Annotated in this window: 57 protein-coding genes, 2 tRNA genes and 2 pseudogenes (1 of these 61 only partly in view); 27 read left to right on the plus strand and 34 right to left on the minus strand. The window is 67.1% G+C overall.

Annotation, left to right across the window (positions count from 1 at the left end; translation table 11 throughout):
• Nucleotides 1-446: 446 nt before the first annotated feature.
• From ATJ93_RS21190 to ATJ93_RS21210, 5 genes are all read right to left on the minus strand, one after another.
• Nucleotides 447-528 (minus strand) — tRNA-Ser (locus ATJ93_RS21190).
• A 27-nt stretch (nucleotides 529-555) separates the two neighbouring features.
• On the minus strand, nucleotides 556-843 hold the full coding sequence (locus ATJ93_RS21195; protein ID WP_211334116.1) for a hypothetical protein: 288 nt from the start codon (nucleotides 841-843) through the stop codon (nucleotides 556-558).
• 1 nt (nucleotide 844) lies between these two features.
• A complete protein-coding gene (locus tag ATJ93_RS21200; RefSeq protein WP_120246669.1) occupies nucleotides 845-1225 on the minus strand; it encodes a Rid family detoxifying hydrolase in 381 nt (126 codons plus the stop codon).
• A 42-nt stretch (nucleotides 1226-1267) separates the two neighbouring features.
• Entirely contained in the window at nucleotides 1268-2479 is a 1212-nt protein-coding gene (ilvA, locus tag ATJ93_RS21205; RefSeq protein WP_120246670.1) for a threonine ammonia-lyase, read from the minus strand.
• Nucleotides 2480-2790: 311 nt separating this feature from the next.
• Entirely contained in the window at nucleotides 2791-3222 is a 432-nt protein-coding gene (locus ATJ93_RS21210) for a gamma-glutamylcyclotransferase family protein (RefSeq protein ID WP_120246671.1), read from the minus strand.
• Nucleotides 3223-3383: 161 nt separating this feature from the next.
• Between ATJ93_RS21210 and ATJ93_RS21215 the strand changes: the two genes are divergently transcribed.
• Together ATJ93_RS21215 and ATJ93_RS21220 are read left to right on the plus strand one after the other, a co-directional pair.
• Nucleotides 3384-4463 carry a DUF7490 domain-containing protein gene (locus ATJ93_RS21215; protein WP_120246672.1) on the plus strand — a complete coding sequence of 360 codons (1080 nt, stop codon included), beginning with the start codon at nucleotides 3384-3386 and terminating at the stop codon, nucleotides 4461-4463.
• A gap of 5 nt (nucleotides 4464-4468) precedes the next feature.
• Nucleotides 4469-4816 carry a hypothetical protein gene (locus ATJ93_RS21220; protein ID WP_120246673.1) on the plus strand — a complete coding sequence of 116 codons (348 nt, stop codon included), beginning with the start codon at nucleotides 4469-4471 and terminating at the stop codon, nucleotides 4814-4816.
• Nucleotides 4817-4888: 72 nt separating this feature from the next.
• Here ATJ93_RS21220 and citZ read toward each other — a convergent pair whose 3' ends face one another.
• The 4 genes from citZ to ATJ93_RS21240 form a co-directional block, all read right to left on the minus strand.
• Nucleotides 4889-6037 carry a citrate synthase gene (gene citZ / locus ATJ93_RS21225; protein WP_120246674.1) on the minus strand — a complete coding sequence of 383 codons (1149 nt, stop codon included), beginning with the start codon at nucleotides 6035-6037 and terminating at the stop codon, nucleotides 4889-4891.
• Nucleotides 6038-6206: 169 nt separating this feature from the next.
• Nucleotides 6207-6878 carry a helix-turn-helix domain-containing protein gene (locus ATJ93_RS21230; RefSeq protein WP_120246675.1) on the minus strand — a complete coding sequence of 224 codons (672 nt, stop codon included), beginning with the start codon at nucleotides 6876-6878 and terminating at the stop codon, nucleotides 6207-6209.
• Nucleotides 6879-6953: 75 nt separating this feature from the next.
• The gene (locus tag ATJ93_RS21235; protein ID WP_120246676.1) at nucleotides 6954-8207 is read right to left on the minus strand and encodes a Coenzyme F420 hydrogenase/dehydrogenase, beta subunit C-terminal domain; all 1254 of its coding nucleotides are present in this window, start codon (nucleotides 8205-8207) and stop codon (nucleotides 6954-6956) included.
• A gap of 1 nt (nucleotide 8208) precedes the next feature.
• The gene (locus ATJ93_RS21240; protein WP_120246677.1) at nucleotides 8209-10620 is read right to left on the minus strand and encodes a rhodanese-like domain-containing protein; all 2412 of its coding nucleotides are present in this window, start codon (nucleotides 10618-10620) and stop codon (nucleotides 8209-8211) included.
• 463 nt (nucleotides 10621-11083) lie between these two features.
• On the opposite strand from ATJ93_RS21240, the gene ATJ93_RS21245 reads away from it, so the two are divergent.
• Nucleotides 11084-12079: a hypothetical protein gene (locus ATJ93_RS21245; protein ID WP_120246678.1), complete on the plus strand. Its 996-nt coding sequence runs from the start codon at nucleotides 11084-11086 to the stop codon at nucleotides 12077-12079.
• 20 nt (nucleotides 12080-12099) lie between these two features.
• On the opposite strand, the gene ATJ93_RS21250 is transcribed toward ATJ93_RS21245, so the two are convergent.
• Nucleotides 12100-12462, minus strand: a complete 363-nt coding sequence (locus ATJ93_RS21250) for a cell division protein SepF (protein ID WP_120246679.1) — start codon at nucleotides 12460-12462, stop codon at nucleotides 12100-12102.
• Between the two features lie 191 nt (nucleotides 12463-12653).
• Between ATJ93_RS21250 and ATJ93_RS21255 the strand changes: the two genes are divergently transcribed.
• Both ATJ93_RS21255 and ATJ93_RS21260 read left to right on the plus strand, forming a co-directional pair.
• Nucleotides 12654-13418: a DUF1028 domain-containing protein gene (locus ATJ93_RS21255; protein WP_120246680.1), complete on the plus strand. Its 765-nt coding sequence runs from the start codon at nucleotides 12654-12656 to the stop codon at nucleotides 13416-13418.
• A 106-nt stretch (nucleotides 13419-13524) separates the two neighbouring features.
• Nucleotides 13525-13791, plus strand: a complete 267-nt coding sequence (locus ATJ93_RS21260) for a helix-turn-helix transcriptional regulator (protein ID WP_120246681.1) — start codon at nucleotides 13525-13527, stop codon at nucleotides 13789-13791.
• Nucleotides 13792-13842: 51 nt separating this feature from the next.
• On the opposite strand, the gene ATJ93_RS21265 is transcribed toward ATJ93_RS21260, so the two are convergent.
• Nucleotides 13843-14703 carry an alpha/beta fold hydrolase gene (locus ATJ93_RS21265; protein WP_120246682.1) on the minus strand — a complete coding sequence of 287 codons (861 nt, stop codon included), beginning with the start codon at nucleotides 14701-14703 and terminating at the stop codon, nucleotides 13843-13845.
• A 126-nt stretch (nucleotides 14704-14829) separates the two neighbouring features.
• Nucleotides 14830-15357 carry a helix-turn-helix domain-containing protein gene (locus tag ATJ93_RS21270; protein ID WP_120246683.1) on the minus strand — a complete coding sequence of 176 codons (528 nt, stop codon included), beginning with the start codon at nucleotides 15355-15357 and terminating at the stop codon, nucleotides 14830-14832.
• A gap of 219 nt (nucleotides 15358-15576) precedes the next feature.
• Between ATJ93_RS21270 and ATJ93_RS21275 the strand changes: the two genes are divergently transcribed.
• On the plus strand, nucleotides 15577-17457 hold the full coding sequence (locus ATJ93_RS21275; protein ID WP_120246766.1) for a glycoside hydrolase family 15 protein: 1881 nt from the start codon (nucleotides 15577-15579) through the stop codon (nucleotides 17455-17457).
• A gap of 7 nt (nucleotides 17458-17464) precedes the next feature.
• On the opposite strand, the gene ATJ93_RS21280 is transcribed toward ATJ93_RS21275, so the two are convergent.
• The 3 genes and pseudogenes from ATJ93_RS21280 to ATJ93_RS24190 all read right to left on the minus strand — a co-directional run.
• Entirely contained in the window at nucleotides 17465-18907 is a 1443-nt protein-coding gene (locus ATJ93_RS21280) for a cupredoxin domain-containing protein (RefSeq protein ID WP_245977780.1), read from the minus strand.
• Nucleotides 18908-19231: 324 nt separating this feature from the next.
• Complete coding sequence (locus ATJ93_RS21285; RefSeq protein WP_120246685.1) at nucleotides 19232-19588, minus strand: DsrE family protein; 357 nt, start codon at nucleotides 19586-19588, stop codon at nucleotides 19232-19234.
• Between the two features lie 241 nt (nucleotides 19589-19829).
• Nucleotides 19830-19994: pseudogene (locus tag ATJ93_RS24190) on the minus strand (dihydrolipoamide dehydrogenase); the annotation flags it as partial.
• Nucleotides 19995-20199: 205 nt separating this feature from the next.
• On the opposite strand from ATJ93_RS24190, the gene ATJ93_RS21295 reads away from it, so the two are divergent.
• Together ATJ93_RS21295 and ATJ93_RS21300 are read left to right on the plus strand one after the other, a co-directional pair.
• Nucleotides 20200-20652 (plus strand): OsmC family protein, encoded by a 453-nt coding sequence (locus ATJ93_RS21295; RefSeq protein WP_120246686.1) that lies wholly within the window; start codon nucleotides 20200-20202, stop codon nucleotides 20650-20652.
• 153 nt (nucleotides 20653-20805) lie between these two features.
• Nucleotides 20806-21132: an amphi-Trp domain-containing protein gene (locus ATJ93_RS21300; RefSeq protein WP_120246687.1), complete on the plus strand. Its 327-nt coding sequence runs from the start codon at nucleotides 20806-20808 to the stop codon at nucleotides 21130-21132.
• A 66-nt stretch (nucleotides 21133-21198) separates the two neighbouring features.
• Here ATJ93_RS21300 and ATJ93_RS21305 read toward each other — a convergent pair.
• The 3 genes and pseudogenes from ATJ93_RS21305 to ATJ93_RS21310 all read right to left on the minus strand — a co-directional run.
• Nucleotides 21199-22128, minus strand: a pseudogene (locus tag ATJ93_RS21305) (formate/nitrite transporter family protein); the annotation flags it as partial.
• A gap of 187 nt (nucleotides 22129-22315) precedes the next feature.
• Nucleotides 22316-22441 carry a hypothetical protein gene (locus tag ATJ93_RS24400; protein WP_013879478.1) on the minus strand — a complete coding sequence of 42 codons (126 nt, stop codon included), beginning with the start codon at nucleotides 22439-22441 and terminating at the stop codon, nucleotides 22316-22318.
• 97 nt (nucleotides 22442-22538) lie between these two features.
• Nucleotides 22539-22766 carry a DUF6684 family protein gene (locus tag ATJ93_RS21310; RefSeq protein ID WP_120246689.1) on the minus strand — a complete coding sequence of 76 codons (228 nt, stop codon included), beginning with the start codon at nucleotides 22764-22766 and terminating at the stop codon, nucleotides 22539-22541.
• Nucleotides 22767-22893: 127 nt separating this feature from the next.
• Between ATJ93_RS21310 and coxB the strand changes: the two genes are divergently transcribed.
• The 3 genes from coxB to ATJ93_RS21325 all read left to right on the plus strand — a co-directional run bounded on the left by coxB (nucleotide 22894) and on the right by ATJ93_RS21325 (nucleotide 26080).
• Nucleotides 22894-23682, plus strand: a complete 789-nt coding sequence (coxB, locus tag ATJ93_RS21315) for a cytochrome c oxidase subunit II (RefSeq protein ID WP_120246690.1) — start codon at nucleotides 22894-22896, stop codon at nucleotides 23680-23682.
• Nucleotides 23679-24095: a DUF6789 family protein gene (locus tag ATJ93_RS21320; RefSeq protein ID WP_120246691.1), complete on the plus strand. Its 417-nt coding sequence runs from the start codon at nucleotides 23679-23681 to the stop codon at nucleotides 24093-24095. Before coxB ends, ATJ93_RS21320 begins: the two co-directional genes overlap by 4 nt.
• Before the next feature lie 173 nt (nucleotides 24096-24268).
• Entirely contained in the window at nucleotides 24269-26080 is a 1812-nt protein-coding gene (locus ATJ93_RS21325) for a cytochrome c oxidase subunit I (protein WP_120246692.1), read from the plus strand.
• A gap of 46 nt (nucleotides 26081-26126) precedes the next feature.
• Here the strand turns inward: ATJ93_RS21325 and ATJ93_RS21330 are convergent, their stop codons facing one another.
• The gene (locus tag ATJ93_RS21330) at nucleotides 26127-26669 is read right to left on the minus strand and encodes a DUF6789 family protein (protein WP_120246693.1); all 543 of its coding nucleotides are present in this window, start codon (nucleotides 26667-26669) and stop codon (nucleotides 26127-26129) included.
• A 253-nt stretch (nucleotides 26670-26922) separates the two neighbouring features.
• Nucleotides 26923-27372, minus strand: coding sequence for a DUF7541 family protein (locus tag ATJ93_RS21335; RefSeq protein ID WP_120246767.1), 450 nt, complete (start codon nucleotides 27370-27372; stop codon nucleotides 26923-26925).
• A gap of 186 nt (nucleotides 27373-27558) precedes the next feature.
• Here ATJ93_RS21335 and ATJ93_RS21340 point away from each other — a divergent pair, with 186 nt between their 5' ends.
• From ATJ93_RS21340 to ATJ93_RS21350, 3 genes are all read left to right on the plus strand, one after another.
• Nucleotides 27559-28446 carry a cytochrome c oxidase subunit 3 gene (locus ATJ93_RS21340; RefSeq protein ID WP_120246694.1) on the plus strand — a complete coding sequence of 296 codons (888 nt, stop codon included), beginning with the start codon at nucleotides 27559-27561 and terminating at the stop codon, nucleotides 28444-28446.
• A gap of 105 nt (nucleotides 28447-28551) precedes the next feature.
• Nucleotides 28552-31164: a heavy metal translocating P-type ATPase gene (locus ATJ93_RS21345; RefSeq protein ID WP_120246695.1), complete on the plus strand. Its 2613-nt coding sequence runs from the start codon at nucleotides 28552-28554 to the stop codon at nucleotides 31162-31164.
• A 217-nt stretch (nucleotides 31165-31381) separates the two neighbouring features.
• Nucleotides 31382-31648, plus strand: coding sequence for a HalOD1 output domain-containing protein (locus tag ATJ93_RS21350; protein WP_120246696.1), 267 nt, complete (start codon nucleotides 31382-31384; stop codon nucleotides 31646-31648).
• 55 nt (nucleotides 31649-31703) lie between these two features.
• Here ATJ93_RS21350 and ATJ93_RS21355 read toward each other — a convergent pair whose 3' ends face one another.
• Both ATJ93_RS21355 and ATJ93_RS21360 read right to left on the minus strand, forming a co-directional pair.
• On the minus strand, nucleotides 31704-32738 hold the full coding sequence (locus ATJ93_RS21355; RefSeq protein ID WP_120246697.1) for a hypothetical protein: 1035 nt from the start codon (nucleotides 32736-32738) through the stop codon (nucleotides 31704-31706).
• 177 nt (nucleotides 32739-32915) lie between these two features.
• Nucleotides 32916-32990, minus strand: a tRNA-Ile gene (locus tag ATJ93_RS21360).
• 162 nt (nucleotides 32991-33152) lie between these two features.
• Here ATJ93_RS21360 and ATJ93_RS21365 point away from each other — a divergent pair.
• Complete coding sequence (locus tag ATJ93_RS21365; RefSeq protein ID WP_120246698.1) at nucleotides 33153-33464, plus strand: DUF7091 family protein; 312 nt, start codon at nucleotides 33153-33155, stop codon at nucleotides 33462-33464.
• Between the two features lie 228 nt (nucleotides 33465-33692).
• Here the strand turns inward: ATJ93_RS21365 and ATJ93_RS21370 are convergent, their stop codons facing one another.
• Genes ATJ93_RS21370 through ATJ93_RS21385 form a run of 4 tightly spaced genes read right to left on the minus strand, consistent with a single transcriptional unit; the run spans nucleotide 33693 to nucleotide 36707 of the window.
• A complete protein-coding gene (locus ATJ93_RS21370) occupies nucleotides 33693-33908 on the minus strand; it encodes a CbaC protein (RefSeq protein ID WP_120246699.1) in 216 nt (71 codons plus the stop codon).
• Nucleotides 33909-35660: a b(o/a)3-type cytochrome-c oxidase subunit 1 gene (locus ATJ93_RS21375; protein ID WP_211334117.1), complete on the minus strand. Its 1752-nt coding sequence runs from the start codon at nucleotides 35658-35660 to the stop codon at nucleotides 33909-33911. It abuts the gene before it with no gap.
• Nucleotides 35653-36474: a cytochrome c oxidase subunit II gene (locus ATJ93_RS21380; protein ID WP_120246701.1), complete on the minus strand. Its 822-nt coding sequence runs from the start codon at nucleotides 36472-36474 to the stop codon at nucleotides 35653-35655. Before ATJ93_RS21380 ends, ATJ93_RS21375 begins: the two co-directional genes overlap by 8 nt.
• Entirely contained in the window at nucleotides 36471-36707 is a 237-nt protein-coding gene (locus ATJ93_RS21385; RefSeq protein WP_120246702.1) for a hypothetical protein, read from the minus strand. The genes ATJ93_RS21380 and ATJ93_RS21385 overlap by 4 nt, the downstream gene beginning before the upstream one ends.
• Before the next feature lie 102 nt (nucleotides 36708-36809).
• On the opposite strand from ATJ93_RS21385, the gene ATJ93_RS21390 reads away from it, so the two are divergent.
• Nucleotides 36810-37037, plus strand: a complete 228-nt coding sequence (locus ATJ93_RS21390; protein WP_120246703.1) for a cytochrome-ba3 oxidase subunit — start codon at nucleotides 36810-36812, stop codon at nucleotides 37035-37037.
• Between the two features lie 123 nt (nucleotides 37038-37160).
• A complete protein-coding gene (locus ATJ93_RS21395; protein ID WP_120246704.1) occupies nucleotides 37161-39782 on the plus strand; it encodes a heavy metal translocating P-type ATPase in 2622 nt (873 codons plus the stop codon).
• 151 nt (nucleotides 39783-39933) lie between these two features.
• On the opposite strand, the gene ATJ93_RS21400 is transcribed toward ATJ93_RS21395, so the two are convergent.
• Together ATJ93_RS21400 and ATJ93_RS21405 are read right to left on the minus strand one after the other, a co-directional pair.
• Nucleotides 39934-40212 carry a hypothetical protein gene (locus ATJ93_RS21400; RefSeq protein ID WP_120246705.1) on the minus strand — a complete coding sequence of 93 codons (279 nt, stop codon included), beginning with the start codon at nucleotides 40210-40212 and terminating at the stop codon, nucleotides 39934-39936.
• An 81-nt stretch (nucleotides 40213-40293) separates the two neighbouring features.
• The gene (locus ATJ93_RS21405; protein ID WP_120246706.1) at nucleotides 40294-40578 is read right to left on the minus strand and encodes a CDGSH iron-sulfur domain-containing protein; all 285 of its coding nucleotides are present in this window, start codon (nucleotides 40576-40578) and stop codon (nucleotides 40294-40296) included.
• Between the two features lie 170 nt (nucleotides 40579-40748).
• Between ATJ93_RS21405 and ATJ93_RS21410 the strand changes: the two genes are divergently transcribed.
• From ATJ93_RS21410 to ric, 3 genes are all read left to right on the plus strand, one after another.
• A complete protein-coding gene (locus tag ATJ93_RS21410) occupies nucleotides 40749-41042 on the plus strand; it encodes a DUF7521 family protein (RefSeq protein WP_120246707.1) in 294 nt (97 codons plus the stop codon).
• Between the two features lie 70 nt (nucleotides 41043-41112).
• Entirely contained in the window at nucleotides 41113-41457 is a 345-nt protein-coding gene (locus tag ATJ93_RS21415) for a cupin domain-containing protein (protein WP_120246708.1), read from the plus strand.
• A 292-nt stretch (nucleotides 41458-41749) separates the two neighbouring features.
• Entirely contained in the window at nucleotides 41750-42472 is a 723-nt protein-coding gene (ric, locus tag ATJ93_RS21420) for an iron-sulfur cluster repair di-iron protein (RefSeq protein ID WP_120246709.1), read from the plus strand.
• Nucleotides 42473-42487: 15 nt separating this feature from the next.
• Here ric and ATJ93_RS21425 read toward each other — a convergent pair whose 3' ends face one another.
• Nucleotides 42488-43528 carry a hypothetical protein gene (locus ATJ93_RS21425; RefSeq protein ID WP_120246710.1) on the minus strand — a complete coding sequence of 347 codons (1041 nt, stop codon included), beginning with the start codon at nucleotides 43526-43528 and terminating at the stop codon, nucleotides 42488-42490.
• Between the two features lie 82 nt (nucleotides 43529-43610).
• On the minus strand, nucleotides 43611-44639 hold the full coding sequence (locus ATJ93_RS21430; protein ID WP_120246711.1) for a hypothetical protein: 1029 nt from the start codon (nucleotides 44637-44639) through the stop codon (nucleotides 43611-43613).
• Between the two features lie 198 nt (nucleotides 44640-44837).
• Between ATJ93_RS21430 and ATJ93_RS21435 the strand changes: the two genes are divergently transcribed.
• Complete coding sequence (locus tag ATJ93_RS21435; RefSeq protein WP_120246712.1) at nucleotides 44838-45890, plus strand: hypothetical protein; 1053 nt, start codon at nucleotides 44838-44840, stop codon at nucleotides 45888-45890.
• A 37-nt stretch (nucleotides 45891-45927) separates the two neighbouring features.
• Here the strand turns inward: ATJ93_RS21435 and ATJ93_RS21440 are convergent, their stop codons facing one another.
• Nucleotides 45928-47004, minus strand: a complete 1077-nt coding sequence (locus tag ATJ93_RS21440; protein ID WP_120246713.1) for a hypothetical protein — start codon at nucleotides 47002-47004, stop codon at nucleotides 45928-45930.
• A 214-nt stretch (nucleotides 47005-47218) separates the two neighbouring features.
• Here ATJ93_RS21440 and ATJ93_RS21445 point away from each other — a divergent pair, with 214 nt between their 5' ends.
• Nucleotides 47219-47737: an FxLYD domain-containing protein gene (locus tag ATJ93_RS21445; RefSeq protein ID WP_120246714.1), complete on the plus strand. Its 519-nt coding sequence runs from the start codon at nucleotides 47219-47221 to the stop codon at nucleotides 47735-47737.
• A 139-nt stretch (nucleotides 47738-47876) separates the two neighbouring features.
• On the opposite strand, the gene ATJ93_RS21450 is transcribed toward ATJ93_RS21445, so the two are convergent.
• Nucleotides 47877-48755 carry a PspA/IM30 family protein gene (locus ATJ93_RS21450; protein ID WP_120246715.1) on the minus strand — a complete coding sequence of 293 codons (879 nt, stop codon included), beginning with the start codon at nucleotides 48753-48755 and terminating at the stop codon, nucleotides 47877-47879.
• A 154-nt stretch (nucleotides 48756-48909) separates the two neighbouring features.
• Here ATJ93_RS21450 and ATJ93_RS23840 point away from each other — a divergent pair, with 154 nt between their 5' ends.
• From ATJ93_RS23840 to ATJ93_RS21460, 3 genes are read left to right on the plus strand one after another with little or no spacing between them, the layout of a single operon-like run.
• Nucleotides 48910-49059 carry a hypothetical protein gene (locus ATJ93_RS23840; protein ID WP_170155627.1) on the plus strand — a complete coding sequence of 50 codons (150 nt, stop codon included), beginning with the start codon at nucleotides 48910-48912 and terminating at the stop codon, nucleotides 49057-49059.
• A gap of 34 nt (nucleotides 49060-49093) precedes the next feature.
• Nucleotides 49094-49951: an alpha/beta fold hydrolase gene (locus ATJ93_RS21455; protein WP_120246716.1), complete on the plus strand. Its 858-nt coding sequence runs from the start codon at nucleotides 49094-49096 to the stop codon at nucleotides 49949-49951.
• A 40-nt stretch (nucleotides 49952-49991) separates the two neighbouring features.
• Nucleotides 49992-50633, plus strand: coding sequence for an alpha/beta hydrolase (locus ATJ93_RS21460; protein ID WP_120246717.1), 642 nt, complete (start codon nucleotides 49992-49994; stop codon nucleotides 50631-50633).
• A 49-nt stretch (nucleotides 50634-50682) separates the two neighbouring features.
• On the opposite strand, the gene ATJ93_RS21465 is transcribed toward ATJ93_RS21460, so the two are convergent.
• The gene (locus ATJ93_RS21465; RefSeq protein ID WP_120246718.1) at nucleotides 50683-51072 is read right to left on the minus strand and encodes an STAS/SEC14 domain-containing protein; all 390 of its coding nucleotides are present in this window, start codon (nucleotides 51070-51072) and stop codon (nucleotides 50683-50685) included.
• Nucleotides 51073-51221: 149 nt separating this feature from the next.
• Between ATJ93_RS21465 and ATJ93_RS21470 the strand changes: the two genes are divergently transcribed.
• The gene (locus ATJ93_RS21470) at nucleotides 51222-51980 is read left to right on the plus strand and encodes an SDR family NAD(P)-dependent oxidoreductase (protein ID WP_120246719.1); all 759 of its coding nucleotides are present in this window, start codon (nucleotides 51222-51224) and stop codon (nucleotides 51978-51980) included.
• Nucleotides 51981-52064: 84 nt separating this feature from the next.
• On the opposite strand, the gene ATJ93_RS21475 is transcribed toward ATJ93_RS21470, so the two are convergent.
• Nucleotides 52065-52610 (minus strand): SHOCT domain-containing protein, encoded by a 546-nt coding sequence (locus ATJ93_RS21475; RefSeq protein ID WP_120246720.1) that lies wholly within the window; start codon nucleotides 52608-52610, stop codon nucleotides 52065-52067.
• A gap of 206 nt (nucleotides 52611-52816) precedes the next feature.
• On the opposite strand from ATJ93_RS21475, the gene ATJ93_RS21480 reads away from it, so the two are divergent.
• On the plus strand, nucleotides 52817-53361 hold the 5' portion of the coding sequence (locus tag ATJ93_RS21480) for an FRG domain-containing protein (protein ID WP_120246721.1). Its footprint extends 358 nt past the window's final position; 545 of the gene's 903 nt are visible here — the first part of the coding sequence; it begins with the start codon at nucleotides 52817-52819; its stop codon lies beyond the right edge, outside the window.

Raw genomic sequence — 53361 nt, forward strand, 5'->3', positions numbered from 1 at the left:
AAAGCGTATAAGGGCGACGGATGAGATTCCTGCCTCCGTGCCGGGTGTCGGCCGGAGGGGACGCGGCGGCGTGCGCCACGTCGTTCGCATTAGTATCGAAGACCGGGTTGATACATAAGGCCGTCGTCTCGAGGACGGTCTGTTCTACGTTGGGCAGTCACGTGGTTCGGTCACTGAGCGGGGTACCAGAGGAATCGGAGTAGGGACGGTAAGAAACGATGTCGGTCGGCTCGAGCGGATGGTACGAACCCGGGTTGACTACGAGCAGCTGGTAGCAGAGCACTTCGTCACGAATACCAGAGCCAGCAGTTGGTGGCGAAGAGCCGATGTTCGAGAGAATGTGTGGTAAGTGATAATTACTCGAGTCTCCTTCGAGAAAGGGACGACTGTCTCCTACCCGTCGGAAAACGTAGGAACACTAAAACCGAGTGTGACGCCGTGAGAAGCGCCAGGACTGGGATTTGAACCCAGAATCCCGAAAGGGAACACGCTTTCCAGGCGTGCGCCTTACCGTTCGGCCATCCTGGCTCACCTCATCCTAACCACGTCCGTCGTTTAACTCTTACTTTTACCGTCGCCGCGGTCGTGCGATTCGGTATCGCGGGTCGACCCGTTCGCCGTCCGACGTGCGACTCGAGGCTCGAGGACGTACGTTCCGACCGTCGTGCCGATGCCGACGACGGCAGCGACAGCGACACCCTGCACGATCGTCACGAGCGGGGAGGCGACCAGGGCGTAGCCCTGGACGAGGACCAGAAACGCCAGCGCACCGACCGCGCCCCAGAGGAGTGCAGACGTCGTCCGCGGGTCCAGTCCGAGCATCGCCGCGATCGGCGCAGCCATCTCACTCGAGGGAGGCGACGGCTTCGATCTCGACGCCGACGCCCTTGGGGAGGGCGGCGACCTCGACGGCGCTGCGAGCCGGCGGTTCGTCGTCGAAGTAGTCGGCGTAGGCGTCGTTCATTTCGTCGAAGTCGTCGATATCGTCGAGGTAGACGGTCACCTTGAGGATGTCTTCGGAACTCGCGTCCGCCTCGTCGAGGATGGCGTCGAGGTTGTAGAGGGCCTGTTCGGTCTGGGCCGCGATCGGTTCGTCGTCCAGCAGTTCGCCGTCGGCGGTCAGGGGGATCTGTCCGGCGGTAAAGAGCAGCGAGCCGTTGCTGGTCGCCTGGCTGTACGCGCCGACCGCAGCGGGTGCGTCGTCGGTTTCGACGATCCGTTTCATGTCCCGTCCATCGACCCGAACCGGCTTAAAAGGGGCGAAGCGTTACGCGAGGACGTCGACCTCGTAGCCGGCCTCCCGGAGATCCGAGAGGAAGGCGTCGACGTGGTCGGGGCCGCGCATCTCGAGTTCGATCTCGACCTCGGTGTCGCTCATCTCGACCTCCCTCGAGGTCCGATCGTGGTGGATGGCGTAGATGTTGGCGCGGTGGGCGGTGAAGATCTCGAGCAGTCGCTCGAGCGCGCCGGGCTGGTCGGTGAGGACGGTCCGGATCTTCAGGTAGCGGCCGGTTTCGACGAGGCCGCGGACGATCACGTTCGTGAGCGTGTTGAGGTCGATGTTGCCGCCGGAGAGGACGGGGACGATCGTCTCGTCGTCGACGTAGTCGAACTTCTCGAAGAGGACGGCAGCCAGCGGCACCGCGCCGGCGCCCTCGACCAGCGTCTTCGACCGCTCGAGCAGGTAGGTGATCGTGACGGCGATCTCGGGGTCGGAGACGGTGACGATCTCGTCGACGTACTCCTGGATGTGTTCGAAGGGGCGGTCGCCGATGCTGCGGGTCGCGATCCCGTCGGCGATCGTATCGACGCCCTCGAGCGAGACCCGCTCGCCCTTTCGGAGAGAGGCCGCGGCGCTCGAGGCGCCCTCGGCTTGCACACCGATCACGCGTGCGTCAGGTTTCTCGCCCTTGACTGCGGCCGCGATTCCGCTGATGAGTCCACCCCCGCCGATCGGGACGACGACGGTTTCGACCTCGGGGCAGTCCTCGACGACCTCGAGGCCGATGGTTCCCTGGCCGGCCATGACCAGTTCGTCGTCGAAGGCGTGGACGTAGGTGCGGCCCTCCTCGCGTTCGATCTCGTGGGCGTGCTCGGCGGCCTCGGCGTAGTCAGCGCCGTGGAGGACGACCTCGGCCCCGTAGCTTTCCGTCGCCTTGACCTTCGAGATGGGCGCGTGCTCGGGCATGACGATCTTTGAATCAACGCCCACGCGCGTGGCCGCGAGCGCGACGCCTTGGGCGTGGTTCCCCGCGCTCGCGGTGACGACGCCCGCCTCTTTCTGCGCCTCGGAGAGCGTCGCGATCCGGTTCGTCGCGCCGCGGATCTTGAACGCCCCCGTCCGCTGGAACGTCTCGAGTTTCAGGTGCACGTCGGCGCCGGTCATCGAGGAGTACGTGTGCGAGTACTCGAGCGGTGTGTGTCGAGACGTCTCGCGAACGCGGTCGCGCGCCTCGAGAATGTCGGAGCGGTCGAGCATACCCCCGACTACGGGGCGCGTCCCGTAAGGATGTCGGACGAATTACGAACATTCCACTCGACGAGCGAGGCGCTCGGTGGCGTCGAAAACTGTCGGGGAAAGGAAACCGGTCGATCCGGTGTGGCTATCGCCGTCCCCCAACAGGGAACAGGGATGTGCCGCCGGAGGCGACACGACAGGGAATACACGGCGTGTGACGTGCGAGTGTAGACGGGAACGCAGACCACATAAAACCCATCCCTCCGAAGTGAAAGTGAAATCGCAAGCAGGCGGCGGGGTGATCGGTCCGTCAGACGGTCGGCAGACGGGTGTCATCCGGTCCGATGGACGGTCACACCGTGGCGAGTCAGGAAGGTTCGAACGCGGTCCGCGAACGAGTCGCCGGCCGGCCAGTCGACCGGTTCGTCGACCGCCAGCCGGACGGGGTTACCGACGTACACTGCGGCGCTGTCGTCGCTGCCGTCGCTCCCGCTGCAACCGTCGATCGGCACGGAAACCCGAACGTAGAGGCCGCGATCGACGCCCTCGTAGCGGTCCAGCCGCTCGAGTCCCGCTTCGTCTACCGAAAGCAACCGGCCGTCGACGGTGCCGCCGGGAGCGAGGGTCGGATACGCGCCGTCGACGCGATGGAGTCCCTCGAGCGTCGCGTCGCCGTCGAACGCGTACTCGCTCCCCGGCAGATCGCCCAGCGCGGCGTCTACTCGGTCGGGATCGGTCAGCGTCCCGTAGACGAACACGCGCACGGGTATGAAATAGCGCAGCGTGACACTTCGCTGTTCTGCCCTCGGGCGGACGCGTGCGGTCGGACCACTGCCGGCCCGCGGTTCCGGCCCGTCGTTTGACCCGCCATACTGGTTGCGCGGATTACACAAAGCATTTATATATTTATTCGAGAGTGGCGTCCATGAATCGCGAGTCTGCCCTGGGGGTCGCCGCGGTCGTCGTCGCGGTTGCCGCCGTCGCGACGCTTGCTCTCTCCGGTGCGATCGCGGCTCCCGAGACCGAAACGGGAGCGGCGGTCGACCGCGGTCACGCGTCGCTCCAGGAGGTAACGATCGCCGCCGACGAAGTGTCGGGCGAGACGGCCACCCTCGAGGTCGACACCTTCCTCGAGCACCGCGGCGACCCCGTCGAGAACGTGACAGTGGTCCACCGCGTGACCGATACCGATACCGGCCTCGTGACGACAACGGCCGAACGACCGGTCGGTCGACTCGCCGGGGCGAACGAGACCACCGTCCCGGCGACGATCGACGTTCCGCGGGCGGGGCAACACCGCATCGAGACGTTCGTCTTCGTCGACGGGACCCGACGGGAGTCGACGACCCACCGCGTCTCCGGCCTCGAGTCGCTGACGCCAGCCTACGCCGACACCGGCCTCGAGTTTCACCGGTTCGGCGGGGACGGGTCACTCGCGGGCGTCCCCGCGATCGAGTACTCGGTCAAATCCACGAACGACGAAACGGCGACGCTCGAGGTGACGAGCTACCTGACGAACGCGGGCGACGAGGCGACCGACTCGCTCGAGGTCGAACTGAAGGCCCGGCAAGCGGGCTCGAACATCGTCGCCGACGCGGAGACCGTCTCCGTCTCGAACGTCGACCCCGGCGAGACCGCGACGCCGACCGCCGAACTCGAGGTGCCCGACGAGTACCGGTACAACCTCGACGCGATCCTGTGGCTCGACGGCACGATCGTCGCCACGGATCGCGCGGGAGCCGACCTCCGGCCGAATTCGACGGCCGGGGACAGCCCTGACGGCAACCTCGAGACGAGTGACTTCGACGAGGAGCCGACGATCGAAGAGGCCGACGACAGCAGTAGCAGCGACGGAATGTCCGGAGCCGACGATACCGGAGGAATGGACAGCGATGGCGCGGAGGATAGCGCTGACGGGACCCCGGGCTTCGGTCCCCTGGCCGCAGCAATCGCACTGGGCACAACGTTCGCGCTCGTCGTCGCACGGAAGCGCGACCACAACTGAAACCGATGACCGAGACAGCATCCACATCGACCGAGACGCCAGCCGAATCGAACGCCGAACGAGATGTGATCCGCGGCGACGCCGACTCGAGCGACGAGACCGAGCCGGCGTCCGCTCCGCAGTCGAACCGCCTCGAGCGCGAGACCATCCTGCGGTATCTCACCTGGACCGCGCTCGGGGTCTGTTCGCTGCTCGCGATCTACGCGCTGTTGCAGTTTTACGGCAGCGTCACCGAGACGATCGACCTCTGGGTGAAACCGCGCCACCAGCCGCTGATACACGCTGCGTTCAACCTCGTCGTCCTGCTCGGGTCGCTGATCGGGATTTCGCTGCTCGTTCGCGAACTCGACTGAAACGACCGTCGAAAGAAGCTGAATCGAACTGCGGTGTGTCGCTGCTGTCGGCTGTTTCGTGCGGCCGCGTCGTTACCGTTCCTCGAGGGGCACGAACTCCTGGCTTTCGGGCCCGGTGTACCGTGCGCGCGGGCGGATGAGACGATTATCCTCCTGGTACTCGAGGACGTGGGCGATCCAGCCGCCGGCGCGGCTCATCGCGAAGATGGGCGTGTACATGTCGATCGGGATGCCCAGCTGGTAGTAGACCGAGCCGGAGTAGAAGTCGACGTTCGGGGCGATTCCCTTGGCGACGAGGCCCTTCTCCTCGGTGAGGTACTCCTCGATGGTCGTGGTGATGTCGTACCACTTCGAGTCGCCCTCGGCGGCGAGTTCCTTGCTGCGCTCCTGGAGGATCTTCGCGCGGGGGTCCTTGACGTTGTAGACGCGGTGGCCGAACCCGGGAATGCGCCGGCCCTCGTCGGTGGCCTCCTCGACCCACTCGAGGGGGTCCTTGTTGCTCTCGTCGATCTCCATCAGGACCTCCATGACGTCCTGGTTCGCGCCGCCGTGAAGCGGCCCCGAGAGGGCGCTGACGCCGCCGGTCACGGCGCTGTAGATGTCGGCCATCGTCGAGCCGATGACCATCGACGTAAACGTCGAGGCGTTGAGCCCGTGGTCCGCGTGCAGAATCAGCGCTTGGTCGAAGGTTTCGGCGGCGACGTCGTCCGGCCGCTCGCCGGTCAGCATGTAGAGGAAGTTCGCGGCCAGCCCCAGGTCGGGATCGGGGTCGATCGGCTCCTCGCCGAGCCGGTAGCGCTCGAAGGCCGCCAGCGCGGTCGGGATCTTGGCGGTGATGCGCCGGCCCTTGCGCAGTGACGCCTCGAGGTCGTCGGGCTCGGCGTCGGATTCGGGCTCGGAGGCGGAGAACATCGAGACCGCGGTCCGGAGCGCGGCCATCGGCCGCTCGTCGGCGTCGGCGAGTCGCTCCATCGTCGCGAGCACGTCGTCGCTGACCTCCCGCTCCTCGTTGAGCGCCGCGGTGAACGACTCGAGTTCGTCTTCCGCGGGGAGGTGACCGTGCCAGAGGAGGTAGAGGACTTCCTCGTAGCTCGCGCCGCGAGCGAGGTCTTCGATCGTATAGCCGCGATAGATCAGTCGACCCTCGTCGCCGTCGATCGAGCTGAGTTCCGACTCTGCGACCAGAACACCTTCCAGCCCTTTCTTGAGGTCGTCAACCATACACGCAATTTCGCACCCCGATGGAAAAGTATTGTCGTTTGTTCGCTCGTGACGGCCGAACGCGTCCGATGTGCCGTTTCAACTCCCGGACGCGGAGTGCTGCGAGGAGTAACCGGACCTGACGGTAGACATTTGTATAAATATCGGTCGAGAAAACGGTCTGTAGTGGTTATTTGTCAATGATCTCGTCCATCAGTTTCGTCTGGGCGGCGGCCAGGTGCTCGGTGAACGTCGAGCGCGCGACGCCCAGTTCCTCGGCGACGTCGGTCGCGTTCGCGCCCTTGGGATACTCGAAGTAGCCCATCTCGTGGGCCGTCTCGAGAATCTCCTGCTGGCGCGCGGTCAGCACCTCCCGATCGACGATCACCGGGTCGGTCGAACTGTCCTCGTGATCCTGCGTGAGGTCCTCGACGAGGACGCCGTCGAACCGCTCCCGGAGTTCGTCGACGATCGCGGCGATCTCCTCGAGTTCGAAGGTTCGGAACGAGAGCAGCAGGGAGCCGTCCTGCGCCCGGACCGACGAGATCGGCGTCCCCGTTCCCTCGACGATCTCGCAGGCGCAGTCGTTCGTACTCTCCCGTTCGAATCGGTACACCGCCTCGCGGTCGTTCGACTGGACCGGTTCCAGGTCGACGTTCGCCGTCAGTCCGGCGTCGTCATCGTCCGCCTCGGCGGCGACGTCGGCCGGGACGCCGAACTCCTCGACGACCGTCTCACCCGTCGCTCCCGTCCCGCGAGTGCGGGTGACCGAATCGATCGCCTCACCGACGTCGGACGACACGGTGGCGACCGGGCAGTCCTGCGGGTCGTGGACCACGACGGTTGCGCGAAAGCCCGTCATAGCTTCTAGTACGGGACGTTCCGGTCATAACGGGCACCGGGAATTCCCGCGCCGTGAAAATTCTCGGGCCGCCGGCTAACACCACTCCTCGTACTGGTGGACCCGCGCCGGGTTCAGCGGCTGTGGCTCGCGGTCGGTGCCGTCGTAGACCTCGCGGTGATGCTCGTACGCGATCCCGATCTCGCCCTCGGGGTCGAACCCGCGGGGTAGGATCGACTTCGCGCGCCGCTCGTTCCAGGCCGCGATCTTCTCGAGCGCTTCGGGCCGGTCGATTTCGGTCGTCTCGAGCCCGCCGGCGGCCGCCGTCCAGGCCTCGCGACCGGTCTCGGTGCGGACGACGACCGTCGAGTAGCCCTCGTCGCTGCCGACGTTGCCGGCGCTGATGTCGGCCGCGCCGCCGACGAAGTCCGCACACTCGTCGCAGCCCCGAAGCCCGGCGGCGTCGAACTCGGAGACGTCGGTCTCGAGCAGGGACTCGCCACCGTCGTCGTAGGCGTAGAGGGTCCCCGCTCGGATGTCGAGCTTCTCGACCGCCTCGGGGTCGACGTCGTACGATTCGATCTGCGAGAGGAGCCGCTCGTGCTCGAAAGTGCGGGTACACATCAGCGCGACCGTCAGCGCGATCGGATCGGCCGGTTCGTGGCCGTAGCGATCGAGGGCGGCCGCACCCTGGATCACGCAGGGCGTGCCGACGAGCGCGAGGTCCGGGTCGTCCCCCAGATCCGCATCGGCGAGCAGGTCGTCGATCTGCCCCAGTCCCATCGTCTGCGTGTAGCTGCTGCCGCCGGCCTCGAGCAGGTCCTCGCGGGAGGTCGCGAGGAACGCCTCGCCCCGCAGCGGCTCCTCGTCGCTCTCCCTGGCGACGACCGCACCGTCGATCTTCCCGGCCTCGAGCAGTTCCGCCAGCAGTGCAGTCACGGCGCCGCCGTCCTGGCCGGCCTCTGCGGCTTCGTCAGCCGCTTGCGCGGCGTACGTTTCGGGTTCCGCGAGGGATCGCTCGTCCTCGAGCAACTCGAGGGCGCGCTCGTAGCGGAGCCCGCTGCGGGGACAGAAGTCCCAGCAGCGCGAGCAGCCGGTACACATCTTGACCAGCGTGGGCCGCTTCTCCTCGGCGTCGATGCCGATGGAGTCGGACGGACAGGCCGCGACGCAGGAGGCACACTGGATGCAGCGGTCGGCCTCGATGACGGCTTCGTCCAGATCGCGGAACCAAATCTTGCCCGGCGCTTCCGCAACGTCGGGATTCTGCTCTCGCGGGTCGTTGCCGACGCCCTTCGGCTCCGTCGCCGCCTTCGGGTCGGGGACGCCCGGCTGATTCGCTTCCGACATCTTAGCTCACCTCCGTCCCGATCGCCGGCGGATCGCGAGCCGGCTGCTCGGTGATGAGTTCGCGCAGGTCCGCGTTTGCAGTGCGGCGCGTCCACTCGGCGAACGACTCGTCGGGCTCGCGGTCGTCCTCGTAGGCCCGTACCGTCGCCTCGATGACGCTCGGCACGTCCTCGATCGGAATCTTGCCGACGAGCCAGTCGATGAACTCGTCGTTGCCCAGATCGCCGCCCAGGCCCACGTCGGCTGCGCGACCGGACTCGAAGTCGTCGCGGTAGACCTCGCCGCGCAGGCCGAAGTCGCCGAGTTGGGGCTGCGCACAGGAGGCCGCACAGCCGGACATGTGGACGCGGATGGCGTCGTGGTCGTCGGCGATGCCGACGTCCTCGGCCCACTCGTCGAGTTGCCGGGCCCACCTGATCGCCCGATTCTTCGTCTCGATGATCCCGTAGTTGCAGAACTCCCGGCCCGTGCAGGTGACGATCCCGCGGGTGAACGGCCCCGGATCGGGGCTGTACCGCTCGAGCAGCGGGTGCTCGAGGAAGTGCTCGAGGTCGCCGTCCTCGAGGTGGGGCACGAGGACGTTCTGGTTGGGCGTCAGGCGCAGTTCGCCGTCGCCCAGTTCGTCGGCGAGGGCCGCGAGTTGGGCGAGCTCGTCGCCGCCCATCCGCCCCGTCGGGACGTTCAGGCCGACGTAGGAGCGGCCGTCAGCTTGTTCGTGGACGCCGACGTGATCGCCGCGGTAGTCGGTGGTCAGCCGTTCGGCGCCCGCGGCGGACTCGAGTTCGAAGTCGGCGTAGGTTGCGAGCTCCTCACGGAACGTCTCGGGGCCGAGTTCCTCGACGAGGAATCGCAGCCGGTTGACGGCCGTGTCGAGGTAGCTGCCGTGGTCCATGAACAGGTCGGCCATCGCGGCGACGAGGTCGTCGACGTCGTCGGGGTCGACGAACAGGTCGATGTCGCTGGCGATGCGCGGCCCGTCGGAGAGGCCGCCGCCGACCTGCGCGACGAACCCCTCGCGACCGTCCTTTCGGGCGGGCGTCAGCCCGAGGTCCTGGATCTGCGCGCGGGCGCAGTTCTCGTGACAGCCCGTGACGCTGACCTTGAACTTCCGCGGCAGGTTCGCGTAGTGGTGGTCGCCGAGGAATCGCTGGCTGACTCGCTCGACGACGGGTTGAACGTCGACGCTCTCGTGCGGATCGATCCCCGAGGCGGGACAGCCGACGACGTTGCGCACCGAGTTGCCGCAGGCCTGCATCGTCTCGAGGCCGACCTCGTCGTAGCGGTCCCAGATCTCGGCGACGTCCTGGATCTCGACCCAGTGCATCTGGACGTCCTGCCGCGTGGTCACGTCGAGGAAGCCGTCGCCGAAGACGGGGTTCTGGTCGGCGCCGCCGTACTCGTCGGGGGCGCGGGCGAACTCGTCGGCGACTTCGCCGATCGTCCGGGCCTGTTCAGCGGTCAGCCGGCCGCCCGGCGCCCGCGTCCGGAGCATGAAGTAGCCGCGCTGCTTCTGGTGGTAGAGCCCGATGAGCTTCAGGCGATTGAGGGCGTCCTCGCCTAACTCCTCGACCAGCGCCTCGAAGCCGCCGTTGTTCGAGTAGGCCCGGACCTGCTCTTTGAGTTCGACGGGGTCCCACTCGGGCGCCTCCGCGCGGACCCAGTCGGTCAGGCTGCCCTCGTAGAATTCGACGTTCTCGTACCCGAGATCCCGAAGGACGACGTACGTGTGGCTGAGCCGCCGCGCGGTGTTACAGTAGAGGACGATCCGCTCGTCTCGCGTAATGCCGCGGTCGGCGAGCAGGGTCTCGAGTTCGGCCTCGGATTTCAGCCGTCCCGACCCCTCGAGCAGATCCTCCCACCCCAGTTGGACCGCGCCGGGGATGTGGGACTGATCGTACTCGGCGACCGTCCGGGTGTCGACGACGACCGCGTCGCCGTCGACGGCCGCCTCGACGCCCTCGCGGTCGATCAACGGCGCGTCGCCGGCCAGTTCGGCCTCGTAGTCGGTCGATTCGAGGGCGGGTTCCGCGTCGGCCAGGTCCCCGCCCGCCTCGAGCCAGGCCTCGAGTCCGCCGTCGAGCAGATAGAGCGGACCGTCGTGGCCGTAGACGACCGCCGTAAGCATGAACCGGGCCGCGTTGACGCCGTTCGACCCGTCGACGGCGACGATGGCGTCGTCTTCGGCGATCCCGGCCTCGCGCATGAGCGCGGCGAAGTCCGCAGCCGCGGGGAGTTTCCCGGCGGCGACGCTGCTCGGATCGCGGAACGCGTCGGCCGGCACGTTCACGGCGCCCGGAACGTGGCCCAACTCCGCGTAGTCGCGGGCCTCCCGGACGTCGACGACGACCACCGAGTCGTCCGCGTGGTGCGTCTCGAGCCAGTCGGGGGAGACGACCGTCGGGTCGTCGCTCACGGTCGCTCACCCGTTTTCGGTCGCTCGATTCGTGTCGGTCGGCGTTGCGGCCGCCGCGGGGTCGAGGCGCGGCCCGACGATACTGCGGGCGTGGCCCCCGTTCGGCGGCGTGTCCGTCGCGTAGTCATCCGTACCCCCGGATTGGCAGTCTTCCCCCTTTCACCTGCGCGTACGGGTAAGTCGTACCGTGGCTCCGGGACGACGGCAGCGAGACGACGCCACTTCTGACAGAACCCTTACCCGTTATGCGAACCGCCTTTATGGAGCGCTCGAGACGCGATGACCGGTACGGCCGACGTCCAAGCGGTTTGGCAGTTGACGCTCTCGTCACCGCATCCGGCAACATTTGCTTCAGCGGTTGTTTTTATTCTGTCAGCTCTGTCGATCAGTAGTTCTCGAGCGGAAACGGAGCGACAGCTACAAGCTGCCATATCCTGACACTTTAGATACAAGACTGATCGCGATGTCCTCGAGCACAGCCGTCGATCCCGGCGTCGAATACCAGGCAGCCGTCGGCGCGTACGTCGGCGCGCTGCTGACCGGCGTCCTCGGGATCGCGCTGGTCGTCGGCGACGTCTCGGGCGGGACGCTCCTCTCCCTGCTGCCGAGCGTCTTCACCGCCGGGCTTCTGATCGGCGCGATCGTCGCGTGGTCGCACCCGGAGACGGCGGTCCGGCTGGGGTCGCTGCGGTGGCCGATCACGCTGTGCTGTCTGCCCGCGATCGCGTTGGGAGCCGCGGTCTGGCTGCTTTCACGAGCCGAAATCGTCGGCACGGACTGGCGGTTGCTCCCGGCCGCCCTCGCGGCGATCGGTGCCGCGCTCGCCGGCTGGATTCTCGGCGCGAGCGCTCGCGACAGCTACGTGGAGTCGCTCGTCGACGAGCCCGTCGCGAGCTGGACGCGGGAGCCGAGCGGCCCGGAGTACGCGATGCTCGGCTGGGGGCTCGCCTGTTTCGTCGCCAGCACGGCGTCCTACCTCGTACTCGGTAAACTCTCCGTGATGCTCGTCATCGCCGGGTGCATCCTTCTCGTGCAGGGGCTTCCGATCGAGTTCGGAGACGGCGACACCGTTCGCGTTCCGATCAGTATCATCCCCTTCGCCTACGAAACCGAGACGCCCGACTTTTCGCGCGGCGAATTCCGCGTCGCCGACGCGGGGCTGGTCGTCGCTCCCTCGATGCAACCCGCGTACAAGAGCCGCATTCCCTGGGATCGCATCGGAGACGTTCGGCTGACCGACGACGAACTCGTCCTCGAGCGGCGGCGCCGGTGGAAACCGGCGATCCGCTGCGATCGGTCGGTAATCGACGACCCGGCGGCGCTCGAAGCGACCCTTCAGCGGTACGTCCACGGGGCTGGGGACCGCGTGGACTCGACGGACTCGGTGGACTCGAGTCGGGAATCTGACGAGGAGTCGAAACCGGGAGCGAAAAGAGAACGAAATCGAACCGGCCGGTGATCGGGCGCAGGCCGGTCAGTTCAGGCCGACTGCCCGAGCTTTTCCCGGCTGACGCGGACCCCGGTCGGCGTGATGATCATCTGATCGTCGCCCTTCCGGACGATGTCGCCGTCGACCTCGCGGGCGACCTGCCGGAGTTCGTCGATGATGTGCTCGACGGTGCTATCTTCGGTACGCAGGCGGGTGATGTCGGCGATGACGATGTCACCGTCGTAGACGGCGTCTTTGATGTCGATCGCGTCGGTCTGGTTGGCGACCTCCGCGATGCGAACCTGCATCGATGCGTCGGCCGACTCCGCCGCAACGTCGTCGAGGTTCAGTTCGACGTAATCCTCGGTCGTCCGGGACTGCTCCCCGCCGAGGATTTTGCTCATGAGTCCCATTGGCGTTATCCACCGGGGCCGTCAGTATAGTTCTTACGTCAGACGCTACCAGTCAATTAACTGATGTTCTCGAGGAAACTGCGCCGCTCGAGCGCAGCGGTCGGTCCGAACAGCACCGAGGAGACGAGACCGACACGCGTTGCTGCCATCCGAGGAATTTTATTCCTCATCCTCCCCCACGAAAACGAGCGATGACCTTCAGCATCTGCGTCCACGAGAGCTACGAGACGCCCGACGGAACCGAGCACGAACGGTTCGGCGTCGCCGTCACGACCCGGCTGCCCGGCGTCGGCACGCTCTGTCCGTTCGCCAGCGAGAACGGCGCCGTCGCGACCCAGAGCCTCGTCAACGTCGATCTGGGCCGGCGCGGCGTGCAGTACATCGACGACGGGCTGGCCGTCGAGGACGCTCTCGAGGCGCTCATCAACGCCGACGACGGCGCGCCCCAGCGCCAGCTCCACGGCGTCGATAGCGAGGACACCTACGCGTTCTCCGGCGAGGAGTGCGTCGACTGGTTCGGCCACCGCGAGGGCGACCATTTCACCGTCGCCGGGAACATGCTCACCGGCGAGGCCGTGATCGACGCCGTCGCGGAGGCCTACGAGGCGAACGCCGTCCACGAGACGACCGACCCCGCGACGGGGCCCGCGGGCGTCACCGAGGACACCGACACCGACCCGCTCGCGAAGCGATTGATCGACGCCTTGGCCGCCGGCCACGTGGAGGGCGGCGACAAGCGCGAGGAACTGCCGATCCAGAGCGCGGCCGTCGTCGTCGAATCGACCGAATCCCACGACGTCGTTCCGCCGTACAACGACCTGCGGGTCGACGCGACCGAGACGCCGATCGCGGACCTGCGCGAGACCTACGACCTCGCGGCCCAGGGGTATCGCGACACGCTCGCCCGCTACGAGGGCGCCTTCGAGGACGATTCGCTCGAGGACGTCGACGACTGAGTGAGCCGAGGGACGGGTAGGGCGGAAAAGCGGACCGGCGCGATCGTTCGCCGCCGGTGCACAGTCGCGCAACCGTTTACACCGACTCGAGGCGTACGACGAGTGAATGGGGCCAGCCGAAACGCTCGCCGAGACGCCGCCGAGCGCCAAACTCGTGTTCAAAGCCCTCGAGTACGACGGGTCGCTCACGCAAGCGGAGATCGCCGAGGAGACGCTGCTGCCGCGCCGGACGGTCCGGGACGCCCTCTCTCGGCTGAACGACGCGGGACTGGTCGAGGGACGGGTTTCGTTCAGGGACGCGCGCCAGTCGGTCTACTCGCTGACCGACGACGGCGAGCGCGCGACGCCGACGGCGGCCGATCCGCGCCGTTGAGCGCCGACGGCCGGAACTAGACAACGCCGCTCTTTTCGGCGACGGTTCGCCTCAGTCCGCCAGGAACGCCGCGAGCCGTTCCGCGTACGCCTCCGGCCGATCCTCCGGGACCCAGTGGGTCGCCTCCTCGAGGCCGACGACCTCGGCATCGGAAATGTCGTCCGCGAGTCGCTCGGCGTACTCGATGGGCTGGAACTCGTCCTCCGCGCCCCACAGCAGGAGCGTCTCGGCCTCGATGTCGGCGGGGTCGATCTCGGTCGTGTGGCTCGTGTTCGTGCCGATCGCGTTTCTCGAGAGCGAAATCTTCGCCGCCTCGGAGTCCCACGGGGCGAGCATGCCCTCGACGAACACCTCGTCCGGATCGTCGCCGTACAGCGTGTTTCGGTAGAGTTTCCGGAGCATGTCCTGCAGGTCGTCGACGCTCATGTCGGCGACGGTGTCCGGCAAGCCGAGTTCGAGGATCGACTCGACCGGCCACGAGTCGTAGCAGACGGCGTTCGAGAGCACCAGTTTCGACACCGCGTCGGGCTCGTGGGCTGCGTACCGGAGGCCGACGCCGCCCCCGAGGTCGTGGCCGACGAACGCGACGGTCTCGAGGCCCAGTTCCGCGAGCAGGCCGTCGATCATCGCCTCCTGGGCGCGGATCGAGCGGTCGAACCCGTCGTGCATGGCCGAGTTGCCGTAGCCGACCATGTCGGGCGCGATGACCCGATGCCGGTCGGTCAGTTCGGACGCGGCGTGGCGCCAGAGGAACGACGAGGTCGGAATGCCGTGACAGAGCACGACCGGGTCCGCATCTGCGTCCGCGTCCCCCGAATCCGGCCCCTCGTCGTAGTAGGCGACCTCGAGGTCGTGGCCGTCGACGGTGACGGTCGTCGCAGTCTGTCGATCGGACCAGGTGTCGTAGTCCATGTGCCGGCATCCCACGGCGAGGCGGAAAGCAGTTGGCGTGGAACGGGCGCGGGTGTGAGCGGGCGTACGGGTCGCGGCGCGGGACCGCTCCTCGATCTCGGACCGACCGGGCGCGAGCGGCGCCGCTCACTCGTCCCGTTCGACGATGACGGGTCCGCTATCGGGGTCGCTCTCGCCGGCGACCAGCCGCTCGATCTTGTCCTCGCTGAGGTCGTCGACGATGTCGGCGGCCTCGGTCATCCACGCGTACAGTCCGAGCTTGAACTGCCGCCGGACCGCCTCGGCCGAGCGGTGCGCGTAGACGTTCACGCGGCCGCCGTCCGCGAGCACGCGCGAGCGCTTCTCGATCATCCCCAGCTCCGACAGGTGATTGAGGTGTCTGGTGACGACGCTTCGATCCCGATCGACCAGATCGGTCAGTTCCTTGACCGTGAGTTCCCCCTCGGACATCAGGTGCCGGCAGACCTCGAGTTCGGTTTCGGAGATGTCGAACACCGCGCGCATGAGGAGAGCTTCGTCGGGCGACTCGACGGGGACCGAGTCGTCGACGGCGGTCATCGGGTCGCCACAGCACGTCGGCGGCGCGGACGCGAACTGATACTCGCCGCAGGATCGACAGGCGTACACCGCGAGGTCGGGATCGGACGCTGTCATCGGCCGTGCTACAGCGGCGTCCCAGTAAAACCTTTCAACGGCGGCAGCCTCCGCTCCCGCCGACCGATCGGCCACAGAGTCGGCCGTTACAAGTGCGATCACGCGTCGCCGGTGGCGGCTTTTTCTCGCTGGAGCGCGAACGGACGGTCGTGCTTTCAGGAGGTTCGTGTGCCCGATCCGGCCCCGTTCAACCGCCGATCTGCGCCGACGGTGATTCCGATGCCATCTGACGCGTACCCGCCGATCGAACACTACGGCGTCGTCGGCAACCTCGAGACGTGCGCGCTCGTCGGGCCCGACGGCTCGATCGACTGGTTCCCGTTTCCGCACCTCGAGTCGCCGAGCATCTTCGCGGCGATCCTCGACGCCGACCGCGGCGGCCGGTTCCGGATCGCGCCGACCGATTCCGTCGAGACGCAGCGGCGGTACGTCGACGCGACGAACGTCCTCGAGACGACCTTCCGAACCGACGGCGGCGACGTGACGCTGACGGACTTCCTGCCGCCGGCCGACCGGATCGACCACCCGAAGAAGGTCCTCTACCGCAAGCTCGCCTGCGCCGACGGCGGCGTCGACCTCGCGATCGAGTTCGAACCGCGGTTCGAGTACGGCCGCGCGGCCACGACGATCGACCGGGTCGACGACGGGATTCTCGCCGACGGCGAGGACGAGCGGACGCTGCTCGAGTTCCCCGCAGACGCCGCCCTCGAGATTCGAGACGGCGGGGGAGCGGAACCGAGCCGAGTAACCGGGACTCTGTCGCTCGAGGCCGGCGACGAGGCCTGGTTCCTGCTGCGGTGTACGGGCGCCGAAGACGCGAACACGGATCCGGACGCCGCGCTCGACGAGACGGTGCAGTTCTGGACCGACTGGGCCCACGACTGCGGTCCCGAGGGCGACTGCGCCTTCGCGGGGCCGTGGCACGACGCGGTCGTCCGGTCCGAACTCGTCCTCAAACTGCTGACCCACGCCGAGTCGGGCGGGATCGCGGCCGCACCGACCACTTCGCTGCCCGAGGATATCGGCGGCGTGCGCAACTGGGACTACCGGTTCAACTGGCTTCGGGACGCCGGCTTTACCGTTCAGGCGCTGATGAACCTCGGCACCGCCGCGGAAGCAAACGATTACTTCGACTGGTTCATGGACCTCTGTCAGGTCGACGAGCCCGCGTCGATCCAGCCGCTGTACGGACTCCACGGCGACTCGGATCTCGAGGAGCGGGAGTTAGAGCACTTCGAGGGATATCGCGGTTCCAGCCCGGTCCGGATCGGAAACGGCGCCGCCGACCAGCGCCAGCACGACACGTACGGGGAACTCCTGCTGGCCGTCGACGAGATGCGCCGACACGGCCGAGAACTGGACGCCGACGAGTGGGACCGGATCCGCGCCATCGTCGAGTACGTCCGCGAGATCTGGACGGATCCCGACGCGGGCATCTGGGAGGTCCGCGGCGGCGACAGACACTTCGTCTTCTCGAAGGCGATGTGCTGGGCCGCCCTCGACCGCGGGATCGCGATCGCAACCGACGGCGACCACGACGCGCCGGCCGAGGCGTGGCAGGCGACCCGCGAGCGGATCAGGGCGGACGTCCTCGAGAACGGCTACGACGAGGACGTCGGCGCGTTCGTCCAGTCGTACGGCTCGACGGCGCTGGACGCGACCGGCCTCCTGCTGCCGATCGTCGGCTTCCTGCCCTTCGAGGACGACCGCGTGCAGGGGACGATCGAGGCGATCGACGACCGGCTGGTCGACGACGAGATCTTCGTCCAGCGGTACGACGGCGACGACGGCCTGCCGGGCGAGGAAGGCGCCTTCGTCCTCTGCTCGTGCTGGCTGATCGACGCGCTCGCGCTCTCCGGGCGCCTCGAAGAGGCCCGGACCCGCTTCGAGACGCTGCTGTCGTACCTGAACCCGCTCGGACTGATCGCGGAGGAGCTCGACCCCGAGAGCGGCGCCCACCTGGGGAACTTCCCGCAGGCGTTCAGCCACGTCGGGATCGTCAACAGCGCCCTGTATCTGGGCTACGCTCGAGGGCTCGAGACGCCCGGCCCGGCGCCGATGGGGATCCGGCTCGGCGAGCCGATCCCGGGCGACGACTAACGCGTCGTCACCCCGCGATTTCGATCGTCCCGCGCATGTTCTGCGGGTGGACCTGACAGTAGTACTCGCTCATCGCCTCGCTCGCGGTGAACGTGACCGTCTGCGTGGCCCCTTCCTCGCCGACGAGGTCGGTGGCCAGCAGGTCCGCTCCGCTTTCGTCCGCGATCGCGAAGTTGTGCTGCAGACCGTCGCCGTTCTCCCAGACCAGCGCGTACTCGGTCCCCGCCTCGAGTTGCAGCGTCGGGTTTTCCGCGTCCGCGATGGCGTCGGGAGCGGCGCCCTGCCAGGCCGACGCCTCGCCGATCAGGCGGACGTCGGCGTCGGCGGTTCCGTCGGCCGAGTCCGATTCGCCGTCGCTCGACTCGCCGTCCGCTCCCTGCCCCGGGAACTCCCACTCGGCGAACGGCCCCTCGACCAGCTCCTCTTGCTCCCACATCGCGTGGATGAACGGCTGGGTCCGGCCGTCGGGCAGCTCCATCGCGGTCGGCACCGGGTCGTAGACCGGTCCCTCGGGCGTCGGCCTGATCGGCAGGACGACGCCGTGCGTGTGGTGGATCTGTCCCGCGATCGTCTCCTCGGGCGCCAGCGGCAGCTCCTCGTCGATCGCCAGCCGGTAGCGCTCGTCGCGGACGGTCTGGGTCGTCATGAAGTGAAACACCCGGAACCCGTCCGTCGTGGCTCGCTCCCCGTTTACGTAGACGTCGCCGACACCCCAGCAGGCGGCGTAGTCGTACAGTTTGGCCATCAGCGGCGACCCGGTGCCGGTCTGCCCGTGGTGCCACGCGCCGACGCGGACGCCGCCGCCGGTCTCGTAGCCGGGAATCGGCGGTTTGACGACGTGATCGAAGTCGAGTTCGTACTCGTTGCCCGCCGGATCGGTGAACTGCGCCGCGAGGTCGACCGCGTCGGCCGTGTCCCCTGGCTCGCCGGGCGTGTCGTACGGCTGGCGGTCCCGATACGTGATCTCGAACGCGCCGCTCGTGACCTCCGCCTGATCGCTGAAGATGTTCGGCTCGACGTACTTCTGCTCGGCGACGCCGGCGTTCTCGTCGTCCTCGATCGGCTCGCGGCCGCTCTCCGGCGCCGCCACCAGCGGCGGCAGGTCCTCGAGCAACTGCGGGACGGCGTTCCCGAGCGGTTCCGGCAGCCCCTTCGCCTGTTCGATCCGGGACTCGAGCAGGTCGCTCCCGAACCGCGGGTTCTCCGCCGTGCCGAACACCTGGGGGCTCAGCCGTCGCTCGCCCGGCAAGATCCAGTAGAAGGCGTTTCCGGGCTCCTGTCGTACGACGACGTCGCGACTCGAGTCGGCCGTATCGCCGTTATCGTCGTGCTGCTCGAGTGCCGTGCCGTTCGATTCCGCGCCGACGCGTCCCGCGACGGCGCCGAGCGTCGTCGCGCCGGTCGCCGCGAGCAGCGACCGGCGGGTCCAGCGGCCGTCCGCTCCGTTCATATTTGTCATATGGTGTCACACCGAATCGGCGGTAGCGAGCCGGGCGGATAAGTCGGGCCATCGTTGGTGCACGCTAGCTGCCCATTCACCCAATCTTTTAGTAGGAGATCGGTCGGCGGCCGACGAGATGCGGCGGATCGTCCAGCGAGTACCGTTCGAACGCGGTCGGTAAAACGAGATTAGCGGGACACGGAGCGTTTCGGTCACAGTGGAACGCTCGCACGTCTCCGGTACGCGCGCCGTTCGATCTGTGTGTTACTCGAGACGCGTCGCTCGAGCGCCACACGCACCTCGAGAAACGAAAATCGACCGTCGAAATCCGGTTTAGAAGGTGATGATCTCGTAGTCGTCGCTGACGAGCGATCGGATACTCGGGTGGCCTTCGTTCTCGTCGATGCGGACGATGCCCTGGTCTTCGACGGCGTCGTCGACGTCGAAGGCGCTGGCGCAGTAGTCGCAGACGGAGGCTTCGTCCTGAACCGACTGGTAGAGGCCGTGGTAGTCGTGCGCCTCGTCTTCCAGTTCCGCGATCCACTGCGTGCCGGCGCCGTCGAAGATGAGTTCGAGGTCGTCCTCCTCGTTCGCGGCGAACTCCCTGGCGGCCTCGAGGCCGTTGACCATGCGTCCGGTGTCGGCGTGCGATTCGGTGCCGGCGAGAATGATGACGGCTGCGTTGACCATTGCAGTCGTACGCAGGAGACAGGTATACAAAACGGGCCGGCGACCGTGTGCCCGCAGTGCACGACCGCCGAGAGGACGGATGACGCGGCGGCCGTCGACCGCGATTTGGCCCGCTTGGATCAGTGGTCGTGCTCGTGGCTGTGGCCGTGATCGTGACGGTGTCCGCGGGCGTGCTCGTGTCCGCAGCGCTCGAACTCCCCGGAAAACGCCCGCTGGACGACTTCCGAGAGCGCGGGGTGGATAACATCTTCGAGGGAATGCAGCCCCGGTTGAGACACGCGCCGCCGAGTCGTCCCTTCTCGACGACCGCAACCGACTGCCCGCGGTTCGCCGCCGCGTTCGCCACCTCGAGTCCCGATCCCGAGCTGATAGCCAGAAAGTCGTACTCCGTGGGGTCGCACGACACGCCGAGCGTAACGAACAGCAGGCCGGAATGCCCAACACGATGGAGACGACCGACTGCTCGATCTCCGCCGCGAACGCCGGTCACGCGTCGCGGTGCAGGGGAGGTCACACCTCGCGGTCCCGCAGTTTTATCCCGGTGTTCGGTGACACGCCTCGTAGGCGGCCGACGGCGCGACGCGGCCGCACGATACCACGGTGACTACGCTATGAGCGAATCCGAAAACGTCCTTCCCGTCGAGGTCGAGGCGGATCGCGAGACACCAACGAAATCGACGGTCACGGCACGAGGCTTCGAACTGGTGATCGACGAACCCGAAGACATGGGCGGCCAGGACGACGGGCCGAACCCCCTCGAGTACCTGCTGGCCGGGCAGGCCGGCTGTCTCAACGTCACGGCCTCGCAGGTCGCGAAGGATATGGACCTCGCGCTCGAGGATCTCGAAATCGAGATTTCGGGCGAGTTCGACGTCGCAACGTTCCAGACCGAACGACCGGACGACCACACCGGCGTCCGGAACATCGAGGTCCGGATGGATATCGAGGCCGACGCGGACCGGGAGACGCTCGAGGAGTTCGGCGAGCGCGTCGAGAAGCGGTGTCCTGTCTCCAACAACATCGCAGAGGCGACGGATATCGGGCTCTCCGTCGAGCGATCGTAGCGCGGCGCTCGTTCGGTTCCGCTCGCGGCGATCAGTCGCCGCGTCCCGTCTCGGTGACCCGCTGTCGATCCCGGTGAAAGGTATCGGGCGCGATGACTGACAAACCGGCCAATATCCAACGTTTACGGTCGGGAGCGTGGAAGCCGCTCCCGCATGACGGACGACGAATCGGCGAACGGCGAGGAATCGGCGCCCGAAGAAGCGGAGGCAGACGAGGAAGAAGAGTCCGAGGGACGAGAACTCGAGTACGAACACTACCACGCCCGCGAGGAGGTCGTCGCCCACCTCGAGTCGTTCCTCGAGGGATTCCGCGAGGGCGATACCGTCTCCCTGACCATCGGCGAGGAGACGATCGAACTCGAACCGCCGGAACACCTGAACTTCGAAGTCGAGTACGAAGAAGAGGACGACACCCGCGAACTCGAGTTCGAACTCGAGTGGGAGGAACGGACCGAGGACCTGGAGATCGGGAGTTCGTAACGTCGCAGTCGGCAGCGGCGGTCAGTCGTCGCGGTCCGCTGGACCGTCGCTTCGAGCGTCCCTGCTGAATAGTATCTCGCGGAGCGAAAGCGTGGTGTGTTGTGCCTGGTACGTGCGTTCGACCGCCTGGAAGTAGTTGACGACGGTGACCAGGACCACGCCGCCGATCGTGTTCCCGAGCAACACCGGAAGCACGAACTCGACGGCGCCGGTCGCGAGCGCCACCTCGCCGCGGAAGACGAGGAACATGACCTCGGTCGCGGAGACGACGACGTGATAGAGGTTGCCGAGCGGGATCGCGAGGAACGCGATATAGATCAACACCAGGCGGGCGACCGTCTCCTGTGACGCGTAGTCGAGCCAGACGACGCCGGCGACGATCAGCCCGGCGAACGCCCCCTTGAAGAACGTCGGCCACCAGGCCGTCTCGAGCCCCGCGTTGGAGATTCCGACGGCCGTCTCCATCACGTCCGGGGAGAAGACGCCCGTCGACGCGAGGAAGAAGGCGCCGAGGGTACCGCCGGCGAAGTTGCCGATCAACACGATCGCCCAGACGGAGAGCAAGGCGGGGACGCTCGTCAGCCGCTCGAGTACGAGCGCGACGGGTGGAAGCGTATTCTCGGTGAACAGTTGGTAGTCGCCGATGATGATGTAGGCGAACCCGAGGGGATAGAGCAACGCGCCCGCGATCGGCGCGCCCCCGCTGGCCTCGGTCAGCGACGCGTAGAGCATGAACGTCAGCGTGATCGCAAAGCCGGCGGCGAGCGCGCTGAAAAACAGCTCTCGAGTACCGGTCGTGATCTCGTCGTCGGCGGCGGCGACGATCCGGTGGAAGATCTCGTCGGCCGAGAAGCGATCGCGAACGACGGCGCCGGCCGCCGGAACGCCCTCGCGGGATTCTTCGACGGCTTCTCGAAGCGATTCGTCCGCGTCCGACCCAACGGCGACAGTTGCGTCGTCCGTCGTCGGCTCGACGCGGCGCTTACCGTCGGTCATGACAGCGATAACGGGTTCGGAGAGATGCGACTACCTGATTCAGCACGCTTCGACCTGCGTACAGGCGGCTGATACGTGTTTCGTTACGCGGACCAGACGGTTCGGCGGCGATCGAGACATCGCCGATTGCACCGGTGGCGCCGCGGGACTGAGGGAGTGACGGGGAAGGGACCGTCCGGACGCCGGCCTACGGCGGGATCGTTGCCCCGGTGAAGACGACGAGGTAGACGATCGCGGCGACGAGCGCGAGGCCGAGCGCGGTCAGCATGAACGCGAACGTCCCCTCGGGCGTGTAGATAGAGGGACCGGGCATACAGCGGTCGTCCGTACGAGTTCCGGCGGGTTAAACGCTCCCGTGGCAACGGCCGTGCGGGTGTCGTGCGCTCGGGCGTTCGAGCGCCCGAGTCGGCTCAGGATTTGTCGGCGTCCCGCTCGATCACCCGCGCGACGACGTACGTCGCGATCAACAGGAGGACCAGCGGGAACAGCGTCAGCGTGTGCGTGAGGACGACGGGGAGCGGATCGAACGACCACGGCGAGGCGGCTTCGAAGAGCACGGCGAAGTACGCGAGGATCACCAGCGGCACCACGTTGATCGAGGCGTCGACCGCCGTGTCTCGAGAGAGCCAGTCGAGCATGTCTCCGTCTTCGATCGCGAGGGGAATAAACCGTATTCACGAGCGCTGATAGGCGCGGCATTCGGCGCCGCTAGCGCAGTATTTCGGACAAACCCTTATCACGGGGGTTATTGTAGCCACCCCGTAGATGAGGGGCGCACGTCGCACCGCCGTCATCGTCGCGTTCCTAGCCGCGCTGGCGATCGGTGCAGTGCCGAGCGTCGCCGTCGCCGCGTCGGTGACGGAGCAAGTCATCAGCCGCCTCAACCGGCAGTTGCTCTACCTCGCCGTCCCGATCGCGGTCCTCGTCGAGGCGATCCTCGCGTACACGGTCTGGCGGTTCCGCGACAACGACGAACCGGAGCCGACCAAGGAGAACCGCCAACTCGAGATCACGTGGACGATCGCGACGGCGCTCGTGTTGCTGTTCGTCGGCACGGCCTCGTTTTACGTGCTGGCCCAGCCGACGGTGTCGACGGTGCTCGACGATCCGCAGCGGAACGCCGAACCCGGCAACGCTCCCGAAGACGCGGTCGAAGCCCACATCGTCACGGAGCAGTGGAACTACACGTTCGAGTACCCGGAGGAGAACGTGACGACCTCGGAGTCGCTGGTTCTCCCCGAAAATCGGACGGCCTACCTCTATATCACCTCCGAGGACGTGATCCACTCCGTTCACGTCCCCGAACTCGGCTTGAAACAGGACGCGCTGCCCGGCCAGTACAACCTCCTGCGGACCGAACCGACCGAGAAGGGCGAGTACCGCCTCTACTGTGCGGAGCTGTGCGGTCGCGGCCACCCCGAGATGCTCTCGACGGTACAGGTCGTCAGCGAGGACGAGTACGAGCGGTGGCTCGAGAACCCGGAGTCGGCGCTGAACGAATCGGAAGCGAACGAGTCGTCGGCGAACGGATCGGCGACCGACGGCGGCCCATGAAGCGGTTCCCGAGCGCGGTCGCCGGCGGCGTCTCGGCGACCACCGTTATGACGCTCCTACTTCTGTTGCTCGAGGTCGAGACCCGCTCGGCGATGGACATCTTCTACGTCATCGCCCGGTTCATCGGGACGCCGAACGATCCCGCCGTCGGCTTCGCCCTGTTCGTCGTCGCCGGCGTCGTCGCCTGGCCGCTCCTCTTTCTCGCGCTCGAGCCGTACCTTCCCCGCGGCCCGGATCCGGCCGCCCGCGGCGTCGTGTTCGCCTCCCTGCTGTGGGTGCCGTTCGTGATTACGGGGCGCGGGGATATCGGCGGTCCGCTGCTGGTCCTGTTCAGCGCGTACACGCTGTTCGCCCACTGGGCCTACGGGTTCACTCTCGGGGCCGTCTACGGTCGCTTGCTCGATCGTCCGTAGTGTCGACCCGCCGGCATCACTCGAGCCGGGGTACTGTCAGAATCGGAGCCGTAACCGCCGATTTCGATCGACGCCGACACAAACCTTTACCTCGCGTTCGTTGAAGACGGCGGTGACCGCGGAGGCGGGCGCCGTCGCGCGATCCGCTTCCCGATAGGTGCACACGATACACGATGCTGGATACGATACCGGGAGTCGCGCTCGCCGCGATCGGATTGGCCGTGCTCGCAGCCTACTATCGCCTCCGGAGCGACCGTCCGGCGATGTCGTTCGCGGACGGCGGCACCGCCTCCGTGACGGTCGGCCTGACGGGCACGGAGAAACCGGCCGGCATCCTGCGGTGGTTCACGACCGTCGACCACAAGGACATCGGGCTGCTGTACATCCTGTTCGGGACCGCCGCCGCGCTGTGGGGCGCGACCGACGCGATGATGATCCGCACCGAACTGCTGGTCCCCGAGAGCGCCGTCTGGAACGTCGAAACCTACAACGCCGTGTTCACGACCCACGGGTTCACGATGCTGTTTTTCTTCGTGACGCCGGTGTTCACCGGTATCGCGAACTACGTGTTGCCGCTGTTACTCGGCGCCGACGACCTCGCCTTCCCCCGGATCAACGCGATCGCGTTCTGGCTCCTCCCGCCCTCGCTCGTAATGGTCCGGGGCGGCCTGATCACGGACGTTATCGGCATGGTCGTCGGCGTGCTCCCGGTCGACGTGACCCTCTTCGAGGCGCTCGAGCCGGTCGCGATGGGCTGGACCATGTACACGCCGCTGTCGGTCGAGATGGCGAACCCGCAGATCAGCGTCGCCCTCCTCGGGCTTCACCTGAGCGGGGTCGCGACGACGATGGCGGCGATCAATTTCATCGTCACCGTCTTCACGGAGCGGCCGCCCGAACTGGGCTGGGACAAACTGGACATCTTCTCGTGGAACATCCTCGTCACGAGCGCGCTGATCCTGCTCGCCTTCCCGCTGCTCGGCAGTACGCTGATCATGCTGCTGCTCGATCGGAACTTCGGGACGACGTTCTTCGCGATCGAGGGCGGCGGGCCGATGCTCTGGCAGCACCTGTTCTGGTTCTTCGGCCACCCCGAGGTCTACATCCTCGTGCTGCCGGCGTTCGGGCTCGTAAGCCTCATCCTGCCGAAGTTCTGCGGCCGGCGGCTGTTCGGCTTCCGCTTTATCGTCTACTCGACGATCGCGATCGGTATCCTTTCGTTCGGCGTCTGGGCCCACCACATGTTCGCGACCGGGATGGATCCCCGGCTGCGCGCGAGTTTCATGGCCGTCTCGCTGGCGATCGCGATTCCCAGCGCCATCAAGGAGTTCAACTGGATCGCGACGATGTGGAACGGCCGGCTCCGGCTCGACGCGCCGCTGATCTGCATCATCGGCGCCATGAGCACCTTCGTCGTCGGCGGCATCACGGGCGTCTTCCTCGCCTCGGTGCCGGTCGATCTGGTGCTCCACGACACCCACTACGTCGTCGGTCACTTCCACCTCATCGTCGTCGGCGTCATCCCCCTCGCGATGATCGCGGCGAGCTACTACTGGTTCCCGCTGATCACCGGCCGGATGTACAACCAGCGGCTCGCACGGGCACAGACCGTCCTGCTGATCATCGGGACCTTCGTCACGTTCATTCCGCTGTTGATCCTCGGCTACATGGGGATGCCCCGCCGCTACGGGATCTATCCCACCGAGTTCATTACGCTCAACCAGATCGCCTCGCTGGGCGCGTTCCTGCTCGGCGTGAGCGTCTTCCTCTGGCTCGTGAACATGATCCAGTCCGCTCGCGTCGGCCCGGTCGTCCGCGACGCCGACGTCTGGAACCTGAAAGAGACCGGCCAGTTCACCCGCGAGTGGCAGTGGTTCGAGGACCGACTCGAGGAACGTCGCGGAAAGGTAGAACCGGAGGGCGACCCGGGTTCGGAGTCGGAAACGACTCGAGCGGTCGACCCGGATGACGACGCCGAGTCGTGAGGCAGCCGCGGTGACCGAGACCGATCACGCGGAGCGGACACGGCGGTCACACCGAGTGTTGAGGCACGTACGCGAGCCGCTCCATCACCTGCCCGAGGACGTAGCCGTAGACCCAGTGGGCCGCCAGCGACAGCCCCAGGAAGAGCACGCCGGCGTACTCGCCCGGCCAGAAGGCGATGATAAAGCCCGTCCACATGATCGTCGCGAAGGTGATCGCGCGCGCGAAGCGGGGCTCTCGCGGCGGCAGGAAGGCACCGGCCACGACGAACAGCAGCGGTAGGGCAACCGCCCCGCCGGCGGCGAACACCAGGAGGCCCAGCAGGAGGTTCGGCTCGAGGCCGAGCACCCGCCCGAGTTCCGCGACGTCGACGAGCGCGCCCGCCTCGAAGAGGTTGAAAAACGCCGGCGGCACGAAGAGAATCGGTACCATCGCGACCAGGCCGAGGGCGCCGCCGACGAACGCCGAAAGGACGACCCGCAGGGTGATGTCGAGTTCGGCGCCGAGGTCGTCCCGGTCCAGCGGCGCCCCCGAGACCGCCTGCGCTTGCTCCGCGGTCGCGTCCGATCCCGTCTCGTCGCGCTCGCTCATCGTCGGTGTCGGGCCGTACAACGGACCGGCTAATAACTGTCGGGCAGGCCGTCGCCGCCACCGCTGCGTCTCGAGTTGAACCGACCCCGACGACACCCGGCGATTCGTTTTAGTTCGGCGGCGTTGGAGCGCCGGTATGGCTCGAAAGGAGTTGTTCGCCCTGCTGCTGGCCGCCGTCTCGCTCGGCGTCTTTCTGACCGGGTTCGCCGTCGTACTGGTCTAACCGGCAGTCCGCGCGTCGGCGTCAGTCCGGTCAGTGCTCGAGGTTCCGACCGCCCGTCCGCCCGCGACTCGAGACGACGGGCCCTGCGAATCCGGCGAGAATCAGCAACGCGGCCGCGCCGACGACGACGGCCGCTCGGACGGCGACGCCGTCGGTCGCCGCGGCGTCGACGAGCGCAGTCGGCGTGACCGCGGGCGCGACGGCGAGCCAGACCGCCGCGCTGGCGACGGCGACGACCGCGCCGATGAGCCGCAGCGGTCGCCACGGCGTCGCCGCGTAGCCGGCTTCGTGGAGCATCGCGGCGAAACTCGCGCCGACCGCGAGGACGCCGGCGACGGCGATCACCACCAGCCCGAACAGGACGCCGGCCTCGGCCGCCACGATTCCGAGCGCGGCGACCAGGGGCCACGCGCTCGAGCGGTTCGGGTCGGGCTCCCGCGCGGATTCGGACGCCGGGTCGGACTCGCGCTCGCGTTCCATGCGTCGGCCGTCCACGCCGACCGGCATGAAGGTACTGACGGCTCTCGCCCGGGACGAGCGGCACCCGCTCGAGCGCGTGCGGCTGGTCCGTCTCGAGGGGCGAGGGAGGTCCGTCGGCGGCGCGAGCGGTGCAGCGAGTGACTCGCTGGGTGGGTATTTTTGCGAGCGGCCGTCGTACCGCGGGATATGGGGTCCGCCGTCGACGGCGACTCGAGCGCGCAGGCCGCACACGAAGACGGGCACGGCGACGGAAACGGCCACAGTCCGCCGGCACCCGAAGACTGGCCGCGCGGGTTCGGCGAGGCGAGCTGGTGGCCGCTGGTCACCGCCGTCGGGATCGCCGGACTCTACTTCGGCGCCGCGCTCGTGCTCCTCTCGCGCGGCCAAGAGCCGCTCATCGGGCAACGGCTCCCGCCCGTCGTGCTCGTCGGCGGCGTTACGATCTTTCTCGCCGGACTCTACGGCTGGACGTACCACGGCTTCGTCAGCGCCTACTGGGAGCGGGCCAGAGAACGGGCCGGAAGCGGGATCGATCTGCGCTGGGGCATGGTCCTCTTTCTCGCCACCGACGTCATGACCTTCAGCGCGGGCTTCGTCTACTACTTCTTCATCCGGACGGGCTCGTGGCCGCCGGGCGAGCTTCCCCACTTGCTCTCGTCGCTCGTCCTCGTCAACACCGCCGTCCTGATCGCGAGCAGCGTGACGCTGCACATCGCCCACGAGGGGATCCGCGACGGCCACCGGCGGCGGTTCCTCGGCCTGCTCGGCCTCACCGTGGTGCTCGGACTCGTCTTCGTCGGCGGGCAACTGTTCGAGTACTACGAACTGCTGGTCGTCGAGGGGACCGGCGTCACCGACGTCTTCGGGAGCGCCTTCTTCGCCCTGACGGGGCTGCACGGACTTCACGTCGCGCTGGGCGTCGTGATACTCGCCATCGTGTTCGTCCGCGCGCTCGCCGGGCAATTCGACGCGGATCGACACGTCGCGGTCGCGACGGCGTCGATGTACTGGCACTTCGTCGACCTCGTGTGGGTCATCCTGGTCGTGATCCTGTACGTCGGGTCGGTGGCGTAGCGGGCCGGCCGTCGGGGTCGTAACGGAACCGGCGGCAGGTTACCCGCCCCTCGCGAGGCGGAGTTTCTATAGCCCCCGCGTGGTAGGCGAGCCAACTCCCTCGCTATGACCGAGTGTACCCTCTGCGGATTGCCCGCCGGCGATCGACCGGTCCGCGACGACGCGGTCGAGGGAACGTTTTGTTGCCGGGGCTGTCTCGAGGTACACCGCGCCGTCGAAGGAGCGGAGGGACAGGGTGAGCCAACGGATCCTGACGACGCCGCCCATTCCGACGCGATCGACGCCCTCGAGCAAGCCGGTGCGGACGAGTCGCTCGAGGCGGTCGGGGGCGATTCCGAGATGGGCAGCGGGATCGACGAGATCGAGGACGACGACCTCGAGACCGCGTTCCTCGAACTCGAGGGGATGCACTGCACGACCTGCGAGCGATTTCTCGAGGCCGTCGCGACCGGGACCGAGGGCGTCCGCGGCGCGCAGGCGAGCTACGCCACCGAAATGATCCGGCTGCGGTACGATCCCGACGCGATCGACCGCGAGGACCTGCCGGCAGCGATCAGCGGCGTCGGCTACCGGGCGCTCGAGCCCGATTCCGACGCGGACGACGCGGGGAGCGGCTTCGATCTCGCCCTGGGCGAGTACCGGACGATCGTCGCCGTTCTGCTTGCGATGCCCGTCATGGCGCCGTATCTGCTGTTCGTCTACCCGACCTACCTCGGGATCTACCCGGAGTCGTTCCTCTACGGCTCGACGATCCGGATGATGGTGTTCGTCCCGCTGGTCGTCTGGAGCACCCTCATCGTGCTCGGACTGGGGTATCCGATCTTCAGGAGCGCCGCCGTCAGCCTCGCCGTTCGGCGACCGAACGTCGACGTCCTCGTCTCGATCGCCGTGCTCGCGGCCTACGCCTACTCGCTGGCGGCGTTCGCCGTCGGCTCGCGGCACCTCTACTTCGACGTCGCGGTGATGGTCCTGGTCGTCGTCACCGTCGGCAATCGCCTCGAGACCAGCGTCAAGCGGCGGGCGATCGACACCCACGCGGCGCTGGCCGCGGCCCGGGAGACGACCGTCCAGGTGGTCGATGAGGACGGCTCGCTCGAGGATGTCCCGCGCGAGGCCTGCGAACCCGGCGATCGGGTGCTCGTCACCGCCGGGGATCGGATCCCCTTCGACGGGACGGTCCGCGAGGGGACGGGCACGGTCGACGAGTCGTTCATGACCGGCGAGTCGATCCCGCGGGCGGCGTCGGTCGGCGATCGGGTCGTCGGCGGGGCCGTCCTCACCGACGGCACGTTGACCGTCGAAATCGACGCGGACTCGAGCACCCTGGATCGGCTCGTCGAACTGCTGTGGGAGGTCCAGAGCACCGAGAGCGGCGCCCAGCGGCTCGTCAACGCCTTCGCCGTGGCCTTCGTCCCGTTGGTGGTCGTGCTCGCGGGGACCGCGGCCGCGTTCTGGCTCTTCGCCGGCCACCCGGTGAGTTCGGCGCTGCTGATCGGGCTCTCCGTACTGGTGGTCTCGTGTCCGTGTTCGCTGGGGATCGCGACGCCGCTGGCGCTGGCCGCGGGGAGCGAGCGCGCGGCCGAGCACGGCGCCGCCGTCCTCTCCGCGAACGTCTTAGAGCGGATCACGGATTCGGAGATCGTCGTCTTCGACAAGACCGGGACGCTGACCACCGGCGAGATGACCGTCGAACGCGTCGTCGCGGACGATTCGGAGCGAGGGCAGGAGCAGGTTCTCGAGTACGCGGCGGCCGTCGAATCGCGGTCGAACCACCCGATCGCGACGGCGATCGTCGACGCGGCACCGGGGGACGGTGGGGATGACGGGGCGCTCGAGGTCACTGATCTCGAGCGCGAAGCGCGAGCCGTTTCGGGGGCCGTCGACGGCAAGCGGGTTCGCGTGGGCCACCCGGCGGCGTTCCCTGTTAGCTCAAAATCGCCGGACGAATCCACGAGCGACCCTCGAGCGTGGACGGTTCCCGACCGCCTTGCGGATGCGGTCGAATCCGCTCGAGAGCGGGGCTGTCGACCGATCGCCGTCGGCTGGGACGGCGCCGTCCGCGGGATCGTCGCGGTTCGAGACCGGCCGCGGGAGAACTGGGAGCGCGTCGTCACCGAGGTGGCCAGCGCGGACGAGGCGCGGCGGGTAGTCGTCCTCACCGGCGACGACGAGCGCGCGACGGGGTGGCTCCGAGACCATCCGGCCGTCGACGACGTCTTCGCCGGCGTCCGCCCGGAATCGAAGGAGGCCATCGTCCGCCGGCTTCGCGACGAGGGGACGACGGCGGTGATCGGCGACGGGACCAACGACGCCCCGGCGCTGGCCCGCGCCGACATGGGCATCGCCCTCGAGAGCGGGACCGACATCGCGATGGACGCCGCAGACGTCGTCGTCCGAGACGACGATCTCGAGTCGATCCCCGCGGTGTTCGCGGTGTCCCGCGCGACGCGCCGGCGGATCCGCCAGAACCTCGCGTGGGCGGCCGGCTACAACCTCGTGGCGATTCCGCTGGCGATGGCCGGCGCGATCAACCCGCTGATCGCCGCCGCGATGATGGGCGCGAGCAGCCTCATCGTGGTGTACAATTCGGGCCGCGGGGCGGTTCGCGGTCGCAGCGCCGGGGCAGACGAGCGGTCCCGTCAGTGGGGCCCGCGCCGGAGTGACGGCGCTCGAGACGGTCGATCCCCCGACGGCCCGCGGGACGAGGCGGCCGGGTAACTACCGGTTGCGAGGTCCCGGGAATCGTACAGCAGGGGCCGGAACGTCTGAGCGCGATCGGAGTACTTCGGGCGCGCGCTCGAGCGAACCCGCGACGCAGAATCGGTGGTTGACCGCCTTCAAGCGGCGACTCGAGCGGGGCGCGTCTGTCGGGCGTCAGACGCGCGTCAGAAAAGGACCACCGATCTTTATACGTCAGAATGTGGCAGCGGTGTGCATGGATGGGGAGCAATCCATAAGTTTCAGCGTTATCGCAGCAGTCGCAGCGTACGAAGGCGTCGAACCCGAGGAGATCCGAGCGCCGCTACACTCAGCGGTCGATCCGGAGGCCCTCGACACGCTCTTTCAGTCGGCCGACGGCGGACAGGGCGCCGTTTCGGTCGAGTTCACGTACAACGGCTATCGAATTCAGGTCGACGGGCCGGACGCGATCACCGTCAGCGAGCCTGCTCGAGAGGTCGACCCGCGAAAGGAAGCCGTTTGAACTCTCGTCGCGTCACGTGACGCGATTGGTGGCTGTCCTGTCGATGAACGAGGGCTCAGCGGCTATCCGACGGTGACAGGTCGTCGGCCCACGCCGCAGGGAGGACGCGTAGCAGGCCGTCAGCCGCGAGCTCGTCGGTCGTCACGAATAGAACGTTATCGCCGCCGGAGACGGCAGTTCCGCCGCCGAATACGTCGTCCCAGTGGTTGAGGACGGCATCGGGGATCGGTAGCTCGCGGACGTCCGCGCCGATTTCGCTGCTGGCGATGTACTGCACTCCGTCGCGGTTCTCGAGCGCGTCGTAGTCCAGAGAGACCAACACCCCGTCGTCTCGTGCGCGGATTCCCCAGAACGCCTCGGTCGAGTGGGCCAGCAAGCCCTGGTTGAACGCCCGCTGTGGCGCCGGCACCTCCCGACTCTGTCTGTCGAAGGCCGCCTCGCCCAGCCGGTCGATAGCCTCGGTTTCGGTGCCGTCGCCGGCGTCGGTGTCATCCTCGGCTGTCGGCTCCTCACTCGTTCCTTCCTCGCCACCGATATCTCCCGTTTCGCGCTCGGTCGCCTCCGTCAGGTCCTCGCTGTCGACGCCGGTGTCGGCGATCTCGCGCTGGCCGACCGACGTCGATTCGGCGCCAGCTTCGGACTCGAGCCCCGACCCCGCGTCCTCGACGGTCGGGGACGTATCCGCGACGTCCGCGGCCGCGTCGCCGGCAGCGCGGTCGTCTTCCCCGACGCCGCCGGCCTCGTCGGCGATCGCACCGACGTCGGGCCGAGTATCTCCCACGTCGGTTTCCTCGACCGCGGACTCCCCGCCGCGGCTGCGGGACCGCCGCTGGCCGATCGCGGCTCCGACGAACCCCGCACCCAGGATGAGCCTGCCGAACCCGCGCTCGCGTTCGCCGCCCAGGAGCGCTCGGACGCCGCTGAGGAGGCTTGCCCCACCGATGATCGCCGTCACCGTGCCCGATTCGATGCCGCGCCGGAGCGGCGACGCTACCCTCGAGACGTATTTACGGCCGCGTTTCGCCGCGGTCCGCGCGGTATCGGTTGCTGACTCCGGCTCCGCTTGTGCGCTGGGATCGGTCTGGTTCACACCGACCGATTCGGTCGCGACGCACAAATCCTCACTGCGCACCTGCCATAGAGATGAAGGGAATTACATCCAGCCGCCGCTGGATCGACTCTCCGTGTGTAGCATCCACCAGTTAGTACGGACTGTCGATCTCAATAGATTCTCTCGTCGTCGGCCACAGAACGTCGAGTAAGTTGATGGGCCCTAACGGATTCGAACCATTGACCACTCGGTTATGAGCCGAGCGCTCTAACCAGACTGAGCTAAGGGCCCGCTCGCACCCGGAAAAAAACGTGGCCGGCAGTTAACCCTTACTCTCTGCCGGTCTGGGTTCGCTCGCCGCCCTCCCAAACCACCCCCGCGACCACCCAGTGCCACCTGCAACCGACTGCCGCCGGCGACGGGCCTATGTGGCAGCCGACCGAACGACCGGTAATGGCGGATCGGCGTCGGCTCGAGCGATTCCTCCGATCGAAACTGCAGGAGGCGGGCGAGCAGTACGAACAGCTGCGCGAATCGACCGACGGACAACTCGAGGAGGCCCGCGAGGCCTACGAGGTGGCGAAAAACGCCCGCGGCCTGCCCTCGGACGAGGAGGGCCGGGCGAAGATCGTCTGCCGGCGCTACGCCGAGCGCCGGGCGGCGATGCTCGACGATCAGTTCCGGCCGGCCTGTTACGAAGCGGGCCACCCCGACTGCGAGGGGTGTGCCGAAGACGTCCGCGAGGGACGGATCGAGACCTGGTAAGGCCTCGAGTTTCCAGTTCTCGGGCGTGCGATATCCTTCTGCTCGTTCTCGGACTCGGGACAGGTCGTAGTTACGGCGCCGGCAGGACTGTGTGCTGTGGCGCTGTCGCGCTGTCACGTGGCGAAGCCACAACTCGAGAACACGCAGCTATCGCACCGTCACCCGATTCGGAAACGCAATCGCCGCCCGACTACTGGCCGGACGACGTCGTACCCCGGCGGGTGACGGTTAGTCGTGACCCGCGGGGTCGGTCTCGGCGTTACCGTCTCCGTCGGACGGCCACACCGCCCAGACGACGATCGCGAGGACGATCGCGACGGCAAGGACAACCCCCTCGAGGACCGAGAGTTCGATTCCGAACCACGAGAGCGCGGTACGGAGTTCGACGACGATCGGGATCACGATCGCTGCGACGACGAGGAGGCCGGCCTTGGAGATGCGCATCTACGGTATCACCTCTTGAACGGTCTCGAAGACGGCCGTGGTATCGGGGACGAGCGTGAGGTGGCGCCCCTCGATACCGGGACCGAAGAGGCCGCCGGTCTCGACGATGCTCGCGAGCGGGAGCGTGTACGCGAAGATCACGAGGACGATGGCGATGGCGGTCCAGAGTTTGAGGTTGTCGAGGATCTCCGGGGCGTCCTCGGGACCCGAGAGCGTTCCGGCGTAGGTGTTGTCCGGGATCGCGTCGCTGGACCCGTTGAACGACGTCAGGACCATGTTCAGGAGGAACAGGCCCAGCGAAAGGGTCAGGATGACGGCGCCGAGGGCGACCTGCGCGTTGATTTCGCCGACGGTCCCGGCAGCGGGTTCGAACGCGAAGTTCTCGTACTGCGGTTCGGCGGTCCGGCGGGGCATCCCGAACAGCCCCGAGCGGTGCATCGCGTTCGACATGAACGTCATGCCGATAAACCACAGCAGGACCTGCCCGAGCGCGACCGAGCGGTTCCACAGCGCCTTGCCGGTCATCTGCGGGATGAACCAGTAGGCCGCGGCCATGAACGTCAGCGCGACCGCGGTGCCGACGGTGAGGTGGAAGTGACCGACGACCCACCAGGTGTTGTGGACGAGGTAGTTGATGTTCATCCCCGCGTTGATCATGCCGGAGAAACCGGCCGCGGCGAACATCAGCCCCGCCAGCGCCATGCCGGTAAAGACCGGATCGCGCCACGGGAGCGCCTTGAGCCAGCCCAGATAGCCCTCGCCGCCGCGCTGGCGCGCGCCGTGTTCCATGCTCGCGACGACGGTGAAGGCCGTCAGCAGACTCGGCAGCAGCAGGAACATCGTGTTCGTCATCGCGATGAACTTGTACCCCTCGGCGATGCCGGGGTCCAGATACTGGTGGTGGATGCCCAGCGGCGTCGAGAGCAGCAGGAACAGCACGAAGACGACGCGCGCGAGCGGGTCGCTAAAGAGCTTCCCGCCGGAGAGCTTCGGCAGCATGATGTACCACATCATGTACGCCGGCATCAGCCAGAAGTAGACGACGGCGTGGCCGAAGTACCAGAACAGCGTCCGGGTCAGCAGCGGGTTCACGGAGTCGACGATGCCCATCGACCACGGCAGCAGGAACACGAGGATCGACAGGGCGACGCCGAACGTACAGATGTACCAGAACAGCGTCGTCGTCAACACCATAAACGTCGGCAGCGGGATCCGCTCGTCGGGGTTCTCCGCCCGCCAGGCCCACCACGTCCGGAACCAGTCGACGCCGGCCAGCCAGGAGCCGACGACGAACAGCACCAGCCCGATGTAGAAGAACGGGTGGGCTTGCAGCGGGGCGTAGAACGTAAAGAGCACGTCCGCGTTCAACGGCGCGCCGAGGAATTCCGGCGCGTCCTCGAGGAAGCCGGCGAAGATCGTGACGCCGACCAGCACCGTGCCGACGACCATCATGGCGTACCACGACCACGTGAATCGGGTGTCGACGACGCCCCGATCGAGGCTGGTCGTCACCGCCCAGGTGAAAACGCCCACGAGGAAGAAGATCGTGAACGTGATCGCCAGCAGGACCCCGTGGGCGGTCAACACGGTGTAGTAGTCCGCCGAATCGATAAACCGGAGGACGTCCGTTCGGTGGAGCGCCTGCACGAGGCCGAGCAGGCCGCCGACGGCCAGCGCGAGGAACGAACTCCAGAACGCGGCCTTGATCACCTTCGCTTCAGCGGGGAACCGGTCGAGGTAGGCGTTACGCATCGCCGTCACCTCCGTCGCCGCCGTCAGAGCCACCGGTCCCGTCGTCCGACCCGTTCACCACCGAGACCGTGCCGCTTTCCTCCTCGTCGTCGACGGTCACCGTCCAGTCGTGGTCGCCTTCGCCCAGTTCGTCGGCGGCGACCGCGAACTCGACGGACTCGCTGCCGGCACCTTCGATCGCGACGTCTTCTTCGTACTGCTGGTCGCCGACCTCGAGGGTCACGGTCGTCTCGAGGTCGGTCTGCAGTCCGTCGCTGACGGTCGCGTTGATCGTCGTCTCGTTGCCCGCCGCGACTTCGTCGGCGGCCTCGACGTCCAGTTCTGTCATGTCGAACTCGTCCTCGGGAACGACGTTCAGTTTGCCTTCCATGTCGTGGTGACCTGCGCCGCAGTACTCGTTACAGAGAATGCCGTACTCGCCCGGCTCGTCGAACTCGACGGTCATCTGCGAGACCTCGCCGGGGATGACCATCGTGTTGATGTTCGTGCCGACGACGGAGAAGCTGTGAGTCACGTCTCGACTCGTCACGTAGAACGTCACTTCGCTGTTTGCCGGCACGGTGATTTCGTCGGGGAAATACGACCACGCCTGCGCGACGACGGCGACCTCGTACTCGTTGCCGCCGACGTGTTCGACGCCGGTGTCGCCGAATCGCTCGTGGTCGCCGATCGCGTCGGGGTCGATCGAGCCGCCATCGTCGTCGACCATCGCGATTCCGGGACCGACCGCGCCGTAGGTGATCGTCGCGATGAAGCCGACGATCAACACCATCGCCGCGACCAGCCAGATCTTCTCGTAGGTGTGGATGTTCATGCCAGCCCCACCACCGTCGTGAGCGCCCCGACGACGGTCGGTCCGTTGCCGAGGAATTCGACGAAGTACATGAACAGCCACAGCAGTACCAGTATCGTGAAGTAGATCCCGATCAGGATCAGCGTCCCGATCGGATCGTACTCGTCGTGACCGAGCTCGCGCACGATATCGGGATCATCGGCGCTGATATCGTGTGCCCGATCGGTTTCCGTCGATTCTGTCGCCGAACTCATACAGAGGGATAGGGAAGGGGGAATACTTACGATCCGACCGAAGTTCCCACGGACCGGGAAGTACGACGGGTTTTTAGGTAGTCGACACCCCCACTGAGCAGTATGACTCTCGAGACCGCCACGCCGCGACGCGTGGCCGCCGTCGCCTTGCTCGCGATCGTTCCGGTGTTCGTCTACGGGAGCACCCACTCCGCGGTGGCCGGCCTCGTCAGCGCGATCAACGTCCTGCTCATCTACGGATCGCTGTACGTGGCCTTCTCGCCGGTCGAGGAATCACAGGGCCACGAACACGGACACGGACCCGCCGAAGGGAACGGAACCACCGGCTGAGTTCGAGCGTCGCCACTCGGCGTCGCCGTCCTCGCGCTCGGCACCGTCCCGCACCAGTGCGGGCTGCTGTCGTAGGGCGTTGACCCGCCGGACCCGCCGTTACCGTTCACACGAGCCACCGACATGAGTCGAGAACCAGACCGTCATTCGGAATCACCCGCCCGCGCGTCCGCATCGGCTCCCGGTTCGATGCGCGACGCCTCGAGTCGACAGTCGAATTCGGCTGCAGATTCGGATTCGAATTCAGACTCTAGCGCAGCCGCCGAAGCGGACACCGCCGCCTGCGACCTCTGTGACCTCCAAACGCCGCCCGAGCCGATCACCGCGTCCGACGTCGACGGCACCTTCTGTTGTCGGGGCTGTCTCGAGGTCGCGCGCGCCCTCGAGCAGCACGACGACGCCCCCGACGAGTCGGCGGTGCGGTCGCGAGCGGCCGGGGACGGGACCGATGCGGGCGGTCGCGACCTCGACGAGCTCGACGGCGAGGACGCCTTCCTCGCGGTCGAGGGCATGCACTGTTCCACCTGCGAGGCGTTCCTCGAGACGACCGCCGAGCGCGAGGCGGGCGTGCTGGGTGCGACGGCGAGCTACGCGACGGACACGATCCGGATCGTCTACGACCCCGATCGGCTCGCGGCCGACGACCTCCCCGACCTCGTCTCGGGCTACGGCTACACCGCGGCCGACCGATCGGCTGTCGACCGCGACGCGGGCGACGACGACGGGCTCGCTCGACTGCTGCTTGGCGGCTTCTTCGGCATGATGGTCATGGTGTGGTACGTCCTCTTTCTCTACCCGACCTACTTCGGCCTCGAGCCGGTCGTCGCCTTCGGCGGCTACGAGCGGGCCTTCCTGTCGGCGAACATCTGGCTGTTCACGTCCGTGATCCTCTTCTACACCGGGTATCCGATCCTCCGGGGCGCGTACGTCAGCCTTCGGGCGGGGCAGCCGAACATGGACCTGCTGGTCGCGACGGCCGCGCTCGGCTCGTACGCCTACAGCGCGGTCGCGATCGTCCTCGGCGCGGGCCACCTCTACTTCGACGTCACCGTCGCCGTCGTCCTCGTCGTCACCGCGGGCACCCGCTACGAGCGGGCGGTCAAACGCCGCGCGACCGGCCTGCTCTCGGATCTCACCGAACGCCAGGTCGACGAAGCCCGCCTCGAGAGCGGCGAGACGGTCCCGCTCGAGGCCGTCGACCCCGGCGACCGACTGCTCGTGCGCCCCGGCGAGCGGGTGCCCCTCGACGGCGAGATCGTCGAGGGGACCGCGGCGGTCGACGAGTCGCTGGTCACCGGCGAGTCCCTGCCCGTTCGGAAGGCCCCCGGAGACGAACTCCGCGGCGGCACCGTCGTCACCGATGCGCCGATCGTCCTCGCGGTCGGCGACGAGGCCGAGAGCACCCTCGACCGGCTCGTCTCGCTGCTCTGGTCGATCCAAAGCTCCCGGCCCGGCGTCCAGCGGCTCGCGGACAAACTGGCGACGGTGTTCGTTCCGCTGGTCGTCGCCCTCGCGGTCTGTACGACCGGTATCCTGCTCGCGACCGGCTCGAGTCCGTCGACCGCCCTCCTGATCGGGTTGACGGTCGTCATCGTCTCCTGTCCCTGCGCGCTCGGGTTGGCGACGCCGCTGGCGATCGCCGCGGGCGTCCAGGCCGCCGCGAAGCGCGGGATCGTCGTCGCCGCGGAGACGATCTTCGAGGACGCTCCGGAGGTCGACATCGTCGTGTTGGACAAGACGGGGACGCTGACGACCGGGCGGATGGCCGTCGAAGACGTCCAGACCGTCGACGGGGTCGCTTCCGACGAACTGCTCCGGCGGGCCGGCGCGGTCGAATCCCTGTCGGAGCACCCGATCGCCGCCGCCGTCGTCGAGGCGGCGCCCGGCGCCGCAGCCGACGGGGGTACGCTCGAGACCGAAAGTAACGGCGAGCCCGCAGCCAGCGGCAGGACCGATACCGAGACCAACGGCGGCGGTGATACCGGGACCGGCAGCGACGATGCCGTCGCCGTCGAATCGTTCGAACGAACCGATCGCGGCGTCAGCGGCGTCGTCGAGGGCGAGCGCGTCGTCGTCGGTCATCCCGACTTCTGTCGCGAGCGCGGGCTGTCGGTTTCCGACACCCTCGAGTCCCCGATCGACGACGCCCGCGCGGCCGGTCGGGTCCCCGTCGCCGTCGGCTGGGACGGCCGAACCCGCGGCATCATCGCGGTCGGCGACTCGGAACGCGAGGAACTCGACGCGGCGCTCGAGACGCTCTCGGCGGGCCGCGAGGTCGTCGTCCTCACCGGCGACGAGGGGGCGGCCGCCGATCGGTTCCGCGCGGTCGACGGCGTCGACGACGTCTTCGCGGGCGTTCCGCCGGCGGCAAAAGCCGAGACCGTCGACCGTCTCCGGACGCGGGGGACGGTCGCGATGGTCGGCGACGGGAGCAACGACGCGCCCGCGCTGGCCGCCGCCGACGTCGGGATCGCCATGGGCGGCGGGACGGAACTCGCGACCGAGGCGGCCGACGCCGTGATCGTCGGCGACGACCTCGAGGCGGTCGCGGCGACGTTCGACATCGCCGCGGGAACCCACCGGCGGATCCGGCAGAACCTCGCGTGGGCGTTTTGCTACAACGGGGTCGCGATTCCGTTGGCGATCGCCGGGCTGTTGAACCCGCTGTTCGCGGCCGTCGCGATGGCGGGCAGTAGCGCCCTCGTCGTGGCGAACTCCGCGCGGTCGCTCGGCTCGAGCGAGTGAGGAGATTGAGCAGTGTTGAAAGCCTAAACAGTGGCGGGGTCCAGGAGCCGTGCTGAATACAGGGTGCGTATCTCGCAACGAGAAGGAGGAACGACAGCGTACGAAGCCCATTGTACTGTCCGAAACGCGAGGTCCGTGGCGCGGTACCGGTTTACTCGGTGTTCGTTCCTAGTTTGTCCGCGCCGGCTTCGGCTCGGTCCTTCCAGACGATGGTCCGCTGGCTGCCGGTGAAGTACCGGTACGCGGCATACAGCAGGTTCGGGACGCCCATCGCCCACCAGATCGTCAAGATGGCGATGATGAGGTGGATGCCCGGATTACCGAACTCGCGTCGCACGAGCGTGACTCGGTCCTGAGTCTCCTCCTCGATCTTCCATCCGGATTCGACCTTCGCGGTGACCTCGCGCCGATAGGAGTCGGAACGATCCATACGGCCCCTACGGTACCGAACCGAAAAGGGGTTGCGCCAACGTTCGTTTAGACGGCCGTATTGAAACCCGTAACCGGTGATCTACGTATTCGTTGCCGCGTCCTCGGACCCATCTTCACCCGTACCATCGTCTCCATCGGTGTCGCTGGCCGTTACGATCCGTTCGACCCGCCGCCGCTCGCCGTCCTCGTAGACGTACGTTTCGTCGTCGGCTTCGCCCTCGGTTTGCCGGTGGCTGCCGTCGCAGAACGGAAACGAGTCCGAGAGTCCGCACCGACAGACTGCCACGTCGCCCTTTTCGTCGTCGATATCGTCCGGGTCGAGTTTCCGCGGGCCGGTACCCTCGAGTTCGACGAGTCGCGTCATAGAGGCTACTCGGGGTCGGAGCGTCAAAAACGGTCGCTCGAGCGAGCGGCGACGGCCGCCGCGTGCGCGTCCGGGGACAGTCCGAACGACACCCGTCGCTGCGGGGCGTTCGGCCGCGTGAACGGCAAGATTCTTGGTCGTCGTCGCGCATTCCGAACGTGACAACAGCTATGAGTTCCTACGCCGTGGAGACCCCGACCACGATCGCGCTCGCCGTCGTCAAGACCCTCGTACTGGTCGTCGGCGGGGTCATCACGTACTTCGCGTACAAGGCCTACCAGCGGACGCGCCAGCGACCGTTGGGCTACCTCGCGGGCGGGTTCGGCCTCGTGACGCTGGGCCTGTTCCTCGCCGGCCTGCTGACCGAACTGCTCGGCGTCTCGCTGATGGTGGGGATCCTCCTCGAGAGTCTGCTGGTGCTCGCTGGCTTTCTCGTGATCGCCTACTCGCTGTACGCGACGTAACGTCGGCGTTCACGTTGCTTTCTGCATCCCGCACTATTTTACTCCGCGGCCACGGACCGTGAACTAGACGATGGGCTACAACACCGCGACGAAGACCGATCCGGAATCAGTCGTTCCCGAAGAGGCCGGCGGCATGTGGTTCCTCAAGGAAGAACTCGACAGCGACCACGTCGGGTTCTCGATCCTCGAGCTCGAGCCGGGCGCCGACGGGATGGAACACGACGAGACCGAGAGCGGCCAGGAGGAAATCTACTACGTCGTCAGCGGGACGGTCGAGGTCGCGCTGACCGACGCCGACGAGACGGTCTCCCTCGAGGCCGACGAGCTCATTCGCATCGATCCCGAGGAGAGCCGCCAGATCTCCAATACGGGCGACGAACGGGCGAAGCTCGTACTGGTCGGCGCGCCGCTGTAAGCCGCCGATTCCCGCCTCGAGGTGGCGCGACGAGACCGACACCACCGAGCCGATTTCTCGAGTCCCTCCGAGCGAACAGCCGTCGGTTCGGGTGATCGTCACGGAGCAACGTCTCCATCGGGAGCCCGCTCGGACGCTGGACGCTAGATGCGATCATGTTCGGGGCGGAAGCTTTCGGCCGGGAGTCACTTCGTTCGAACACGCGGTTTAGGATGGCCTAAAACCGGCCGTCTGGCAGCAGTCACAGGGCTGCCGGCCGACCGCTGCAACGGCCGTCTCGAGGTGACTACCGATGGAATCCGTACAAATCGACCCGGACGCACAACTCGGCGAACTCGTCGCATCGAACCCCGAATACGCCCGCGTTTTCGAATCGCTCGACATCGACTACTGCTGCGGTGGCGCCACGTCGCTGGCGACGGCCTGTGAGGAGGCCGACCTCGCGCTCGAGCGGGTCGCCGAGCGCCTCGACGCCGCCGAAGCGGCCGACGATGGAGCGTCCGACCGCGAGTACGAGTGGGACTCCCCGACGCAGCTCGCGAACGTCATCGTCTGGGACCACCACCGGCCCCTGCGGCGGAACCTTCCCGACCTCGAGGCCCTCGTGGAGAAAGTCGCGGACGTCCACGGCGACTCCCATCCGGAGCTACGGGACGTCGAGCGCGAGGTTACGGCACTCGTCGACGACATGTTCCACCATATCGACGACGAAGAGCAGAACGCCTTTCCCATCGTCAAGAAGCTCGATACGGGGACCGAACTGACGGCCGCCGAACGAGCACACATCGAGGACGAAATCGAGCACTTAGAGGAAGAACACGCCGAAACCGCGGATCGGCTCGAGCGGATCAACGACCTCACCGACGGCTACGCGGTGCCCGAGGACGCCTGTGCCAGCTACCGCAGCATGCTCGAGCGATTGGAAGCGCTCGAGCGCGAGACGCACATGCACGTCCACCGGGAGAACAACGTCTTGTTCCCGAAGGCGGAAGCGCTGTTGGCTGAGCGACGATAGCCGCCCGCCGCTACCTCATTCCCACTCGATTTCCTCGCCGCGGCTCGACTCCCGCAGGATGAACGGGCCGATCGCGAGGGTCCGCTTCGCCACCGTCGCGATACGGAGGACGAACGCGATCAACAGGAGAAACGGCGTCACGGCGATCGTCGACGCGACGACGACGATCCAGACGAGCGTATCGATCCCGAGGACGGTCCCCGTCACGGCGTTCGCATCGAAAAACAGCAGCATCGACATCGTCACGACCAGTGCAGGGACGGCGACGTACATCATCGCCCGCGAGAGGTTGATCAACTCCCACTGGAAGTACAGCGTCTTGAAGTGCTCGCGGGCGAGGCCGAAGAACTTCAGCGACTCGAGCAGCCCGTCGTAGGCCTCGCGGGCGTCGTCGGTAAACGAGTCGGCGTGGGCGTTCTTGATCCGGCGCGCCCGGAAGATCTTCCAGGAGTAGTTGTAGTCGAGCGCGGCCTTGAGAACGCCGTAGGTGCCGAACTGGGCGTCCTCGAGTTCGGCCTCGATCGCCTCGGCGTGCGTCGACAGGTTGTCGACGAACTCGTCGACGCGCTCGATCAGTTCGTCGTCCTGACTCGCCGAGACGGCCGCCCGAAAGTCGGTCCCGCGCTCCGCGGAGGTTGCGACGATCGCCCGGAGGAACGAGGACGGTTCCGGCGGGCTAACCGGCGCATCGATGGCTTGCTCGATGTCCGCGCGAAAGTCGAGCGCCCCCTCGAGGCGCTCGCGCTGGTCCTCGACGGCGCCGAGTTCCTGCGAGAGCACGAGCGAGTTGATCGTGACGACGAGCGTGACGCCGGTGATCAGCGCGGTGGTCAGCGCCTGAAACAACGTGTGAACGGGAGTTTTCGTGCCGAGGAGCGCCCGCAGGGAGACGGGACTGAGTTCGCTCGCGAGCAACAGCCCGACGAAGATAAACGCCATCAGGCCGGCCGTCACGAGCCAGCGGTTGGCGTTCAACAGCAGGCGGTGTTTCCACGCCGGATCCGCGCTGCGCTCGGCCATCGTGTCGCTCGGCTCACCGCCGTCGCTCGCGCTCATCGCTCGAGGACGACGATACCAGTCCGCGAGGGAAATAGCTACGGCAGGCGTCGCCGACGCCTGACCTTGCCTTCGAGGCGAGTCATCCGAGATCCTCGTCGCGCTCCGACTCCCGCAGGATAAAGGGTCCCATCGCGAGGGTCCGCTTCGCGACCGTCGCGATCCGGAGGATGTAGACGATGAAGACGACGAACGGCGCGATGCCCACGACGAAGCCCGCGCTGGTGATCCAGACGAGGTTGTCGACCCCCAGCGTCGTCCCGGGAAGCGCTTGCCCGTCGATGTACATCATCAGCAGCGCCATCGCGCTCAGTGCGGGGACCGACACGTACAGCAGCGCCCGCGAGAGGTTGATCAACTCCCACTGGAAGTACAACGTCTTGAAGTGCTCGCGGGCCGGCCCGAAGAATTTCAGCAGCTCGATCATCTCGTCGAGTTCCGCGTCCGCGTCGTCGGAGAACTCGTCCCCGTGGTCGGCCCGAAGCTTGCGCGCGTCGTAGATCTTCCGCGAGTAGTTGAAGTTCAGGGCGTTCCAGATCACGTCGAAGGTGCCGAACTGCGCGTTCTCGAGGTCGTCCTTGACGACCTGTGCGTTCTCGACGGCGTCGTCGACGTAATCCGCGACCTTCGCCTGAAGCTCGTCGCTGTGATCGCCCGCGATCGTCTCCTCGAGGTCGTTCGCCTCCTCCTCGACCCCGTCCACGAGTTCGTAGAGGAAGGCGGCTGGTTCGGGCGGCGTGACGTCCTCCTCCTCGAGCGAGTCCTCGAGATCCTGCCGGAAGTCCATGGCATCCTGCATGCGGTCGCGCTGCTCGCCGACGGCGCCGAGTTCCTGCGAGAGGACGAGTTGGTTGATTGTGACGACGATCGACGTGCCCGTGATGATCGCGCCGATGAACCCCGAGAAGATCCAGAACGTGCCGTTGTGCTGTTCGACGATCGTCCGCAGGGGCGTCAGCCCGAACTGACTGGCCCCGACCAGCGCGACGAAGACGATCGCCAGCACGGCCGCCGTGAAGAGCCACCGATTCAGTCGAAGCAACACCCACAGTCGCGGGCCGCCGACGCCGGCTCGCTGGCTCAACACGCCGCTCGAGTCCGAATCGCTCATTGCGTATACACGAACGGACCACGGCGCCGAACAAAAGCCCTGTCCGGGAGTGAGCAACCCGAGAACCGCGCCTCCCGGCCAGTCGCCGGGTTACAACTGCTCGCAAAGCAACCGCAGGGGGAGAGACGGCGATTGACGCCCGTGCAAACCACGGAAACACTTGTCCGGACGACCGTGATACAACGGCACTACGAACCAATGAGCGAGTCACGCGAGCGCGCGAGCGACGAGACGTCGGACACGATGGTCGATCGCGTCCACGGCGGGCGGCCAGTGCTGTGGTTTCTCGTCAAGGGCAATCGGGTCCTCGTAGCTGCCGCGATGCTCGCCGTCGCCTACGCCGTGCTCGTCGGACTCGGTCAGTTCGGTCCCGGCTCGATCACGAAGCTGTTCGAGCCCGATCCGGTCTTCGCCCTGTTCACCCCGATCATCATCGGGATTATCATGGGCGTTAGCCTCGTGTTGACGTTCAACCAGCTCGTCCTCTCGGAGGAGCTGGGGCCGGTCGGCGATCAGCGCCGGCGGATGGACGACGCGATGGCCTTCCGCGAGGACGTCGAGGACGCCGTCGGCCGCAACACCAGTCCGCCCGAACCCTCCGTCTTCCTCCGCGGGCTCGTGGAATCCACCGGCGAACGCGCGCGCTCGCTCCTCGAGGCGCTCGAGGACGACCCGCACCTCGACGATGCCACGTGCGAAGACATCCGCGAGTACGCCGACGGAATCGTCGCCGACGCCGAGCGGGTCGCCGGCGACCTCGAGGGCCAGCAGTTCGGCCAGTTCGAGGTCGTCGAGTCCGCCCTCGAGTACAACTACTCCTGGAAGATCTACACCGGCCGTCGCGTCCGCAATCGACACGCGGACGCGCTGCCGAACGCCGTCGCCACGGAGTTCGACGAACTGCTGAACGTGCTCGAGTTCTTCGGGCCGGCCCGCGAGCACTTCAAGACGCTGTACTTTCGGTGGGAAATCATCAACATCTCGCGGGCGCTGGCGTACATCGCCCTTCCAGCGCTGGCGGTCGCGGCCTACATGATCCTGATCTTCGAGACGGGCGACGTGGCCGGGACGACGGCGGGGATCGACCACGGGCTGCTGGTCGTCGGCCTGGGGTTCGCCGTCGGCGTGACGCCGTTCGCGATCTTCCTGTCGTACATCCTCCGAATCGTCACGATCGCGAAGTGGACCCTCGCGATCGGGCCGTTCGTCCTCCGCGAGACCGATCGCGGTTCGGACGTGGAGTGGGAGTAAGCGCTCGATCCGGGTGTCATCCTCGCCGTGGCCCGGCTCAATCGTCTCGCTGCGACGACTGCTCGTCGCCGTACTCCACGCTGAAGGGACCCTCGTCGGGGTCCTTTTGTGGAATCATCGGCCCGACCGAGGCGGTGCGGCGCGTGACCGTCGCGGTCCGCAGAATGTAGGAGACGAGCAACGCGAGCGGCGAGAGGACGACGACGATCAGCGCGCTCACCACGTAGGGAAGTAGGGCCGTGCTGATGCTCGGCCCGGTGACATCGGCGTACAGGAGCCCGACGAGGATCGCCGACAGGATCGAGGGCACCCCGCAGTAGATCGTCAGTTGCGAGAACCGAGTTAGTTCCCGCTGGAGGTAGGTCGTCTTGAACTGCTCGCGGGCGACGCTGAACAGCTTCAGGGAGCCGATCAGCTCGTCGAGTTGGTCTTTCGCCGTCGGCGACAGCGAGTCGTCGTACTCGTTTCGCAGGTGCGTCGCGACGTACAGCTGCCAGGCCTCGTCGTAGTTGATCGCCGCCGACACGGCCGAGAACGTGCCGAACGACGACTGCTCGAGCGTTTCGTCGACCCGGTCGGCCCGCTCCTGGACGCTGTTGGTGTATCGGATGACCGTCTCGCGGACGTCGCGGTCGTCGTGGTCCGCGACGGTGTCGGCCAGTTGCGCGGCCTCGTGTCTGATCGAGTCGACGATCAACTCGAGTACGCGCGCGGGTTCGGCCGGAGCGGCCGGGATGGCGGCCTCCGCCGCGACGTCCTCGCGGAAGTCCACGACGCTCTCGAACCGGTCGCGCGCTTTCCCCGCCGAACTGAACTCCTGAGAGAGGATGAGCTGGTTAACTGAGACGACCAGGGTCACGAGCGAGAACGTCCCGGCGATCATGCCGCTGGCAACCCGCGTGACGGAGTTCGGGTTGAGGAAGTTGACGATGCCGAGTTCGTGTAACCCGACGATCAGCGCGAAGATGGCGACCGAGACCAGTGCCGTGACGGCCAGCCGGTTCCCCTGAATCAGGAACCACTCGTAGAACTGCGTCAGCGGTCCTGCCTGTCTCCCGACGTCAGCCCCGTAGGACTCGAGCGTCTCGTCTGTCTCGGTCTCGGACGACCCCATACTGATACGGTCCACGGTGTTGACAATAAGGGCCTGCGTTGCATACGGCCACGCGGGGTCGATTCCGGTGCGAACTGAGCGGCCGGTCGCTGGAGTCGGTCGGCGGACCGCCGTCGAGGTGCAATGTTCAGGGCTTACACTGAAATGCGTCGGCGGTGTCGCGCTAGTACATGCTCGGTGAGGGAACCGACCTGTCCACGAGGGATCGAGGGCGATGACGCGCTCGGAGTCGACGAGCCGGTCACGCCGCCGCCTCCTCGCGTCGCTCGGTGCGGGCGCCGTCGCGGTAGCCGGAGCCGGCTGTACCGGCAGCGGCGGTCTCGACGGCGAGCCGTCCTACGAGGAAGGCAACGTGGGCGACGTCAACGCCAGCAGCGACGCCAACCGCTCCGCCGAGGAGATGGTGACGGCCGAGGCGCTGGCCCAACAGGAACCGAACAACTCGGTGACGCCGCTCGAGTCGCTCTCGCTGGTCGACCACGAGTTCGTCGTCGAGGACGGCTACCTCGGCTCGACGATCCAGGGGACGGTCCAGAACACGGGCGGCGACCGAGTCCAACTCGTCGAAGTCCGGACCCGGATCTACAACGGCTCCGGTAATCTGATCGGTCGCTACTTCGCGAGTACGGGCGATCTCGACGCCAATGCGGCGTGGGAGTTCCAGGTGGTCGTGCTCGAGGCGCCGGCCGACGTCGCGGCGTACGATATTACGGTGCTGGGAACGCCGTCCTGACCGTTGTTTGAACGCCGTTCCCGCGGCTGTCCGATCCGTGATCGGCTATTCGGTCGCTAAAATCACAGGTGAAACCTAGTCGCGTCGCTCGCCACTCGTCGTCTCGGCAACCGAAACGGGATGGTCCAAAACCGGCTACTCAGGCGTTCTCTTCGTCCTGCAGCTCCGCGAGTTCGGCTTCGACGTCCGCTTGATCGTCCTCCTCGAGTTCGGTCAGCTCCGCGTCGTCGACCTCGGTTTCGGATTCGGCCTCTGTCTCGGTTTCGGCGTCCGCGTCGGCCGTCTCGGCGTCGGCAGCCTGGGCCTCCGTTTCCGCCTCGCCCTCGCCGACCTCCGATTTGAGCGTCTCGAGTTCGGCCTCGACGCCGCTGTCGGTCGATAGCTGCTCGAGTTCGCGGTCGATGTCGTCCTTGTCCGAGAGGACGTCCTCGAACGCGCCGGACTCGTGGAGTTCGTCCATCGCGGCGGCGCGGGCCTCCATGTCCTCGGTCTGTTCCTCGGCGCGCTCGATGGCGCGGCCGACGTCCTCGAACTCGTCGCCGGTCGCCGTGATCGCCTCCGAGACCTGTGAACTCGCCTTGGCGGCCTCGTGGCGGGCCTTCATCGTCTCCTTCTTGGTGCGGAACTCCTCGATGCGGCTCTGGAGTTCGTTTTTCTGCTCGATTAGTTGGTCCTGCTGGCTCTGCAGATCGGAGATCTGGCGCTCCAGATCCTCGATCTGGTTCATCTTCGTCTTCTTCTTCTCGAGCGCACGCCGCGCCAGGTCCTCCCGGCCCTGCTGGACCGCGGTGCGGGCCTGTTCGTTGTGCTTCTCGACGTTCTCCTCGAGCCGGCGCTTTTGCATCTCGAGGCGTTTTTTCTGCGTCGTGAGGTCGGCGATACCGCGTTTGACCTCCTGAAGCTGGTCTCGCATCTGCTCGTAGGAATAATCGAGCGTCTCGGTCGGGTCCTCAGCCCGGTTGAGCAGCGAGTTGATCTTCGACCGGATGACGTAGGAGGTCCGAGAGAGGATGCCCATAGTCGTACGTATCGCTCGTCATCCTTAAAAACATCACATCAATAACAGACAACGAACGGATCCGGCGAGTTGGACCGAGAGCGCGGGGATAGCGTCGATTCCACCTCGGACGTCCCCAATCGCCACCGCGGCGACGTACGGCGGACCGCACGGCATGTCCCGGGATCTGTCACCGACCGACGGCGCGTCGGGCTCCCGGACGGACGATCGCGACGGCGGCGTACTGAACTTCGCGGTCGCCGCCGGACTCGAGAAGGCGACCGCGGTGCACGCGCCTCACAGCATCGGCGTTTCTCAGCACTGAATACTAATACCGGTCGCTGAGACAGTTCCCACGAATGACGATCGCCGATACGCTCGACGGCTGGTCCGAAGGCGATCTCGAGGTGGACGACGCGTCGCTTCACTACTACCGCAGCGGCGGTGGCGGGCGTCCGTTCGTGGTCGCACACGGCATCACCGCGGACGGCCGCTCGCGGATCCCGCTGGTCGAGCCGCTCGCCGACGCCGGCTACGACGTCGTGACCTACGACGCTCGCGGCCACGGGCGCTCGGGCGCCCCCGCGGACGGCTACGAGTACGCCGATCAGGCGGCCGACCTCGTCACCCTCGTCGACGCGCTCGAGCTCGAGGAGCCGGTTTTGTACGGCCACTCGATGGGTGGTACGACGGTCGCAGTCGCGGCGGCGACCCGGCCCGACCTGCCGCACGCGGTCGTGCTCGAGGATCCCGAACTGCTGCTCGGACTGGACGCGGGCGACTCCGCGGCCGACGACGTCGACGCGGACGGCGAGAACGGATTCCTCGAGACGATTACCGAACGGATCCGCGGACAGCCGGCCGCGTCTCGGGAGGAGTTGCTCGAGACCGACGCCGGGCTTCGGACGCTCGCCGACGCCGGTCGCGACCGCCTCGCGACGCTGCTGGCCGACGCGTACCTGCGCGTCGATCCGAACGCCGAGGGGGTCCTCGCGGCCGATCGCGTCGACGTCGCCGAGGTCTTTCCCGCTATCGAGGCGCCGACGCTGATCCTCAAAGCCGACGCCGGCCCGGCGGCCCGCGAGCGCCACCGCGAGGCCGCGTCGCACCTTGCCGACGGTCGACTCGTCCACGTCGACGGCGCCGGCCACTGCGTCCTCCGAGACCGACACGAGCGGGCCGTCGACGAGATTCAATCGTTCCTCGAGGAGCGCTGACGGCCCCGAATTGATTATCCCGCGGCCGGAACGCTCGAGCATGACCGACGTTCTCGTTCCCGGCGGGCGCGACGTCCGCGGGACGCTCGAGGAACCCGCGGACGGCGAGCCGGATGCGATCGTGGTCGCCTGCCCGCCCCACCCACAGCAAGGAGGGTCGCGAAGCGACCGCCGCCTCGTCGCCGTCGGCGACGTCCTCACGGACGCGGGGATCGCCTGCCTCCGATTCGACTACGGCGAGTGGGACGAGGGCTACGGCGAACTCGCCGACGCCCGAAACGCCGTCCGCTGGGCCGCCGACCGCTACGAGCGCGTCGGCCTGTTCGGCTACAGCTTCGGCGCGACACTCGCGCTGCTGGCCGCCGCCGAGTCCGAGACCGTCGACGCCGTCGCCGCGCTCGCCCCGACGGCGCGACTGGCCGACGACCTCGACGCCGTCGCGGCCCTCGAGTCGATCTCGTGTCCGGTGCAGGTGTGCTACGGCGAGCGGGATCGGACGGTCGAGTGGGAGCCGATCGTCGAGTCCATCCGGGAGACAGCCGCTGAAGCAGAACGAGACGGTGACAAAACCCTCGTCGCCCTTTCGGGCGACCACTTCTTCGTCGGCCAGCAGACGTCGATCGCCGACGATGTCGTCGCGTTTTTCGAATCGAGACTCCGCGAGTCGGGCGACCGGCGGTAACGACGCGTGTGAGCGACTCGAGCCCGATCGCACCCCTCGAATCAGTTGCTTACTGCTCTCGAAGCCACCCTCTGGCGTCGTCGCGGTCGTCGAAGATGCGCGAGGTCGTGTTCGAGCCGACTTCCTGGACGAGATCCTCGACCGAGAGGTTCGCGACGACGCTCTCGGGCTGGACGATCGCCATATTCGACAGCGAACTCTCGAACGCTCGCGGGTGCCACTCCTCTTGGGTCCACTGCTGGTCGTCCTCCGACAGGGTTCCGAGATCCCGCAGGTCCGCGAGCCAGTTGGCAGCGCCCTTCTCGATCGCCAGATCCAGCCCGGCGTTCAGCCCCTCTCGATACGTTTCGCCCGTCGCGAAGTCGTGCCAGTTCATGACGACAGCCTCGAGGGACGAGTCCCATTCGACCGTCAAGACGTCGGATTCGTAGTGTGCCATGGGGCAGATTTGGTTATGCCGGTACCGTAAGGATTTTTGCCAGTTGTTGGGTCGCTGACTGCATTCGTGGCAACGGAAAATGTCGTTCGCTGCGTCTATTCACCCATCGCCCAATACGCATATCCGACGCGCGGTGGAATCGGCTTGCAATGGACCTACTCGAGGAGCAAGTCGCAGTCATCACCGGTGCGGGTTCGGGAATCGGACGGCAGACGGCGAAGACCTTCGCCGAAAACGGCGCCGCCGTCGTCGTCGCCGACGTGGACGTCGAGGGCGGAGAGGCGACCGTCGAATCGATCGCCGACGCCGGCGGCGAAGCGACGTTCGTCGAGGCGGACGTCTCCGATCCGGAAGACGCCGAAGCGATGATCCAGACCGCCGTCGAGGAGTACGGCGGGTTGGACGTCCTCTACAACAACGCAGCGATCGAGGGGCCGGTCGCCCGCCTCGACGAGTACGATAACGACGACTTCGAGCAGATTATCGAGGTGAACCTGAAGGGCGTCTGGTACGGGATGAAGTACGGAATCGAGGCGATGCTCGAGGACAGCGGCGGCTCGATTATCAGCGCTTCCTCGATCGCCGGCGAGGTCGCGGTGCCCCAGTACAGCGGCTACGGAGCCGCGAAGGCGGCCGTGAGCCAGCTCACGAAGTACGCGGCGATCGAGTACGCCGAGGACGGCATTCGCGCGAACGCGATCGCGCCGGGGATCGTCCGCACCGAGATGATCGAGCGCAGCATCGAGGACCACCCCGAGATGGAAGAGCAGTTCCTGAACACCGAGCCGATGCCGGGATTGGCCGATCCCGAAGAGATCGCGAACGCGGTGCTCTTCCTCGGCTCCGACCTCTCCTCGCGCGTGACCGGCGTCACGCTGCCCGTCGAGGGCGGCTACCTCGCGCAGTAGCGGGACCCAGTTGGCCCACTTTCGGACAGGCGGGAAGCCAGATCCGGCGCGACCGCGATCGCGATCGATACCGAGAGCAAATCGCTACGCGCGTTCGGTATCCACGTCCCGACTCGAATTCGGACTGGTCGTCGGTCCCTCGAGGACGCGGTCGGGTTCGGCGCCGGGTCGTCCCGTCGACTCGGTTTCGGAGCCGATCCCTCTCGTCCCCTCGGTCTCGACGAGACGCTCGAGTCGCCGCTCGAACTCGTCGTCGCCGAGTTCGCCGGCTGCGTACCGTTGCCGAAGCGTTTCGATCGGATCCGCGGGCCGGTTTCCGTGGTTTCCGCGACCACCGCGACCTCCGGGAACGGTGTCAGCGTCGGCGGCCCGAGCGACGGAGCGGCGATCCGCGGGCGACGCCGAGTCAGGTGCGGCGTTCGCCTCTCGAACGACGCCGACCGTCAAACACCCGGCGATCGCGAAGAGGACGGCGCCGAGGAGGAGATACGGCGGGGCCGCCGGAACGTCGCGAGTTAACTCCCACACCCCCTGTATCGTCGTCGGAACGGCGATCGAGGCAGCCACGATCGCGACGACGGTCCGACCGGCAGGACTCCGCGGCGCGTACCGGTGGAGCAGGTCGTACATCGCTCGAGTAATGTCATTCGAATGTGAAAAAGTTAGGGTGAACGCGCGGCGGACGCACAGCCGATAGCTCCGTCACCGTCGAGCAGTAGGACAACCGCAGTCGCGGTCCGTCACGCAGCACACTCGCGGACAATCGTTTTCCGCGCTCGCGGGGTACTCGTCGCCGTGAGCCGAACGACCGACCGACGGCGCGACCGAGCGCAGCGATGACCGCCGACCGTTCGCCGCCGGTTCATCGCGCCGAGACGTGGAGCGAACTGCAAGAACTGCTCACCGCGGAGATGTGGATGCCGGACATCGGCCGCCACCGCTCCCCGTACGTCTTCCGGGGCGTTCCCGACAGCAACCACGCCCTCGAGACGTCGATCAAACGGTTCGTCGGCGACTCCGGCGAGTGGAAACTCGAGTCGCTGCTGCTGCGGAACTTCCTCCAGTACGCCTTAAACGAGATCGAGGAGCCGGAGTCGGTCTGGCACCTCCTCTCGATCGCCGAACACTACGGGCTGCCGACGCGGCTGCTCGACTGGTCGTTCTCGCCGCTGGTCGCGACGTACTTCGCGGTCCGGGACGGCGACACCGCCCACGACGGGGCGATCTGGGCCGTCGACTACCGCAAACTCCACGAGAACCTGCCGGATCCGTATCGACGCGTGCTCGAGCGGACGCCGACGGACGTGCTCGACGTCCACCTCCTCTCGAACGCGACGCTCGAGTCCGACGCGGCCGACGCGGCCGCCGCAGGGTCGGAGCC

This window comes from Halopiger aswanensis, assembly GCF_003610195.1.
Lineage (GTDB): Archaea > Halobacteriota > Halobacteria > Halobacteriales > Natrialbaceae > Halopiger > Halopiger aswanensis.

Bases quoted from the DNA above. Each gene is read 5' to 3' on its own strand.
- ATJ93_RS21260 (WP_120246681.1), top strand. From the start codon at position 13,525: ATGGGGCCAGCCGAAACGCTCGCCGAGACGCCGCCGAGCGCCAAACTC.
- ATJ93_RS21265 (WP_120246682.1), bottom strand. From the start codon at position 14,703: ATGGACTACGACACCTGGTCCGATCGACAGACTGCGACGACCGTCACC.
- ATJ93_RS21395 (WP_120246704.1), top strand. From the start codon at position 37,161: ATGAGTCGAGAACCAGACCGTCATTCGGAATCACCCGCCCGCGCGTCC.
- ATJ93_RS21425 (WP_120246710.1), bottom strand. From the start codon at position 43,528: ATGAGCGCGAGCGACGGCGGTGAGCCGAGCGACACGATGGCCGAGCGC.
- ATJ93_RS21350 (WP_120246696.1), top strand. From the start codon at position 31,382: ATGGATGGGGAGCAATCCATAAGTTTCAGCGTTATCGCAGCAGTCGCA.
- ATJ93_RS21295 (WP_120246686.1), top strand. From the start codon at position 20,200: ATGAGCGAATCCGAAAACGTCCTTCCCGTCGAGGTCGAGGCGGATCGC.
- ATJ93_RS21270 (WP_120246683.1), bottom strand. From the start codon at position 15,357: ATGACAGCGTCCGATCCCGACCTCGCGGTGTACGCCTGTCGATCCTGC.
- ATJ93_RS21450 (WP_120246715.1), bottom strand. From the start codon at position 48,755: ATGGGCATCCTCTCTCGGACCTCCTACGTCATCCGGTCGAAGATCAAC.
- ATJ93_RS21250 (WP_120246679.1), bottom strand. From the start codon at position 12,462: ATGGGACTCATGAGCAAAATCCTCGGCGGGGAGCAGTCCCGGACGACC.
- ATJ93_RS21345 (WP_120246695.1), top strand. From the start codon at position 28,552: ATGACCGAGTGTACCCTCTGCGGATTGCCCGCCGGCGATCGACCGGTC.
- ATJ93_RS21400 (WP_120246705.1), bottom strand. From the start codon at position 40,212: ATGGATCGTTCCGACTCCTATCGGCGCGAGGTCACCGCGAAGGTCGAA.
- ATJ93_RS21285 (WP_120246685.1), bottom strand. From the start codon at position 19,588: ATGGTCAACGCAGCCGTCATCATTCTCGCCGGCACCGAATCGCACGCC.
- ATJ93_RS21405 (WP_120246706.1), bottom strand. From the start codon at position 40,578: ATGACGCGACTCGTCGAACTCGAGGGTACCGGCCCGCGGAAACTCGAC.
- ATJ93_RS21275 (WP_120246766.1), top strand. From the start codon at position 15,577: ATGCCATCTGACGCGTACCCGCCGATCGAACACTACGGCGTCGTCGGC.
- ilvA (WP_120246670.1), bottom strand. From the start codon at position 2,479: ATGCTCGACCGCTCCGACATTCTCGAGGCGCGCGACCGCGTTCGCGAG.
- ATJ93_RS21340 (WP_120246694.1), top strand. From the start codon at position 27,559: ATGGGGTCCGCCGTCGACGGCGACTCGAGCGCGCAGGCCGCACACGAA.
- ATJ93_RS21325 (WP_120246692.1), top strand. From the start codon at position 24,269: ATGCTGGATACGATACCGGGAGTCGCGCTCGCCGCGATCGGATTGGCC.
- coxB (WP_120246690.1), top strand. From the start codon at position 22,894: ATGAGGGGCGCACGTCGCACCGCCGTCATCGTCGCGTTCCTAGCCGCG.
- ATJ93_RS23840 (WP_170155627.1), top strand. From the start codon at position 48,910: ATGTCCCGGGATCTGTCACCGACCGACGGCGCGTCGGGCTCCCGGACG.
- ric (WP_120246709.1), top strand. From the start codon at position 41,750: ATGGAATCCGTACAAATCGACCCGGACGCACAACTCGGCGAACTCGTC.
- ATJ93_RS21370 (WP_120246699.1), bottom strand. From the start codon at position 33,908: ATGCGCATCTCCAAGGCCGGCCTCCTCGTCGTCGCAGCGATCGTGATC.
- ATJ93_RS21440 (WP_120246713.1), bottom strand. From the start codon at position 47,004: ATGGGGTCGTCCGAGACCGAGACAGACGAGACGCTCGAGTCCTACGGG.
- ATJ93_RS21445 (WP_120246714.1), top strand. From the start codon at position 47,219: ATGACGCGCTCGGAGTCGACGAGCCGGTCACGCCGCCGCCTCCTCGCG.
- ATJ93_RS21410 (WP_120246707.1), top strand. From the start codon at position 40,749: ATGAGTTCCTACGCCGTGGAGACCCCGACCACGATCGCGCTCGCCGTC.
- ATJ93_RS21280 (WP_245977780.1), bottom strand. From the start codon at position 18,907: ATGAACGGAGCGGACGGCCGCTGGACCCGCCGGTCGCTGCTCGCGGCG.
- ATJ93_RS21390 (WP_120246703.1), top strand. From the start codon at position 36,810: ATGACTCTCGAGACCGCCACGCCGCGACGCGTGGCCGCCGTCGCCTTG.
- ATJ93_RS21300 (WP_120246687.1), top strand. From the start codon at position 20,806: ATGACGGACGACGAATCGGCGAACGGCGAGGAATCGGCGCCCGAAGAA.
- ATJ93_RS21330 (WP_120246693.1), bottom strand. From the start codon at position 26,669: ATGAGCGAGCGCGACGAGACGGGATCGGACGCGACCGCGGAGCAAGCG.
- ATJ93_RS21215 (WP_120246672.1), top strand. From the start codon at position 3,384: ATGAATCGCGAGTCTGCCCTGGGGGTCGCCGCGGTCGTCGTCGCGGTT.
- ATJ93_RS21455 (WP_120246716.1), top strand. From the start codon at position 49,094: ATGACGATCGCCGATACGCTCGACGGCTGGTCCGAAGGCGATCTCGAG.
- ATJ93_RS21375 (WP_211334117.1), bottom strand. From the start codon at position 35,660: ATGCGTAACGCCTACCTCGACCGGTTCCCCGCTGAAGCGAAGGTGATC.
- ATJ93_RS21320 (WP_120246691.1), top strand. From the start codon at position 23,679: ATGAAGCGGTTCCCGAGCGCGGTCGCCGGCGGCGTCTCGGCGACCACC.
- ATJ93_RS21235 (WP_120246676.1), bottom strand. From the start codon at position 8,207: ATGTCGGAAGCGAATCAGCCGGGCGTCCCCGACCCGAAGGCGGCGACG.
- ATJ93_RS21465 (WP_120246718.1), bottom strand. From the start codon at position 51,072: ATGGCACACTACGAATCCGACGTCTTGACGGTCGAATGGGACTCGTCC.
- ATJ93_RS21475 (WP_120246720.1), bottom strand. From the start codon at position 52,610: ATGTACGACCTGCTCCACCGGTACGCGCCGCGGAGTCCTGCCGGTCGG.
- ATJ93_RS21380 (WP_120246701.1), bottom strand. From the start codon at position 36,474: ATGAACATCCACACCTACGAGAAGATCTGGCTGGTCGCGGCGATGGTG.
- ATJ93_RS21470 (WP_120246719.1), top strand. From the start codon at position 51,222: ATGGACCTACTCGAGGAGCAAGTCGCAGTCATCACCGGTGCGGGTTCG.
- ATJ93_RS24400 (WP_013879478.1), bottom strand. From the start codon at position 22,441: ATGCCCGGTCCCTCTATCTACACGCCCGAGGGGACGTTCGCGTTCATG.
- ATJ93_RS21385 (WP_120246702.1), bottom strand. From the start codon at position 36,707: ATGAGTTCGGCGACAGAATCGACGGAAACCGATCGGGCACACGATATC.
- ATJ93_RS21365 (WP_120246698.1), top strand. From the start codon at position 33,153: ATGGCGGATCGGCGTCGGCTCGAGCGATTCCTCCGATCGAAACTGCAG.
- ATJ93_RS21220 (WP_120246673.1), top strand. From the start codon at position 4,469: ATGACCGAGACAGCATCCACATCGACCGAGACGCCAGCCGAATCGAAC.
- ATJ93_RS21245 (WP_120246678.1), top strand. From the start codon at position 11,084: ATGTCCTCGAGCACAGCCGTCGATCCCGGCGTCGAATACCAGGCAGCC.
- ATJ93_RS21435 (WP_120246712.1), top strand. From the start codon at position 44,838: ATGAGCGAGTCACGCGAGCGCGCGAGCGACGAGACGTCGGACACGATG.
- ATJ93_RS21230 (WP_120246675.1), bottom strand. From the start codon at position 6,878: ATGACGGGCTTTCGCGCAACCGTCGTGGTCCACGACCCGCAGGACTGC.
- ATJ93_RS21255 (WP_120246680.1), top strand. From the start codon at position 12,654: ATGACCTTCAGCATCTGCGTCCACGAGAGCTACGAGACGCCCGACGGA.
- ATJ93_RS21310 (WP_120246689.1), bottom strand. From the start codon at position 22,766: ATGCTCGACTGGCTCTCTCGAGACACGGCGGTCGACGCCTCGATCAAC.
- ATJ93_RS21430 (WP_120246711.1), bottom strand. From the start codon at position 44,639: ATGAGCGATTCGGACTCGAGCGGCGTGTTGAGCCAGCGAGCCGGCGTC.
- ATJ93_RS21415 (WP_120246708.1), top strand. From the start codon at position 41,113: ATGGGCTACAACACCGCGACGAAGACCGATCCGGAATCAGTCGTTCCC.
- citZ (WP_120246674.1), bottom strand. From the start codon at position 6,037: ATGGTTGACGACCTCAAGAAAGGGCTGGAAGGTGTTCTGGTCGCAGAG.
- ATJ93_RS21200 (WP_120246669.1), bottom strand. From the start codon at position 1,225: ATGAAACGGATCGTCGAAACCGACGACGCACCCGCTGCGGTCGGCGCG.
- ATJ93_RS21195 (WP_211334116.1), bottom strand. From the start codon at position 843: ATGGCTGCGCCGATCGCGGCGATGCTCGGACTGGACCCGCGGACGACG.
- ATJ93_RS21335 (WP_120246767.1), bottom strand. From the start codon at position 27,372: ATGGAACGCGAGCGCGAGTCCGACCCGGCGTCCGAATCCGCGCGGGAG.
- ATJ93_RS21460 (WP_120246717.1), top strand. From the start codon at position 49,992: ATGACCGACGTTCTCGTTCCCGGCGGGCGCGACGTCCGCGGGACGCTC.